Here is a 57,671-nt window from a genome sequence, read left to right as displayed (position 1 = left end):
GCGCGATCGGCTCGACGCACTGATCGCCGCGCACCCGGAGTTGGCCGACGATCCGGACGTCGTCGCCGCGAGGGCGGCCGCGGTGGCCGGAGTCGAGGCGGCGCGGGCGGTGGTCGGTGGTCTCGACCAGGCCGACCTGACCGCGCTGCGCGAGCGGATGAGCGCGGTGGCCGCCACGGCGCGGCAGATCGCCGCCGCGGCGCCGCACCTGGCCGACGACGTGGCCGCCGCGCGGAGCAAGGTCGACGAGCTGGCGGCCGGGCTGGGCACCCTCGCCGACGGCAGCGCCGAGCTGCGCGACGGTCTCGGCGACGCGGCGACCGGGGCCGAGCAGCTGCGCGGCGGGCTGTTCCGCCTGGCCACCGGGGCCCGCGAGCTGGACGGCGGGCTCGGCCGGCTCAGCGCCGGCGGCGACCGGCTCGCCGACGGCCTGATCCGGCTGGAGAGCGGCGCCGGCGAGTTGGCCTCCGGGCTGACCCGGCTGGGCGGCGGGGCCGGCGACCTCGCCGACGGTCTGGCCGACGGCGAGCAGAAGATTCCGGGGTACGACGACGCGGACGCCCGCTCCGGCGTCCTCGGCGATCCGGTGTCACTGGACCGCTCGGCCCGCCACCCGGCCGGCTCGTACGGGGTCGGCTTCGCGCCGTACTTCCTCGGTCTGGCGCTCTGGGTCGGCGCGATGATCACGTACATGCTGCTGCGGCCGGTCAACCGGCGGCACGTCATGTCCGGCGCACCCGCCTGGCGGGTCGCGCTGGCCGGTTTTCTGCCCGCCGCGGCGGTCGGGCTGGCCCAGGCCGGTGTGCTCTTCACCGTGGTGACACTGGTGTTGGGGCTGGACCCGGTGCACCCCGCCGCGACGCTGGGTCTGCTGGCGCTGGTCTCGCTCGCCTTCACCGCGATCATGCAGTGGCTGGGCGCCCAGCTCGGCCCCGCCGGGCGGCTCGCCGCGCTGGCCCTGCTGATGCTCCAGCTCACGTCCTCGGGCGGCACCTACCCGGTCCAGACCTCGCCCGGCTTCTTCCAGGCGATCCACCCCTGGTTGCCGATGAGCTACGTGGTGGCGGGGCTGCGGCACACCATCAACGGCGGCCCGGCCGGCCCGGTGGTGACGGCGGCGCTCGTGCTGCTCGGCTTCGCGGTGGCGGCGCTGGCCCTGACCGCCGGCGCGGCCCGTCGCTCACGCCGGCTCACCCCGGCGAAGCTGCACCCCGAACTGACCATGTGAGGATGGGCCGGTGACGGACGGACGGTCGAGGCGGCGGGAGGACACGCGTCAGCGGCTCTTCGTCGCCGCGGTGGACCTCATCGCCGAGCGCGGTTTCTCCGCGACCACGGTGGACGACATCGCGGCCCGGGCCGGTGTCGCGAAGGGCACGGTCTACTACAACTTCGAGTCCAAGACGGTGCTCTTCGAGGAGTTGTTGCGCCACGGCATCGGCCTGCTCACCGCCGAGTTCCGGGCGGCGGTCGCCGGGCAGCCGCCGCGCGCCGCGCTGGCGGCCCTGGTCCGCGCCGAACTGGAGTACATCCGCCGGTACCGGGCCTTCGCCCAACTGCTGCTGTCGGAGATGTGGCGGACCAACCGGGAGTGGCAGCAGACGTTGCGGCTGCTGCGCGGCGAGGCGATCGCGGTGATCGCCGAGACCGTGCGGGCCGGGGTGGACAGCGGGGACCTGCCGGCCGATCTGGACGTGCCCACCGCCTCCTCGGCGCTGTTCGGGGTGGGCCTGGTGGTGGCCGTGGACTGGCTGGTGTTCCAGCCCGACCGGCCCATCGCCGACGTGCAGGAGGCGCTGCTCGGCATCGTGCGCCGGGTCGCTCAGACCTGACCGCAAGTCCTGCTCAGGGCGGGTAAATCGGTTGAGTCGACGGGGCTGCTGCCGGCACGCTGGGTGTTCCGCCACCCACGTCCGGAGGAACTCCGATGCGCCTGCTCCGTGATCTGTGGGGCACCTCGCCGCGCCGTCTGACGCTCGTGGCCGTCCTTATCGTGCTCGGCGCGGCCGGTCAGGCGGGCGCGTCGGCGCTCGCCGGCGCGGTGCTGGTACACCGGTCGACGAGCTCCTTCGCGGTGCTGGCCGCGGCGCTGGCCGCCGTGGTGCTCAGCGATCTCGTGGTGAGCCTGTTGATGGCCGGGCTGACCGCCGACTGGTCCGCGGACGTCCGTCGGCGGCTCTGCCGGGTCGCGCTGGGGCAGGACCTGCCGAGCCTCGAGACCACGCCGGTGGGCGAGCTGCTGGACCGCATCGACGGGGACGTCTACCAGGTGGCGTCGGCGGTACGTAACCAGGGCTCGCGCCTCGCCCAGGGGCTCTGCGTCGGCCTGCTGTCGATGGTGGTGGCGCTGGCCGTGTGGTGGCCGGCCGGGATAGCGATGCTGCTGCTCACGGTGCTGCTCGGGGTGGGGCTGCGCCGGCCCACGGCGCGGATCGGCCCCGCCCGGATGGTCGAGGAGGAGGCCTGGTCGGACCTGGCCGCCGTGATGGAGGAGGCGGTGCACGGTCAGGACGACGTGCGGACCAGCCTGGCTCAGCCGTACGTGCTGCGGCTGTACGCCCGGCGCGCTGCCGCCGTGCTGTCCCGCGGCCACCGGGTCTGGGTGCTGTCCGCCCGGGTGGCGACGGTCGCCACCGCGACGATCCGGGCCGGCGTCGGCGTGGTGGTGCTCGGCGGCGCCTGGGCCCTGGCCACCGACCGGGTCGACGCCGCCCGGCTCACCGCGATCTGGCTGCTCGCCCTGGCCTTCGGGGCCACCGCCGAACACGTCAGCCGGATGGTGCCCGAGCTACAGGAGGCCCTCGGCGCGTGGGCCCGGGTGCAGTTGCTCCAGAAGGCCCGGCAGGAGCCGGTCGGCGGGGCCAGTCCGGCCGAGGGTGACCTGCGCATCCGGGACCTGACGTTCGGATACGAGGTGAGCGGCCCGGAGAGCGGGCGGGGTCCGGCCCTGCGCGGGCTCAGCCTGACCTTCACGCGCGGCCGGTCGTACGCCCTGATCGGGCGGACCGGGTCGGGTAAGTCGACCCTGGCGAAGGTGCTCACCAGGGCCGTGGACGTGCCGTCGGGCACCGTGTTCCTCGGCGGCACCGACCTGTGTGACATCGACGTCGAAGAGCTGCGCCGCTGGGTGGCGCTGGTGCCGCAGCGCACCGAGATCCTGGCCGGCACGCTCGCCGAGAACGTCGCGCTCTACGACCCGGAGCTGCTCGACGCCGCCGCCCGGGCGTTGGACGAGCTGGGCCTGGCCGGCTGGATCGCCGAGCTGCCCGACGGGCTCGCGACCCGGCTGGGGGAGGGCGGGCACGTGCTCTCCGCCGGCCAGGAGCAGTTGGTGGCGTTCGCCCGGATCCTGGTGCGCGATCCGCACGTGGTGATCCTGGACGAGGCCACCGCCCGGCTGGACCCGGTGACCGAGGCGCGGGTGCAGCGGGCCACCGAACGGCTGCTGCGCGACCGGATCGGCATCGTCATCGCCCACCGGCTCTCCTCGGTGCGTCGCTGCGACGAGGTGGTGGTGCTGGCCGACGGCGCGGTGGTCGAGGCCGGCCCCCTGGAGACGTCGAGGCGCTTCGCCGAGCTGCTGGCGACCAGCCACGCCGCCGTGTACGCCGGCGGGGCGTCGGCGTTCCGGTCCGGCGGCGGCACCGACCTGCTGACCGGCCCGCAGAACGCCGGCACCGACCTGCTGACCGGCCCGCAGAACGCCGGTAGCGACCTGTTGACCGGACCGCAGACCGCCAGCACCGACCTGTTGACCGGCCCGGACGCCGCTGGCGCCGACCTGTTGACCGGCTCCGAGACCGCCGGCACCCGGCCGGGCGCTGGTCCGGTCGGACCGGCCGTGACGGGTGAGCCGGGCCCGGCGGTGCGGGCCGAGCCGCCGCCGTTGCCACCGACCCCGCCGGCCCGCACGTTCCGGGAGATCATCCGGCTCTGCACCAACGATCCCCGGTACGGCGCGGCGGCGATCGCGCTGTTCCTCGGGCTCAGCCTGCTCGGGCTGGACGGCCCGCTGCTGCCGTGGCTCTGGGCCGACCTGGTCGACGGGACCGGCAACCCGTACCTGCCGGCGCTGGGCATCGTGGCCGGGCTGCTGGTCACCCTGCCGCTGCCGTACTACACCCACGTCTGGTTCCCCCACTGGTGGGTGCGGCAGATGCTGCGGATCGGCCTGCGTCTGGTGCACGGCCAGACCGGCCCGCGCCGGGTCAGCTCGCACACCCCGGCCGAGGTCGTGGCGCAGGGCGGTGACACCGAGCGCGTGGTGCAACTCGCCGACAACGTGCTCGACCAGTCCGTCGCGCTGGTCCTGGTGGTCGCCATGACGGCGGTCACCGGCAGCGTCGTACCGGGGCTGTTCTTCCTCGGCACGATGGTCGTCTCCGGACTGGCCGCGACGCTGTTCGGTCCGAAGCTGGAGCGTGCCGCCCGAGCGACCGTGACGGCCCGGGCGGCGTTCGCCACCGCCCTGGTCTCCGCGCTCTCCGCGGCGCGGACGGTGAAGCTCGCCGGCGCCACGGCGGCGGTGCTGCGTCACCTCGCCGTCCTGGACGCGCTGCGCAGTGACCGGCAGCGACGGGAGATCTCCGTGCAGGTGTGGTCGCGGTCGACGCCGTCGGTGGCCAGTGGCCTGCTGCCGATCGGCGCGTGGGCCCTCTACCTGGGCGGCGAGCTGTCGGCCGGCGCGGTGCTGGTGGCCGTCTCCACGCTGGGCGCGGCCCGGTGGTTCGCCTGGACCACCGCGTCGTTGATCTCCCAGCTGCCGTCGGCGCGGGTGTGGACCCGCCGGACGGTGGCGATGACTGGCGTGGGCGCGTACACGGCGGCGGTGCCGGCGGTCGACCTGGCCGCCGGGACCGCGCCCGCGCCGACGTCGCCGCCCCGGCACCCGCTGCGCCGGTTGGAGCTGCGCCGCTTCTCGGTGGTGCACTCCGACGGCACGGTCGCCGTCCGGGACGTGGACCTGACGGTGCAGCGCGGGCAGTTGGTGCTGGTCGTGGGGCCGGTCGGGTCGGGCAAATCCTCGCTGCTGCGGGCGCTGGCCGGCATCGTGCACCACACCGGCGAGCTGTCGTGGAACGGCGACCCGGTCACCGAGCCCGAGCTGTTCCTGCGCCCCAACCAGGTCGGCTACGTCGGCCAGTTGCCCCGGGTGCTCTCCGGCACGGTGGCCGACAACATCGCGCTCGGCCACCAGGTGGACGCCGCCGGCGCGGTCAGCACCGCCCAGCTCGACCACGACCTGGCCGCCGCCGGCGGTGGGCTGGGTCTGCTCATCGGGCACAAGGGCACCCGGCTCTCCGGCGGCCAGCTACAGCGGCTGGCGCTGGCCCGGGCGCTGGCACCGCGTACCGAACTGCTGGTCGCCGACGACGTGTCGTCGGCGCTGGACGTCACCACCGAGCTGGCGCTGTGGCGGGCGCTGCGGGCGCACGGGGTGACCGTGGTCGGATCGACCGCGAAGCGTGCCGCGCTGGTCCGCGCCGACCACGTGGTGGTGTTGCACACCGGGGCGGTGGCGGCGCAGGGCACCTGGCGGGAGCTGGAGGGCGACTGGTCGCACCTGGCCGGCTGACGGTCGGGCGGCTGCCGGCAACGGCAGCCGCCCGACCGGCGGAAATCACCAGGCGCGGGCGTACTGGGCGGGTCCGCTGTACGCGACGCCGAGCTTCGCGGCGGCGCGGCGCGGCCAGTACGGGTCGCGCAGCAGTTCCCGGCCCAGCAGCACCAGGTCGGCCTCGCCGTTGGCGACGATCTGCTCGGCGTGCTCCGGCTCGACGATCAGGCCGACCGCGCCGGTCGGCACGCCCGCCTCGCGGCGAATCTGGGCGGCCAGCGGCACCTGGTAGCCGGGGCCGAGCGGGATGCGCTGGTCCGGGCTGACGCCGCCGGAGGAGGCGTCCACCAGGTCGACGCCGACGCCGGCCAGCTCACCGGCGAGCACCACGCTGTCCTCGACCGTCCAGCCGCCCTCGACCCAGTCGGTGGCGGAGATCCGGGTGAGCACCGGCACGCTCTCGCCGACCGCGGCGCGCACGGCGCGGGCGACCTCCAGGGTGAGCCGCATCCGGGCGGCCCGATCGCCGCCGTACGCGTCGGTGCGGTGGTTGGTCAGCGGCGACAGGAACTCGTTGAGCAGGTAACCGTGCGCGGCGTGGATCTCCACGGCGGCGAAGCCGGCGGCGAGGGCCCGCTCGGCGCCTGCGGCGAACGCCTCGACCACCCTGGCGATACCCGCCGCGTCGAGGGCGGTCGGCGTCCGGTAGCCGGGCGTGAACGGCTCGGACCCGGGGGCGACGGGCGTCCAGCCGCCCTCGGCGTCCGGCACTCCGCCGCGCTCCGGCGCCCACGGCCGGTAGGTGGAGGCCTTGAAACCGGCGTGCGCGAGCTGGACGGCCGGCACCGCACCGTGGGCGGCGACGAACGCGGTGATCGGTCGCCAGGCGTCCACGTGCGCGTCGGACCACAGCCCGGTGTCCTGCGGGGTGATCCGACCTTCGGGGAGTACGGCGGTCGCCTCGGTCAGCACCAGCCCGGCCCCGCCGACCGCGCGGCTGCCAAGGTGGATGCGGTGCCAGTCGGTGGGCAGGCCGTCCGGTCCGGCCGAGTACTGGCACATCGGCGCCATGGCGATCCGGTTGGGCAGGGTGACCCCGCGCAGGGCCAGGGGAGTGAACAGGGAACTCATCAGGTCATCCTCTCCGAAACGGCGACGGGCCCCGGGTAGAGGGGCCCGTCGCCGTGCAGTGACTTGTCAGGCAGGGACGGGGCTGAGCTCGGGCCGGGTGTCGGCGACCGGCTCCGGGTCGACGAGATCCCGGCGGCCCGCGGACTCGTACGCGGCCCGGTCGAGGGTGCCCTCACGGGCAGCGACCACGGTCGGCACGAGCGCCTGCCCGGCCACGTTGGTGGCGGTACGGATCATGTCCAGGATCGGGTCGATGGCCAGCAGCAGGCCGGCGCCGGCCAGCGGCAGACCCAGCGTGCTCAGGGTGAGGGTGAGCATCACGATCGCCCCAGTCAGGCCGGCGGTGGCCGCCGAGCCGACCACCGAGACGAACGCGATGAGCAGGTAGTCGGTGACGCCGAGGTGCACGCCGAACACCTGCGCCACGAAGATCGCGGCGAGGGCCGGGTAGATCGCGGCGCAGCCGTCCATCTTCGTGGTGGCGCCGAACGGCACCGCGAACGAGGCGTACTCGCGCGGGACGCCGAGCCGCTCGACGGAGCGCTGGGTCACCGGCATGGTGCCCACCGACGAGCGGGACACGAAGGCCAGCTCGATCGCGGGCCAGGCGCCGGCGAAGAAGCGCAGCGGGTTGAGCCGGCCGGCGAGGATCAGCACCAGCGGGTAGACCACGAACAGCACGATGGCGCAGCCGACGTAGACGGCGGTGGTGAACTTCGCGAGGGGTGCCAGCAGGTCCCAGCCGTACGAGGCGACGGCGTTGCCGATCAGGCCGAGGGTGCCGATCGGGGCGAGTCGGATGACCCACCACAGGGCCTTCTGCACGATTTCCAGCAGCGAGCGGTTCAGCGCCACGAAGGGCTCGGCGGCGTCGCCGACCAGCAGGGCCGCGGCACCCACCACGAGGGCGAGGAAGACGATCTGGAGGACGTTGCCCTCGACGAACGCGCCGACCGGGTTGGTGGGCACGATGCCGGTGAGGAAGTCCGTCCAGGAGCCGGTGTTCTTGGGCGGGGTCGCGCCACCCAGGTCGAGGCTCACGCCGCGGCCCGGGTTGACGAGCAGGCCGAGGCCGATGCCGATGCTCACTGCGATCAGTGCGGTGATGCCGAACCACATCAGGGTCTTCAGCGCGAGCCGGGCGGCGTTGGCCACGCCGCGCAGGCTGACCACGCTGACCACGATGGCGGTGAAGACCAGCGGCGGCACGGCCAGCTTGAGGAGCTGGATGAAGAGGCTGCCGACGGTGTGCAGGGTGCTGGTCAGCCAGCTCAGGTCGTTGCTGCGGGCCAGGAAGCCGAGCGCGACGCCGAGCACGAGGCCGAGAAGGATCTGCACGGAGAACGGAATTTTGCGCAGGCCGAAGGGCATGAAGTGTCCAATTGTCTGTTCTGGTCGGGGTAGGCGCGAGGAGGGCGGCTACGCCGGACAGATGCCGCTGGCCTGCAGTCGGAGATCGACATACAGGCGAACGGTGAGGCCCCAGACATTGGTCATCGCTCGCCGACAGTACGCCGATCAGCGCGATCTGCAAGGAACGGCGGCCGTGACGCTCCTTACAAGCCCCGCTCGCGGCGGGCCAGGGCCAGGGCCGTGCCGGTGGCCACGCCCCACAGCACCGCGAGCCCGAGAACCAGCCGCTCCACCACGCCGACCAGGGCGCCCCGGCCGACCACGAGCATGGCCAGGCCGACCGTCGCGCACAGCGGCAGGGCGAGCGCGGCCGTGCCGGCCGCCAACCGGCGGACCACCGGCCCGGCCGGCCCGGACACGGCCAGCGCGATCATGGCGAGGACCACCGCCGCCGTCGCCGCGATGCTCGCGCCCCCGTGCACCAGGTCGGCCACCGTGGTGCGCTCGAACGGCGGCAGTGGGCAGCCGGCGGAGCAGGTCACCGCCCCGGACACCGCGGTGAGCACCGCGCCGGTGGCGAGCAGCGCCGGCGCCACCCGCACCCCGGGAGGCAGCGCCGCGGCGATCAGCAGCAACGCGCCGGCCAGGGCGAGAACCCCGATCCGGTACGTCACGGCGTGCGCGCTGCCAGCGATGCCCGCCTCGCTCACGTACCCGGTGAGACCGGGACCGGGACCGGCGACGACCGCGACCGTCACCGCGACCGCGCCGGCCACCGCGCAGCCGGCTGCGGCGGACCCGGCGACCCGGCGGGCGACGTCCCCGCGAGCGACGGGTGCCGTCGCGGTGCCGGCCCGCCCCGGCTCAGCCACGCCCGTGCGGCGTCGTCCAACCGGACTCGTCGGGCCCCAGCGGCACGATGCCGGTCGGGTTGATCTCCCGGTGGGTGCCGTAGTAGTGCCGCTTGATGTGGTCGAAGTCCACCGTCTCGCCGAAGCCCGGGGTCTGGAACAGGTCCCGGGCGTACGCCCAGAGCACCGGCATCTCGGTCAGCTTGCTGCGGTTGCACTTGAAGTGCCCGTGGTACGCGGCGTCGAAGCGCACCAGCGTGGTGAACAGCCGCACGTCGGCCTCGGTGATCGCGTCTCCCATCAGGTAGCGCTGCCCGGCCAGGCGTTCGGACAGCGCGTCCAGTCGGGCGAAGAGCGCCCGGAACGCCTCGTCGTACGCCTCCTGCGAGGTGGCGAACCCGCACCGGTAGACGCCGTTGTTGACGTCGTGGTGGATCTCGGCCATCAGCGCGTCCATCTCCGGGCGCAGCGCGACCGGGTACAGGTCCGGGGCGTCGGGGGCGTGCAGCGACCGCCACTCGGTGGAGAAGTCGAGGGTGAGCTGCGGGTAGTCGTTGGTGACCACCCGGCCGGTCAGCGTGTCGACAAGCGCCGGCACGGTCACCCGGCCGGTGTAGTCCTCGTCGGTGGCCAGGTACGCCTCGGAGAGGAAGCTGACACCGAGGACCGGGTCGAAGCCGTCCGGGTCGAGGGCGAACGCCCAGCCCCGCTCGTCCCGGATCGGGTCGACGGTGCCCAGCGAGATCGCGTCGTCCAGCCCGAGCAGGCCGCGCACGATCCTCGCCCGGTGCGCCCACGGGCACGCGCGGCACCAGATCAGCCGGTACCGGCCGGCCTCCAGAGGCCAGCGGTCCTGCTCGTCCGGGCCGCCACCCGGCGGGGAGGTCGAGTCGGGGGTGACCCGACCGGTGAAGCGGTTGGGCTGGCGGACGAAAGCGCCACCACGGCTGGTCTCTGCGCTGAACTGGGCCCGGGCCATGCCGCCAACCTATCCGCTGGGAGCGTGGATATCCTGGCGGCTGGGGAGTCCCCCGCGACCCGGTGGACGCCCGCACCCCCGCCCTTCCCACCCCCGAAGGACTCGCGATGACCGTGGCATACCTGGTGGCCGGTGTCCGTACCCCCATCGGCCGGTACGCCGGCGCGCTGGCCGGCGTCCGCCCCGACGACCTGGCCGCACACGTGATCCGCGAGCTGGTCGCCCGGCACCCGTCGGTGGACTGGGCCCGCGTCGACGACGTCGTGCTCGGCTGCGCCAACCAGGCCGGCGAGGACAACCGCAACGTGGCCCGCATGGCGGCGCTGCTCGCCGGCCTGCCCGAGGAGGTGCCGGGCAGCACCGTCAACCGGCTCTGCGGCTCCGGTCTGGACGCCCTCGCCATCGCCGCCCGGTCCATCGTGGCCGGCGAGGCGGACCTGGTGGTCGCCGGTGGGGTGGAGAGCATGAGCCGGGCGCCGTTCGTCGTGCCGAAGGCGACCTCGGCGTACTCCCGCTCGGCCGAGATGTATGACACGACCCTGGGCTGGCGGCTGGTCAACCCGCTGATGCGTGACGGCTGGGGCGTCGACTCGATGCCGGAGACGGCGGAGAACGTGGCCGCCGAGTACGGCGTCGACCGGGCCGAGCAGGACGCCTGCGCGTACCGCTCGCAGCAGCGCGCCGCCAAGGCGCAGGCCGACGGCCGGTTCGCCGAGGAGATCGTGCCGGTGTCCGTGCCGGCCGGTCGCCGGGAGACCCGACTGGTCGAGGTCGACGAGCACCCCCGGGAGACGTCGCTGGAGAAGCTGGCCGCGCTGCCCACCCCGTTCCGCGACGGCGGCACGGTGACCGCCGGCAACTCCTCGGGCGTCAACGACGGCGCGGTCGCGCTGCTGGTGGCCAGTGAAGCGGCGGTGCAGCGGTACGGCCTCACCCCGCTGGCCCGCATCGGCGGCGCGGCGACGGCCGGCGTACCGCCGCGGATCATGGGAATCGGCCCGGTGCCGGCCACCCGCAAGCTGCTCGACCGGGTCGGCGTGGAGCTGGGCGCGGTGGACGTCATCGAGTTGAACGAGGCGTTCGCCGCGCAGTCCGTGGCGGTGCTGCGCGAGTTGGGGTTGCCGGTCGACGCCGAGCACGTCAACCCGAACGGTGGCGCGATCGCGCTCGGGCATCCGCTGGGCGCCAGCGGCGCGCGGCTGGCGCTGACCGCCGCCCTGGAGCTGCGCCGTCGCGGCGGCCGCCGGGCCCTCGCCACCATGTGCATCGGCGTCGGGCAGGGCATCTCGCTGCTGCTGGAGTCGGCCGCCTGAGCGCGGAAAGTTACGTGAAGGGATCTGCCGTACGTGGGAGTTGTCGGCCTAGAGTGGTCCACACCACACGACCCGCGGGGTCGGCCGGCGGTCGCGCGCGCTCGTCGACGCCGGTGCCGCCTCGCGCCGCGGCGACGAACTGGGGAGCACACCGATGCCGGACGCACTGCCGACCGAGATTGACCTGACCAGGCCGAGCGCGGCCCGGGTGTACGACTATTTCCTGGGCGGGGCGCACAACTTCGAGGTCGACCGGCAGTTGGCCGAGCAGATCGCCAGCATGACCCCGAATCTCGCCGCCACCATGCGCTCCGGTCGGGAGTTCCTGCGCCGAGCCGTCCGGGTGCTGCTCGACGCCGGCATCGACCAGTTCCTCGACATCGGCTCCGGCATTCCGACAGTGGGCAACGTGCACGAGGTGGCCCAGGCGGCCAACCCGAAGGCCCGGGTGGTCTACGTCGACATCGACCCGGTCGCCGTCGCGCACAGCCGTGAGCTGCTCGCCGGCAATGACCTGACCGGGGTGATCCACGCCGACCTGCGCGAGCCGGAGCGCATCCTTGCCGAGACCCGGCGGCTCGGGCTGATCGACTTCAGTCGACCGATGGGCATCCTGCTGGCCGGGGTGGTGCACTTCATCCCGGACGCCGACGGTCCCGAGGAGATCCTGTCCACCCTGCGGGCCGCCGCCGCGCCCGGCAGCTTCCTGGTCATCTCGCACTCGACCTTCGAGGACCAGCCGCAGGAGATGCTGGACGCCCAGCGCCTCTCCGCCCGGACGGCCACCGAGATCACCCTGCGCTCCCGGGCGCAGGTCACCGGCTTCTTCGGCGACTGGACGGTGCTCGAACCGGGCGTGGTGCACATGCCACTGTGGCGTCCCGACTCGCCGGCCGACGTGGATGAGCACCCGGAGCGGTTCGGCGCCTTCGGGGGCGTGGCCCGGTACGACCAGCCCGCCGGCTGATTCCAGTGGCCGCCGTCCCGGACCCCACCGGGGTCGACGTCGGCCGGGGCGGCGCCCAGGGCTACGCCGCCGACTGGGCCCGCGCCGTACGCCGCATCGGTTTCGTGCCGCTCAGCGCGGCCGAGACCGAGCGGCTGCTGCTGCTGCACACCGTCCGGCTGGCCCAGGTGGTGCGGGCCGAGCCGTTCAGCACCCGTCCCGCCGAGGAGGTCGGGCGGGCGCTGGTGGAGGCGCACCTGACCGAGCCGCGGGCGTTGGAGTGGTCGCTGCGCGCGCTCGGCGACGACTTCCCCGATCGGGTCCTGGCGTCCGGCGACCGGCCGGCCGACCTGGGCGAGCGGATCGCGGCGGTGCAGGGCGGGTTGGCCGCCGGGTTCGCCCGCGCGCTGCGCGACCGCACCTTCACCCAGCAGGAGCGCATCGCCCGCTCGGCCTGGCAGGCCCGCGACGAGGTCGAGCAGGCGCTGCGCGACAGTGAGGCGCGGTTCCGGGCGGTCTTCACCGGCGCGGCGATCGGGATCGGCATCGCCGGGGTGGATGGCCAGATCATCGACGTCAACACGGCGTTCGCCGACATGCTCGGCTACTCGATCGAAGAGCTGTGCGAGATGAACGTGGCGCAGCTGTTCCACGCCGACGACGCCGCCGGCATGTGGGAGCTGTACCAGGAGCTGATCGAGGGCAAGCAGGACTCGGTCCGGGTGGAGAAGCGCTACCACCGCAAGGACGGCAGCGTCGTCTGGACGGACCTGGCCGTCTCGTTGATCCGGTACGACGACGGGCGACCCCGGTTCACCGTCGCCATGATCGAGGACATCACCGAGCGGTACGAACTCCAGCAGCGGCTGCGTTTCCAGGCGCTGCACGACCCGCTGACCGGGCTGCCCAACCGGACCCTGTTCTTCGAGACGCTGGGCCGGGTCTTCGACACCGCCGGGCCCGGTCAACGGGTCGGGGTGTGCTTCCTCGACCTGGACGGCTTCAAGGCGATCAACGACAGCCTCGGCCACGACCTCGGCGACCGGCTGTTGGTGGCGATCGGCCGGCGGCTCGCCGAGTGCGTGGCCGACCACGGCCACCTGGTCGCCCGGATGGGCGGCGACGAGTTCGTCATCCTGGTCGACGGCGGCGACGACGTCGATGACGCGGTGGCCGTGGCGGAGTCCGCGCTTGCCGCCGTCGCCGCCCCGGTGCATCTCGGCGACCAGCAGTTGGCGGTCTCCGCCAGCGTGGGCATCGTGGACTGCCCGGCCGCGGAGACCACCGCCTCGGAGCTGATGAAGGCCGCCGACACGACGCTCTACTGGGCCAAGGCGGCCGGCCGCGGCCGGTGGGCGGTGTACGACCCGGAGCGCAGCGCCCGCGACCTCGCCCGGTCGGCGCTGGTCGCCGGGCTGCCGGCCGCGCTGGACCGGGGCGAGTTCGTGCTGCACTACCAGCCGATCGTGTCGCTGCTGGAGGGCACGATGCTCGCAGTGGAGGCGCTGGTCCGCTGGGAGCACCCGGAGCTGGGCCTGATCGGCCCGGACCGGTTCATCGGCCTCGCCGAGGAGACCGGCCTGATCGTCCGGCTCGGCGAGTGGGTGCTGCGGCGGGCCTGCCACGACGCCGAACGCTGGCGGCGGGAGTTCCCCGAGGCCCGGCTGGTGGTCAGCGTCAACCTGGCCGCCCGGCAGGCCGACGACCCGGCGATCGTCGCCACGGTGGCGGACGCGTTGGCCACCAGCGGCCTGCCGGCGGAGCTGTTGCAACTGGAGTTGACCGAGAGCGCCGTGATGGGCAGCGCCGGCGAGCCGCTGCGCAGCCTGCACCGACTCGCGGCGCTGGGCGTCCGGCTGGCGGTCGACGACTTCGGCACCGGGTACTCCAACCTCGCGTACCTGCGGCGGCTGCCGATCCACTGCCTGAAGCTGGCCGGCCCGTTCGTCGAGGGCATCCGCGCCGACGGGACGGACGCGGTGGCGGACCACCGCGACGAGCGGATCGTCGACGCGTTGGTCCGGTTGGCGCACGCGCTGGAGCTGTGGGTCACCGCCGAGGCGGTGGAGACCCCGGTGCAGGCCGAGCGGCTGCGAGCGCTGCGCTGCGACACCGGGCAGGGGCGGTACTTCGGCGCACCCTCGCCGGCCGAGGAGATCACCGCCCGGCTGCGGCGGGCGACGGTGTGAGCCTGAACGACTCGCAGACGGTGGTGACAGTGGTGGCCGCGCTGGCCATCCTGGCCGGGCTGGCTGGCGTGGTGGTGCCCGGCCTGCCGGCGCTGCCGCTGTGCTGGGGTGGGGTACTGGTCTGGGCGATCTTCGGTGGTGCCGGCCCGGGTGGCTGGGCTGTGTTCGCCGCCGCGACACTGGTCGCTGTCGGAGGCATCGTCGTGAAGTACCTGTGGCCGGGGAGGAACCTCAAACGCACAGGCGTGCCGACGTGGTCCCTGCTGGCCGGGGGCGCGCTCGGCCTGGTGGGGTTCTTCGTGATCCCCGTGGTCGGTCTGCTGCTGGGCTTCGTCGCGGGAGTGTGGGCCGCGGAGCGGCTGCGGCTGGGCAGCAACCGGCTCGCCTGGCCGTCCACCGTACAGGCGCTCAAGGCGGCTGGCCTGTCCATGCTGGTGGAATTCCTGGCCGGCCTGACCATCGGCGCCCTCTGGGTAACCGGCCTCCTACTAACCTGACCCACCCCCCGCACCCGGGAGCGGAGGGGGCGGCGCGGGGCATTTGTGGGTACGGCGGTTGCCGTACGGAGAGAGAGGCGTGCCCCGCGCCGCCGCGGTGCCGGGCGGTCCGAGCGCCCGGTGGTGGCCCGTCGCGATCGGGCCTGGTCACGGGGTCAAGCATGCGGGCGGGCTGGACGGGCGGCAACGCAATTAGCCGGGACGGCGGTGAGATTCCCACCGGCGCTGTATTGACCTGTCTTGATCGGCGGGACGACACTTTGCGCACTCGTTCGCGGAACCACCTCAGGGAGGTGTGCAGTGGCCACGACGCCCGTGCCGACCGCAGAGCAACCGATCGACGACGACGCCCGACGACTCGCCGAACTCGGCTACAAGCAGGAGCTACGCCGCAAGTGGAGTGGCTTCTCCAACTTCGCCATCTCGTTCTCCATCATCTCGATCCTGGCCGGCTGCTTCACCACCTTCGGCCAGGCGTGGAACAACGGCGGGCCGGTCGCCATCTCCTGGGGCTGGCCGCTGATCTCACTGTTCATCCTGATCATCGGGTTCTGCATGGCCGAACTGGTGTCGGCCTACCCGACGGCGGGCGGGATCTACTGGTGGGCGGCGACCATGGGCCGCCCGGTGCACGGCTGGTTCACCGGCTGGCTGAACCTCATCGGCCTGGTCGCGGTCACCGCCTCGGTCGACTACGGCTGCGCGACCTTCCTCAACCTCACCCTGTCGGCGCTCTTCGACGGCTGGGCCGGGACGTTGCGGCAGGCGTTCGTCCTCTTCGTGATCATTTTGGCGCTGCACGGCCTCATCAACATCTTCGGGCACCGGATCATCGACGTACTCCAGAACGTCTCGGTCTGGTGGCACGTGGCCGGCGCGGCCGTCGTGGTGGCCATCCTGGTGTTCGTTCCGGACGATCACCAGAGCTTCCAGTTCGTGTTCACCGAGCGGTTCAACAACTCGGGCTTCGGTGACGGGGACACCGGCGGGCTGACGTTCTGGTTCTACGTGCTGCCGCTGGGCTTCCTGCTCACCCAGTACACGATCACCGGCTTCGACGCCTGCGCGCACGTCTCCGAGGAGACCCGGGGCGCCTCGCAGGCCGCCGCGCGCGGGCTCTGGCAGTCGATCTTCTATTCGGCGGTCGGCGGTTGGATCCTGCTGCTGGCGTTCCTGTTCGCGGCCACCGACGTCGAGGCGGTCAACGCCGCCGGCGGCTTCTCCGGCGCCATCTTCGAGTCCGCCCTGACCCCGGTCTTCTTCAAGATCGTCATCATCATCTCCACGATCGGGCAGTTCTTCTGCGGGATGAGCTGCATCACCTCGATGAGCCGGATGGCGTACGCCTTCAGTCGGGACCGTGCGGTGCCGGGTTGGCGGCTCTGGTCGAGAGTGAACCGCAACGGCACCCCGGTCAACGCGATCATCGGCACCACGATCGCCGGCCTGGTGCTGACCCTGCCGGCGCTCTACGAGAGCTCGGCCGGCATCCCGATCGCCTTCTACGCGGTGGTCTCCGTCGCGGTGATCGGCCTCTACCTGTCCTTCCTCATCCCGATCGCGCTGCGGCTGCGCCTCGGCGACCGGTTCGTACCCGGCCCGTGGACGCTGGGGCGCAAGTACAAGCTGCTCGGCTGGATCGCGGTCATCGAGATCGCGGTCATCGCCGTGTACTTCGTGCTGCCGATCGTGCCGGCCGGCGTGCCCGGCAACGACGACTTCACCTGGTCGGCGGTGAACTACGCGCCGCTCGCCGTGGGCGGGGTGCTGCTGGTGGTCGCGGTCTGGTGGTACGCCTCGGCCCGGAAGTGGTTCGCCGGCCCGGTGCGTACCGTCGAGGAACCCGCGCCGGCGGCCGACCCGGCGCCGGTCGACGGCCCGGCCTGACACCCGCCCGGCGGGACGGTCATCGCGGCCGTCCCGCCGGTGCGGTCACCGGGTTTGCCGCCCTCGGCGCCGGGGGCATTGACGGTGATCCGGTTTGCCAGTAGACCTTGGTGATGGAGGCCCGCGAATGACGAAAGCTCCGCTCACGCTGGAACAACTGCGGGTCGCCGTCGCCGAGGGCGAGATCGACACCGTCGTGCTGGCCCTCGTCGACATGCAGGGCCGCCTGCAGGGCAAACGGTTCCACGCGCCGTTCTTCCTGGACCAGGTGGTGGCCAACGGCAGCGAGGGCTGCAACTACCTGCTCGCCGTGGACGTCGACATGAACACCGTCGGCGGGTACGCGATGTCGAGCTGGGAGCGCGGCTACGGCGACTTCGCGATGGTGCCGGATTTCGCCACCCTGCGTCGGGTGCCCTGGCAGCCCGGCTCCGCCCTGCTGCTGGCCGACCTGACCTGGCTGGACGGCTCCGGTGACGTGGTCGCCTCGCCCCGGCAGATCCTGCGCCGGCAACTGGACCGGCTGGCCGAGCACGGGCTGACCGCGTACGCCGGCACCGAGCTGGAGTTCGTGCTGTTCCGCGACTCGTACGAGGATGCCTGGCGGCGCGGCTACCGCGACCTCACCCCGGCCAACCAGTACAACGTGGACTACTCGCTGCTCGGCACCGCCCGGGTGGAGCCGCTGCTGCGCCGGATCCGCACCGAGATGGCTGGCGCCGGGCTGACCCCGGAGAGCGCCAAGGGCGAGTGCAACCTCGGCCAGCACGAGATCGCCTTCCGCTACGACGAGGCCGTGGCCTGCGCCGACCACCACGTGATCTACAAGAACGGGGCCAAGGAGATCGCCGCCCAGGAGGGCATGGCGATCACCTTCATGGCCAAGCCGAACGAGCGGGAGGGCAACTCCTGCCACATCCACTTCTCGCTGCGCGACCGGACGGGCGCCTCGGCGATGCTCGGCGACGGGCCGGCGCACCTGTCGGAGACCGGGCAGCGGGTGCTCGCCGGGCTGCTCGCCACCATGCGGGAGTTCAGCCTGCTCTTCGCCCCGAACATCAACTCCTACAAGCGTTATCAGCCGGGCTCGTTCGCCCCGACGGCACTGCGCTGGGGGGTGGACAACCGCACCTGCGCCCTGCGGGTGGTGGGGCACGGGCAGGGCATGCGGGTGGAGAACCGGGTGCCGGGGGCCGACGTCAACCCGTACCTGGCGATCGCCGGGTTGGTCGCGGGCGCGCTGCACGGCATCGAGCGGGAGCTGGAGCTGGGCGAGGAGTGCACCGGCAACGCGTACGACGATCCGCAGGCCGAACGGGTCCCCGGCACATTGCGCGACGCACTGGCGCTCTGGGAGGCGTCGACGGTGGCCCGGGAGGCGTTCGGCGACGAGGTGGTCGCCCACTACGCCAACCAGGCAAGAGTGGAACTCGCGGCGTACGACGCGGCGGTGACGGATTGGGAGCTGACCCGTGGCTTCGAGCGCCTCTAACCCCTGGTCCGTCCTCCGTGATCTCGCACGTTGTGTCGGTGGTTCGTGCAGCACCTGCGAGATTGCGCAGGGGTAGGGGGTAGCGGCGTGACCGTGGTGGTGGATCCGGCCAGCGGGGAGGGGTTTCGGGAGGTTTCCGGGGCCTCGGTGGCGGAGGTGGACGCGGCGATCGCGCGTGCCGCGAAGGCGTTCGAGGCGTGGCGGGTCGTCGCGCCGGGGGACCGGGCCCGGCTGCTGCGGCGGTTCGCCGCCGCCGTCGACGCGCACCTGAACGAGCTGGCCGCGTTGGAGGTCCGCAACTCCGGGCACACCGTCGGCAACGCCCGCTGGGAGGCCGGCAACGTTCGCGACGTGCTGGACTACTACGCCGGAGCGCCGGAGCGGTTGACCGGACGGCAGATCCCGGTGCCCGGCGGCCTGGACGTCACCTTCCACGAGCCGCTCGGCGTGGTCGGCGTGATCGTGCCGTGGAACTTCCCGATGCCCATCGCCGCCTGGGGGTTCGCCCCGGCCCTCGCCGCCGGCAACACAGTGGTGCTCAAACCCGCCGAGCTGACCCCGCTCACCGCGCTGCGCCTGGCCGAGCTGGCGCGCGAGGCCGGCCTGCCCGACGACGTGTTCACCGTCATTCCGGGCGAGGGCGCGGTGGTGGGGGAGCGGTTCGTCAGCCATCCGGCGGTCCGCAAGATCTGCTTCACCGGCTCCACCGAGGTCGGCACCCGGATCATGGCCGGCTGCGCCGCCCAGGTGAAGCGACTCACCCTGGAGTTGGGCGGCAAGAGCGCGAACATCGTGTTCGCCGACGCCGACCTGGAGCGCGCCGCCGCGACCGCGCCGGGCGCGGTCTTCGACAACGCCGGCCAGGACTGCTGCGCACGGTCGCGGATCCTGGTCCAACGCCCGGTGTACGACAGGTTCCTGGAACTGCTCGAACCGGCGGTACGCGCGGTGCGGGTGGAGGACCCGTCCCGGGACACCGCCGAGATGGGTCCACTGATCTCGGCGGCCCAGCGGGACCGGGTCGCCGGCTACGTGACCGGGGCGACTGTCGCCTTCACCGGCTCCCGCCCGGACGGCCCCGGTTTCTGGCACGCGCCGACGGTGCTGCTGGCCGACTCGCCGGCCGACCGGCACTGGCGGGAGGAGATCTTCGGACCGGTGGTGTCGGTGCTCCCGTTCGACGACGAGGCGGACGCGGTCCGGCTCGCCAACGACACCGAGTACGGCCTCTCCGGCTCGATCTGGACCAGGGACGTGGGCCGCGCGCTGCGGATGGCCCGCGCCGTCGAGTCGGGCAACCTCAGCGTCAACTCGCACTCCTCGGTGCGCTACTGGACCCCGTTCGGTGGGATGAAGCGTTCCGGGCTCGGCCGTGAGCTGGGCCCGGACGCGCTGCACTCCTTCACCGACGTCAAGAACGTGTTCATCGCGACAGAGGAGTGACGCCAGTGCAGGGTCGATTGCAGGACCGGGTGGCCGTGGTCACCGGAGCGGGCAGCGGCATCGGGTTGGCCACCGTGCGGCGGTTCGCCGCCGAGGGGGCCCGGGTGGTCTGCGTGGACATCGACGAGGCGGCTGGCGAGAAGGCCGCCGAGGAGTGCGGCGGCGAGTTCGTCCGCACCGACGTGGCCGACGAGTCGGCGGTCCGCGACCTGTTCGACGGGGTGGCCGACCGGCACGGCCGGGTGGACGTCGCGTTCAACAACGCCGGCATCTCCCCGCCGGACGACGACTCCATCCTGGACACCGGCCTGGACGCGTGGGAACGGGTCCTCCGGGTCAACACCACGAGCGTCTACCTGTGCTGCAAGTACGCGATCCCGCACATGCGCCGCCAGGGCAAGGGCTCGATCATCAACACCGCCTCGTTCGTGGCGCTGATGGGCGCGGCGACGTCGCAGATCGCGTACACCGCCAGCAAGGGTGGGGTGCTGGCGATGACCCGGGAGCTGGGTGTGCAGTTCGCCCGCGAGGGCATCCGGGTCAACGCGCTCTGTCCCGGCCCGGTGGCCACCCCGTTGCTGCTGGAGCTGTTCGCCGCCGACCCGGAGCGGGCTGCCCGCCGACTGGTGCACGTGCCGATGGGCCGCTTCGGGCAGCCGGAGGAGATCGCCGCCGCGGTGGCGTTCCTGGCCAGCGACGACGCCTCGTTCATGACCGCCGCGCAGTTCGTGGTCGACGGCGGGATCACCGGCGCATACGTGACTCCCCTGTGAGCGCGAGGAGTGAGCCGGTGTTGCGAGCCCCGCAGTCGCGAACGCTGGCCGTCCGGTGAGGCGGCCGCTGATCGGGATCAGCGCGTACGTCGAGCCCGCCGACTGGGCCGTGTGGCGCGGTGTGCGGGCGGTGCTGGTGCCGGAGGCGTACGTGCGGGCGGTGACCGCTGCCGGTGGTCGTGCGGTGGTGCTGCCCCCGGACGACTCCGACGGTGACGTGCTGGCGGTCCTCGACGGGCTCCTGCTGGCCGGGGGCGCCGACGTCGGTCCCGGGCGGTACGGCCAGCAGCCGCACCCGCGGACCGAGGACCGGCCGGACCGGGACGCCGGTGAGCTGACCCTGCTGACGGCCGCCCTCGCCGCCGACCTGCCGGTGCTGGGTGTCTGTCGGGGAATGCAGCTGCTCGCCGTGGCGTACGGGGGCACCCTGCACCAGCACCTACCCGACGTCGTCGGTTCGGAGGCGCACCGTCCGGCCCCGGGGGTCTACGGCACCCATCCGGTGCGGTTCGCGCCGGGGAGTCTGGCGGCGAGGACGCTGGCCGGGGTGGACCGGGTCAACTCGTACCACCATCAGGCGGTCGCCACGCCGGGGCGGCTCGCGGTCAGCGGCTGGGCGGCGGACGGCGTGATCGAGGCGGTTGAGGACCCGGACCGTCCGTTCGTGCTCGGGGTGCAGTGGCATCCGGAGAACGAGCCGGACCCGCGTCCGATCACGGCGTTGGTCCGGGCCGCCCGCCGGCGAGCGTCCGGCCCGCCGGTGCGGGTCCGCCACGAGGGCGTGGACGCGGCGGGGTCGCCGACGGTGTGACGCAGGTCGCCCCGGCGCGGGACGGGCGCGATGGGAGGATCACCGCATGGGCAAGGTCTATCCAGAGATCGACGGTCGTCTGCGGGAGTTCATCGCGGGCCAGCCGGTCTTCTTCGTGGCCACCGCGCCGTCCGGGCCCGAGGGGCACGTCAACGTCTCGCCGAAGGGCATGACGGGCACCTTCGTGATCCTCGGCCCGCACCGGGTGGCCTACCTGGACTACCACGGCAGCGGCGCGGAGACCATCGCCCACCTGCGCGACAACGGCCGCATCACGCTGATGTTCTGCGCGTTCGACGGGCCCCCGAAGATCGTGCGCCTGCACGGCAGGGGCAGCAGCGTCGCGGTGACCGAGGCGGGCTACGCGGATCGGCTCGCCGAGTTTCCCGCGCCGCCGGACGTGCACGCCGTGCGGGCCGTGATCACGGTGGAGGTCGAGCGGGTCAGCGACTCCTGCGGTTATGCGGTGCCGCTGATGGACTACCGCGCGGAGCGTGACCTGTTGCTTACCTCACACTCCCGCCGTACGGCCGATGATCTGGTGACCTACCGCGCCACCAAGAACGCCGCGAGCATCGACGGACTCCCGGTCTTCTGACAGGTCAGGGCGCTCCCGGCGGCCTCCCTGGGCCCGCGTACGCCCCCGCGCTGCCGGGTCGGCGACGGGTGCGGCACGGGTAACCAGCGTCCAAGGGGCGTCATGCGTTACGTTGCTGGTCCGCCGGGGTACAAGTCGGAGCACGGCGCGTGAAGATCAACGGCTGCGGGGTACGGCCGAAGCGGGGGAGGCTGCATGAGCTCGGCCCAGGGGGGCGCGGATGCGGGGCATTCCTTCGCGGACGTCCACGAGACCTCCCCGCTGCTCGCCGCCGCGTACGCGGGCGGCGGTGAGCTGGGTGAGCGAATCCGCGCCTTCGACTGGTCCACCCACCCCCTGGGCGGGCCGTCCGGCTGGCCGGCGGCGCTCTCCAACGCGATCGGCATGATGCTCTCCTCCAGCGCGCAGATCGTCATGTTCTGGGGCGACGACCAGCTCGCCTTCTACAACGACGCCTACCGGCCGACCATCGGCAGCAAGCACCCGCACGTGCTCGGCCAGCCGGCCCGACACCACTGGGCCGAGACGTGGGACGTCCTCGGTCCGCTGCTCGACGGGGTCCGGCGCACCGGGCTCTCCTACCGCGGCGAGGACCACCCCTTCCTGCTGGACCGCTCCGGTTTCGTCGAGCAGACCTACTTCGACGTCTCGTACGACCCGATCCGGGGTGCCGACGGCGCGGTCAGCGGCGTCTACTGCATCGTCAACGAGACCACCGGGCGGGTGGTGGGCGAACGCCGGCTGCGGGCGTTGTCGGAGCTGGGCACCGAGCTGGCCGACGTGATCAGCGCGGGCGAGCTGGGCCGGACCGCCGCCGACGTGCTCGCCCGGCACTCCGCCGACGTGCCGTTCGCGCTGATCTACCTGGCCGACTCCACCGGCCGGTTCACCCTGACCGCCGCCAGCCGCGTCGACCCGGCCGCGGTCAATGTCCCGCCCGACACGTTCGGCGAGCTGGTCGCCGAGGGCTCGCCGGCCACCATCGAGGTGAGCGGTCTGCTCGCCCAGCCACCGGCCGACGCCGCCGACGTGGCGCTCGTGCTGCCCGTCAAGGCGGCCAACGAGACGGTCGGCGCGCTGGTCGCCGGCGTCGCCCGCCAGCTGCCGCTGGGCGACGAGTACCGCGACTTCCTCGACCTGGTGGCCGCGCAGATCTCCCGCGCGGTGGGCACCCAGCGGGCGTACGAGCAGGAGCGCGCCCGCGCCGCCGAGCTGGCCGCGCTGGACCGGGCGAAGACCAACTTCTTCGCCAACGTCAGCCACGAGTTCCGTACGCCGTTGACCCTGGTGCTCGGCCCGCTGGAGGACATGCTGGCCGACCCGGAGCTGCCCGCCGCCTACACCGACCGGCTCGTCGTGATGCACCGCAACGCGTTGCGACTGCTCAAGCTGGTCAACACCGTGCTCGACTTCTCCCGACTGGAATCCGGTCGGCTGGCCGCCCGCTACCAGCCCACCGACCTGGCCGGCTACACCGCCCGGCTGGCCAGCACCTTCCGCTCGGCCACCGAGCGCGCCGGGCTGCGCCTGGTGGTGGACTGCCCGCCGCTGCCGGCGCCGGTCTTCATCGACCGGGACATGTGGGAGAAGATCGTCCTCAACCTGGTGTCGAACGCGGTGAAGTTCACCTTCGACGGCGAGATCCGGGTGCGGATCCGGGCCGACGACGCCGTCGCCCGGCTGGAGGTCACCGACACCGGCGTGGGCATCGTGCCGGCCGAGTTGCCGCACGTCTTCGAGCGGTTCCACCGGGTGCCCGGGGTGCGCGCCCGCACCCACGAGGGCACCGGGATCGGGCTCGCGCTGGTCCGGGAACTGGTCGAGATGCACGGCGGCGACGTCGGTGTGACCAGCCAGATCGACGAGGGCAGCACCTTCACGGTGACCGTCCCGTTCGGATCGGCGCACCTGCCCGCCGACCGGGTCGCCGCGTTCGCCCCCCTGCCCACGGGCGAGCCCGAGCAGGCCCGGCTGTACGTGGCGGAGACGGCCCTGTGGGCCGACGAGGACATGCCCGGGCCGACCGACCGTCAGCCGACCGACGCGGCCCCGGCCGGCCGGATCCTGGTCGTCGACGACAACGTCGACCTGCGCGAGCACGTGACCCGGTTGCTCTCCCCGACCTGGGAGGTGGTCACCGCGAGCGACGGTCTGGCGGCCCTGACGCTGGCCCGTGCGGGCGGGTTCGACCTCGTGCTCACCGACGTGATGATGCCCCGGCTGGACGGGTTCGGCCTGGTCGGCGCGCTGCGCACGGACCCCCGCACCCGCGACGTGCCGATCGTGTTGCTCTCCGCCCGCGCCGGTTCCGCCGAGGCGGTCGCCGGCCTCTCCGTGGGCGCCGACGACTACCTGACCAAGCCGTTCTCCGGGCAGGAGCTGATCGCCCGGGTCCGGGCCAACGTCGAGCTGGGCCAGCTGCGCGGGCAGATCATCCGTCGGCTTCGGGCGCTGGCCGACGCGGCGGTGGCGGTCAACACCGCCCGTTCCACCACCGATGTGCTGCACGTCGCCGCCCGGCACGCGCTCAGCCTCGCCGAGGCCGCCCGGGTCGTGGTCACCGCGGCCGGCGCCCGCGCCGAAGCCGACGGCGGTGGCGTCACCGCCACCGACCCGTCCTTCGTGGCCGCGCTGACCGGCACCACCCGCGAGCAGCTCGGCGAGTTGCGGGTCTGGCAGGCTGCCGGCGACGACGCGCAGGCCGACGAGGCCGCGCTCACCCAGCTGGCCCGGCTGGTCGGGGTGCGGCTGGAGAACGCCCAGCTCTACGAGGCCGAACACCGCATCGCCGCCACGTTGCAGCACAGCCTGCTGCCGAGGTCGCTGCCCCAGATGCCGGGCGCGGTCGTCGCGAGCCGGTACCTGCCGGGCAGCGCCGACGTCGAGGTCGGTGGGGACTGGTACGACGCGATGAGGCTCGACGGCGACGACCTGGTGCTGGTCATCGGCGACGTGGTCGGCAAGGGCGTCCAGGCCGCCGCGGCGATGGGGCAGCTGCGCAACGCGCTGCGGGCGTACCTGCTGGAGGGCTTCGACCCGGGTGAGTCACTGACCCGGCTCAACCGGTTGGTCGGGTCCACCGAGGGGCGCTCGTTCGCGACAGTGGTCTGCCTGCTGTTCAGCCCTCGTACCGCCCGGCTGCGCTACGCCAGCGCCGGTCATCCGTCCCCCCTGCTGATCCGAGGAGACGACGTGGCGTTCCTGCACGACCGCGCGCTCGGCCCGCCGGTCGGCGTCATCCCCGACACGACGTACCGGACGGTCGAGGGGGAGCTGCCCGCTGGCAGCCGGCTGCTGCTCTACACCGACGGGCTGATCGAGGACCGTCAGCTCGGTATCGACGCCGCGCTCGCGCAGCTGCGCGCCGACGCCGCCACCCCCGGCGAACACGTGACGGACCTGATCGACACGGTGGTCGAGCGGGTCACCGGACGGCCGCGCCGCGACGACGTGGCGGTGCTCGCCCTGGAGGCGGCCGAGCTGAACCGGTTCGCGTTGCGGCTGCCGGCGGACCCGACCCGACTGAGCGTGCTGCGCAAGCGCCTGGAGGACTTCCTCGTGGCGCACAACGTCGGCGAGACGGACCTGTTCGACCTGACCGTGGCGGTGTCGGAAGCCGCCGCGAACGCCATCGAGCACCCCGTCCAACCCGCCGAGGCGGTGATCAGCGTCGAGGTGGCCATCGAGGACCGGACGGTGATCGCCACCGTGCGCGACACCGGGCAGTGGCGGGAGTCGACCGACTCCGGGTTCCGGGGGCGCGGCCTGTCACTGATCAAGGCGCTGGGTGACCTGATGGTGCGGCGTACCGACGAGGGCACCGAGGTGACGCTGCGCCGGCAGTTGCAGGGCTGACCCCGGACCCGGTGGCCGGGGTGCCGGCGGCCGGGTGCGTCGGCGATCTCAGACCGGGTCGAGCCAGCCCTGGTCGCCCAGGCCGGAGATCTCCAGCACCCGGCGGACCTGCCGGGACGGCAGCACGGTGAGCGTGCCGGAGAACTGCTGGGCGAGCCGGACCAGGGCGTGGATGGCCGCCGAGTCGAAGAAGGTCACGGCGCGCAGGTCGAGGGTGATCCGACGGGCGGGCTCGCGCAGGGCGGTCTGGAGCATCGTGTCGGCGGTCGCCATGTCGACCTCGCCGGTCACCACCACGCGGAGGTGCTCTCCGTCGATCTCCGCGCTGGCGGAGAAGACGGGTGGTGCTCCCCCTTGATCCACGCAGACACCATGGCACAGCCGACCTGGCAGGGCAACAACCGGGACTGCCGGGCCGTGGCACGGGTCACCAGCTCCTCCGGCGATAGGCTTGGGGCATGACCGTCCGTCCGCCGCTGACCCCAGGCACGCTCTCCCCGATGCGACCGGTGCCCGCCCACATTCCCCGCCCGGAGTACGTGGGTAAGAAGAGCCCGCAGCAGTGGCGCGGCTCGCACGTGCAGACGCCGGAGACCATCGAGAAGATGCGGATCGCCAGCCGGCTCGCCGCCCAGGCGACCCAGCTCGCCGGTGAGCACTGCAAGCCCGGCGTGACCACCGACGAGATCGACCGTCTGGTGCACGAGTTCCTCTGCGACCACGACGCGTACCCGTCGACGCTCGGCTACCGGGGCTACCCCAAGTCCTGCTGCACCAGCGTCAACGAGGTCATCTGCCACGGCATCCCGGACTCCACCGTCCTGACCGACGGCGACATCATCAACGTCGACGTGACCGCGTACATCGGTGGGGTGCACGGTGACACCGACGCCACCTTCTGCGTCGGCGAGGTCAGCGAGGAGGCCCGGCTGCTCGTCGAACGCACCCACGAGGCGATGATGCGCGGCATCCGCGCGGTCGCCCCGGGCCGCCAGATCAACGTGGTGGGCCGGGTCATCGAGTCGTACGCCAAGCGGTTCGGCTACGGCGTGGTCCGCGACTTCACCGGCCACGGGATCGGCGAGACCTTCCACAGCGGGCTCTACGTGCCGCACTACGACAGCCCTCGCCCCACCGACATCATGGAGCCGGGGATGACCTTCACCATCGAGCCGATGATCACCCTCGGCACCTACCAGTACGACATGTGGGACGACGGGTGGACGGTGGTCACCAAGGACCGTAGGTGGACCGCCCAGTTCGAGCACACCATCGTCGTCACCGACGACGGCCACGAGATCCTGACCCTGCCGTGACCGACACTCCCGCGGCCCTGCGCGAGGCACACCACGCGGACGTCTCCGGCGGCTGGCTGCGCCCGGCCGTCTTCGGCGCGATGGACGGCCTGGTCACCAACATCGCCCTCATCGCCGGCGTCGGCGGCGGTGGCGTGTCGCCGCGCAGCATCGTGCTGACCGGGTCCGCCGGCCTGGTGGCCGGTGCGATCTCGATGGGGCTCGGCGAGTACACGAGCGTGCGCTCGGCCAACGAACAGGTCGCCGCCGAGGTGGCCAAGGAGCGGCGCGAGCTGGAGCGGCACCCCGAGGCGGAGGCCCGCGAGCTGGCCGACGCGTGGGTGGCCCGGGGCCTGCCCCGCGACCTCGCCACCCAGGTCGCCGAGGCGGTACGGCGGGACCCGGAGGAGGCGCTGCGGGTGCACGTCCGCGAGGAGTTGGGCGTCGACCCCGACGACCAGCCGAGCCCCTGGGCGGCGGCGATCTCCTCGTTCCTGTTCTTCTCGGTGGGGGCGCTGATCCCGCTGCTGCCGTACCTGCTGGGCGCCACCGAACTCTGGCTGGCGCTCGCCGTGGGTGGGCTCGGCCTGTTCGCCGCCGGTGCCGTGGTGGCCCGGTTCACCAACCGACCCTGGTGGACCAGCGGCCTGCGTCAACTCGTGCTGGGCGCCGCCGCGGCCGGCGCCACCTACCTGGTCGGCTCACTGATCGGAGTGCAGGGCGGGCTGTGACGCCGGTCAACCGGTGAGCAGCTCGTCGATCGTGCCGTCGACCGGGCGGCCACGCGCCGCCAACTCCTCGGCCTGCCGCGCCAGCACCGCGCCGACCTCCGTCATGTCCGCGCCGGCCAACCCCGTGCGCCGCACCGCGTCACCCGGATCACGGAAGTAGGTGCGGCCCAGCAGGCCGGTCACGGTCGCCGCGGCCAACCGCGCCTCACCGAGCATCAGCAACGCCTGGTCCGTCTCGTACCACTCGGCCAACCGGGCGGCCCGGGAGTGCGCCGCGCTACCCCGGTACCAGGCCTGCCGCGCCGCGGTGCTGAACTCCGTCGGCCGGGCCCGGGCGAGCCGGCCGAGATGCTCGTCCCGCAACGTCCGCAGCCAGCTCGTCGGGTCGTAGAGGGACCGGGTGGTGACGTACCGGTCGGCCGTCAGCGGCCACAACGGGGAGAGCACCCGGGCCTGCCCGAGGTAGTCGTCGGCGGCGGCCACGGTCAGATCGACAAGCACCCCGTCCACCCGCCGGGTCGCCGGCGGCGGCCCGGCGCCCGGCCGGTAGGTGACCACCAGCATCCCCACCTCACCGTCCCCGCCACCGTCGTCGTCGCCGTGCGCCAGGGGACCGTGGACCGCGATCGCGAGCACCTCGGCCGGAAACCGCCGCCGGACCACCTCGGCGACCCGCTCCGCCACCGTCCACCGTCGATCGTCGAGGCTCCGGTCGACACCCGACCGCTCACTGCTCGCGCTCACTGGTCAGCCTTTGTTCGCGGCTGCGGGGCTCGCAGGACCGGCTCACTCCTCGCGCTCACGGGTCAACCTCCGCCTGAAGCGACTGGCGTCAGCCTAGCCAGCCGACGGGGGGTCGGCCGGCACGCCGCGCCCGGTCGGCACCAGCCGGAAGATGCGGATCTCCCGGCCGCCGGCCCGCTCGACGTACGTGCGGTACGCCGGCCACTCGGTGACCAGCAGGTGCCACAGGCGGTCCCGTTCGGCCCCGGTGGCCGGGTCGGCCCGCACCGGGAACCGGCGACCCTTCACGTCCACCTCGGCGGCCGGGTCGGCGAGCAGGTTCATCGCCCAACCGGGCTGGTGGGTCTGCCCCCAGTTGGAGCCGATCACCGCGTACGCGTCGCCGTCGGCCACGTAGAGCAGCGGATTGCTGCGCGGCTTGCCCGAGCGGCGACCGGTCGTGGTGATCACGAGGGACGGGAGCACACCGAGCGCGACCACCCGGCCCCGGGTGAGCCGGCCGACGATCCGGTCGGCGGGGACCAGCAGGCGGGCGGCGGACCCGAACCAGCGGTGGTGGCCGAGTCGACGGGTGAGGGTTGCGAGCGCTGACACGCGGCTCAGTCTGCCGGCTGCCCCGCCCCGACGGCACCCCCGGACGGTCCGGTTCCGGCCCCCCGGCCCCCGGCCCCCGGGTGGCCCGGGTTCAGTCCAGGCGCCGTTCGATCGGCAACCCCGACCGGGTGAACAGGCCCGCGCCGAGCATCGCCACCACCGGCACCAGCACCAGCACGCCCAGCGCCGGCCACGGCACCAGGTACGGGTACGGCTCCCGTGCCGGCCAGGCCGTGGCGTACTCCCGGTTGGCCGAGAACAGCACGATCGCCGCGGTGCCGAGCCCGGCCACGATGCCGAGCACCGAACCGAGACCGGCGATCACCCCGGCCTGACAGATCGCCAGCAGTCGGCGTACCGCAGGGGCCGCGCCGACCGCGGCGAGGGTGGACAGTTCGGCGCGGCCCTCCGCGGCGGCGAGCGCCGTGGCGATCCCGGCCGCGCCCACCGTGATCATTCCGGCCGCCGCGGCGAGCAGCAGCAGCAGCGGTGAGTCGTCGCGCGGGGCGGCGCCCTGCTCCACCTGGAGGGAGAACGTCCCGAAGGCCCGCAGGTCCTTGGCGAATCGATCCTGCCGGCGCTGGCTGGGCGGCGCCGGAGTGTCGACCACCCAGCCCGCCTGGACAGGGCTCAGACCGAGTTGTCGGGCGGCGGACGCGGAGAGCAGGAGGCGTGGCTGGCCGACCGTGGGCGGCAACGCGTACCCGGGCAGGTCGTGCCGGGTGGTGGTCGCCTCGTCCCGCCCGGCCCGCACCTCGTTGACCTGCACCGTCACCCGGCCGTCGTGCAGGTAGCGCGGGTCGGTCACCACCACGCCCCCGGCGCGCAGCACGGCGGTGGCGGCGGCGGTCGCCGCCGCGTCGGCGCCGGTGAGCAGCGGCAGCGCGCTGCCGTCGTCCACCACTGTCTCGACGCCGTTGCCGAAGTAGTCCGCGGCACGGTTCCGGCAACGCGGGTCGGCCCGCGCCTGGCGACGCTGCGTCGCCGACAGCCTGTCCCCGGGCACAAAGGGGCAGACGCGCTCGGGCGGGATCTCCGGCCCGACGGAGCAGTAGTCCGCCGCGCCGTCGGTCGAGGAGCAGAGCGGCGTGCGTACGGGTGCGACGGCGGTGGCGCCCAGCTGCGCCCGCGCGACGGCGTCGATCTGGGCCAACGTCGGCTCCGGCTGCCGGCCCGGCTCCTGGGGGTTGATGAGGACGTGACCGGTGGGCAGCATCGGCTGGTAGGTGCGCGCGTCGCGGACCCCGTCGCTGGTCAGATATCCGCCGAGCGCGACGCTGCTGGCCACCGCCGCCATCACGGCGCAGATGGCCGGCGCCGCGGCGGCCCGGTTGCGGCTGGCGTCGCGCAGCGCGATGCGGGGCGCCAGCGGCAGCACCCGGCCGAGCCGGGCGAGCGCGCCGATCAACGTCGGCGTGCAACAGACCAGGCCCAGCTCACCGAGGATCAGGCCGGTCAGGATCACCGCCGGTGATGTCCGGCTGGCCCCGAACGCCGCGAGCGCCGCCCCACCGACCACCAGCGTCAACCCGAGGGTCAGGGCGCGGGCCCGGGGCGGCGGCGGGGTACGTCGCCCGGCGAGCCCGGCGACGACGTCCTGCCGGGCCGCCGTCCAGGCCGGCGCGAGCGCGGCCAGCACCCCGGCCAGCACCGCGACCCCGCCGAGCACGACCAGGGCCGAGGGCCAGCAGCGGTACCCGCCGAAGCGGGCGCCGAAGACGTACTGCTCCATGAGTGGACGACCGGCGAACGCCGCGCCGACACCGAGCAGCAACCCCGCCGCGGCGCCCAGCACGCCCAGCACCACCCCGTCGGCGAGCACGACCCGGCGCAGTTGGGCCGCGTCCCCGCCGGCCACGGCGACCAGCGCCAGGTCCCGGCGCCGACGGCGGACCCCCACGGCGAACGCCGGTCCGACCAGCAGCACGACCTCCAGCAACCCGAGACCGGCGATCAGCACGCCGGTGCTCAGGTCGGTGGTGTCCGCGTAGCCGATCCAGCTGCGGGACGACGTCGCCGAGGCGGGCAGGTGGCGCGGCGCGACCACCACCCCGTGGTCGTTGAGCCGCGACACCATCGCCGCGTCGACGACGCCGGGAACGTCGACCAGCCAGCGGCTCTCCGTCTGCGGATCGGCCCGCCCGACGGCCGCCGGGTGCAGCGCCACCACCGGGCCGAGGTCGTCGGGAAACTCGACCACCCCGACCACCGTGTACGTCCTCGCCCGGTCGGCGGTGGCCACGGCGTCGCCCAGGCGTACGTCCAGGCGGCGCAGCGCGGCCGGGCTCACCGCGACCTCGCCGGGCTGCTGCGGCGCCCGCCCCGACCGGAACCGCACCAGACTCCGGGCCAGCGGGTCGGCGAGGTCGAGAACCCGCCCCTGCAGGGTCTCGTCGCCTCTCGGGCCCCGCACCGTCACCGGGCCTCCGGCGCGGACCTCGGTGACCCGGCTGCCGGGGCCGAGCAACGCGGTCACCTCGGCGGCGGTGGCCGGGCGGCCGATCGCTGACTGGCTGTCGTCACGGGGATACCAGCTGTCGCCCCACTCGTCCTGGATGACCGGGGTCTCGGCGAACCACCGCAGCTCCGCGTCGGCGACGCCGAGGCGGCGGTCGACACGCTCCTGCGGGGTCAGTTCGGACATGTCGTAGCTCGTGGCGAGGAAGGCCAGCACCAGCACCGGCAGGGCGATCATCGCGAGCACCAGGGCGGTACGCCGACGTGCCCGGCGCGACTCGCGTCGGGCGATCCGCAGCGCCGCCCGCCACGAGCCGGTCAGTTCGGCGAACCTCCGCCGCCCGACGGGCGTGGGCGGTGTCACCGGTCCGACCGCCGGGGGATCGACGCGGCGGCGTGCCAGCGGCGTCCGGCGCAGGGTCAACGGTCGCTGCCGGACAGCAGTTGCTCGACGCTGCCCAGCGGGGCCGTCGTGTCGACCAGCACGCCGTCGCGCAGGAACACCACCCGGTCGGCCCAGCCGGCGTGGCGCGCTTCGTGGGTGACGAGGATGCCGGCGGCGCCCGCGTCGACCCGGCGGCGCAGCAGGTGCAGCACCGCCTCGCCGGTCTGCGAGTCGAGCGCCCCGGTGGGTTCGTCGGCGAGCACCAGGCGCCGCTCGCCGACCAGCGCGCGGGCGATCGCCACCCGCTGCTGCTGACCACCGGAGAGCTGGTCCGGGAAGCGGTCACCCAGCGCCGGCAGGCCCACCTCGGTCAACGCGGCCAGAGCCGCCGCACGGGCCCGCCGGCCGCCGACGCCGTCGAGCTCCAGCGGGAGCGCGACGTTCTCCAACGCGCTCAGGCTGGCCAGCAGGTTGAGCTGCTGGAAGATGTAACCGATGCGGCGGCGGCGCAGCTGGGCCAGCCCGCGGCGATCCAACGCCCCGAGCGGCTGGCCCTCGACCCGGACGTCGCCGCGGGTCGGGCGGTCCAGCCCACCGGCGAGGGCCAGCAGCGTCGACTTGCCCGAACCGGACGGGCCCATCACGGCGACCAGCTCGCCCGGCCGGACGACCAGGCTGACACCGCGCAGCGCGTGGACCGCCGCCGGGCCGGACCCGTGGGTGCGGTGGACGGCGCGCAGCTCCAGCACCGCGTCGTCCGTTCCGCTCACCGTCGCGCCTCCTCGTCGGCCCACCGCGCGCCGTCGGACGCCCCGGGGTCGGGCGGCCGGGTCGGGGGCGGCGTCGGCCCGTTGGGCTGGAGCCGGACCAGACTGGTCTCGCAGTGGTCCAGCCACCGCACCTCAGCCTCGGCCTGGAACACCATCGAGTCCAGCACCAGTCGCCACGGCAGGTCCTCCGGGCGGTCGCTGCCGTACTTCAACCGGGTCAACTCCTGCAACGTGCGCATGGTCGCGCTGCGCTGGGCCTGCACCACCGAGCGGACGTCCACTCCGGGGGTGGTGAGCGCCAGGGCCAGTTTGATCGCCAGCTCGTCGCGGGGGCGGTCGGTGCGGCTGATCGGGGTGGCGAACCACAGCGCGAGGTCCGCCCGACCGGCGTCGGTGATCTCGTACGGGCGCTGCCCGGCCTCGCTCTCCGGCAGCGGGCGCACCAGACCGTCCCGTTCCAGCCGGGACAGCGTGGTGTAGACCTGCCCGATGTTCAGCGGCCAGGTCGAGCCGGTCGACTCCTCGAACGCGGCGCGCAGCTGGTAGCCGTACATCTGGCCGCGTTCGAGAAGGGCGAGCAGCCCGTGACGGATGGACATGGCAACGGAGTATGCATACCTGGTATGCGCTCCGCAACCGGAGTGGACCAGGTTCAGGTCGGGCGGCCGGGAAATGCGACAGTCGCCGGGGTCACCCCTGCGGTCTTGCGCCACCGCGTGGCCCGTACGGCGTACTCGACCAGGGCGGCCAGCGCCTGGTCGCGGTCCGGGCCGGTGGTGGACGCCAACGCGGCCCGCCAGTGCGCCGCGGTGCGCTCCTCCACCTCGACGGCCAGCCGCAACGCGCTCGCCCGGTCGATGACGGGAAACGGCAGCGCGTACCCGGCCCGGCCCGGTGGAACGGTGCCGCCGGTGGTGCTGAGCTGCACGACCAGCCCGTCGCGCCGTCGTCGGTGTGCGGCCTCCGCCTGGTGTGCGGCCTCGCGTGCCGCCCCGGTGAGCCGGACGCCGATCCGCCCGTAGGCGTAGATGGCCGCGTACTCGGCGGAGAGGGCGGCGGCGAGCGCCTCCCCGGAGGTGGGCTGCCTCACTTCAGTGCCTCCTGGTGGGTGGCCCGCGCGGCGGCGATCGACCCGAGCAGCGCCGCCCGCTCGGCGGGCGCCGCCGCGCAGGCCGCGGTGGCGGACTGCTGTGCGGTCTTCTCCCGCGCGCGCAGGGCGGCCAGCGCGCCGGCCGGCTCGGTCGCCGCGGTGGCGCTCGGGTCGGCGGCGGGTGTGGACGGGAGAGCGAGGCCGATCACCCGGGCCAGCTCGGTGGCGTGCGCGGTGTGTGTCTCGGCGATGGGGCCGAGGCGGTCGGCCAGCTCCGGGTGGGCGGCGGCGCTCGCCCGGTACGCGGCGGCCAGGCCCAGCGACTCGTCGACCATCGGGCGCAGCGGGTCCGGCGGTGGCGCCGGCTCGTCGTCGCGGTCGAAAAGATCACAGCCGGTCAGCGGCGCCGCTGCGCAGCCGAGCGCCAGCAGCGCCCCGACGCGCAGGAGGTTTCGCCGGTTATGTCCGGATACTTGGTCGCGCGGTGTCGTTCTGCCGATCCCCACCGGGCCAGTGAACACCATCCGGGCCGGTCCGGGGGCCATCGCCGTCGGTGCGCCGCCCGGTCCGCCGCCGGGCAGGCGCGTTACGCTCTGCGCAGCCACCGGCGCGTCCGCTCCGGTGGCGTGCCGGCATGGCGGGACGAGGGTCCCGGTCGACCAGGGAGAGGGTGCGCAGATGACGCAGCGTGGCCGTGCCACCAGGTCGACGGGTCGACCCCGCGACGGCGCGGGCTCCCGCGGTCCGCGCGACGGCGCCGCCCCGCGCGGCGGCGGTGATCTCGCGGCACGGCGTACCCGGCTGCGGACCGTGATCGAGCCGGTGGTCAACGGCGTGGGCTACGACCTGGAGGACCTGTCGGTCTCCCGGGCCGGCCGCCGGCACGTGGTGCGGGTGATCGTGGACGCCGACGGCGGCATCGACCTGGACGCCGTCGCGGACGTCTCCCGCGCGGTCTCGGCCGCCCTGGACGCCGCCGAGGAGACCGGCGGCGACATTCTCGCCGGGGAATACCAGCTCGAGGTCAGCTCGCCGGGTGTGGACCGGCCGCTCATCCTGCCCCGGCACTGGCGGCGCAACGTGGGCCGGCTGGTCAAGGTCACCGTCCGGGGCGCGGTCGCGCTGCCCGGCCAGCGCGGCGAGCAGCCCTCCGGGGACCGCCAGCTGACCGGCCGGGTGGTCGGGGCCGACGACGAGGGCGTGCGGCTGGAGACCGACGACGGCCAGACCATGTGGGCGTACGCCCAGCTGGGCCCGGGCCGCGTGCAGGTCGAGTTCACCCGTCTCGCCGAGCTGGGTGAGCCGGACGAGTTCGACGACGCGGACGAGACCGACGAGAACGACGATTCAGACGACATCGACGACGAAGATGATGTGGAGGACGAGGAGAGGTGAACATCGACCTCGCGGCGCTGCGCGCACTCGAGCGCGAGCGGGAGATCCCGTTCGACACGATTCTCGCGGCGATCGAGACCGCGTTGCTGACCGCCTACCGGCACACCGACGGCGCCGAGCCGCACGCCCGGGTGGAGATCGACCGCAAGTCCGGCGCGGCCCTGGTGTACGCGCAGGAGATGGACGACGACGGTTCCCTCGTGCGTGAGTGGGACGACACGCCGCACGACTTCGGGCGGATCGCCGCGATGACCGCCAAACAGGTGATCCTCCAGCGTCTGCGGGAGGCCACCGACGAGGTGCACTTCGGCGAGTACGTGGGCCGCGAGGGTGACCTGGTCACCGGCGTGGTGCAGGCGCACGAGACCCGTACCGAGAAGGGCATCGTCAGCGTCGACCTGGGCAAGCTGGAGGGCGTGCTGCCGCAGTCCGAGCAGGTGCCCGGCGAGCGGTACGCGCACGGCGAGCGGATCCGGTGCGTGGTGGTGCACGTGGCCAAGGGCATGCGCGGGCCGCAGATCACCCTGTCCCGGTCGCACCCGGCCCTGGTCAAGAAGCTGTTCGCGCTGGAGGTCCCGGAGATCGCCGACGGCACGGTCGAGATCGGCGCGATCGCCCGTGAGGCAGGTCACCGTACGAAGATCGCCGTCCGTTCCACCACCCCCGGGGTGAACGCCAAGGGCGCCTGCATCGGCCCGATGGGCCAGCGGGTGCGCGCGGTGATGAGCGAGCTGCACGGTGAGAAGATCGACATCATCGACTGGTCGGACGACCCGGCCACCTTCGTCGGTAACGCGTTGTCGCCGGCCAAGGCGCTGCGCGTCGAGGTGGTGGACCTGGCCGGTCGGGCCGCCCGGGTGACCGTCCCGGATTTCCAGCTCTCGCTCGCCATCGGCCGCGAGGGGCAGAATGCCCGGCTCGCTGCCCGGTTGACCGGTTGGCGGATCGACATTCGGTCCGACGCGGAGCAGACCGCCCCGGCCGCGCGCGGCGCGGCCGAGCATGTGCCGGAGCCGGGCGGCGCGATCTCGGGCAGCTAGGGGTAGACTTCCTCCAGTGGTACGACGCGCGCAGCCGGAGCGCACCTGTGTGGGTTGCCGGCAACGTGCGCCGGCCAGCGAATTGCTGCGGGTCGTCGCGATCGGGGACGAGGCTGGTCACAGCCTCCGGCCTGATCCGCGCCGCAGGCTGCCGGGTCGGGGAGCGAACATGCACCCGGATCCGGCCTGCTTCGCGCTGGCGGTGCGGCGCCGAGCCTTCGGGCGAGCGCTGCGCATCACCGAGGTCCTCGACCACGGTGTGCTGGCAGAGCACGTCGATGCGCCAACCACTACGTCCGGTCAGCCCGACCGGGCGAGGGTCGCTAGCAGGGTAGGACGACCGACATGAGCACACGATGAAGTCCCTGAAATGACCAGGCTTCAAGTGCACGAGTGAGGTCGCTGCGGGTGCTGCCCGCACGACCTCGGAGTGAGGAGTGCAGTGGCAGGCAAGGCCCGCGTACACGAGCTTGCAAAAGAGCTCGGGGTCGAGAGTAAGACCGTTCTCGCCAAGCTGAAGGAAATGGGCGAGTTCGTCAAGTCCGCGTCCAGCACGGTCGAGGCGCCCGTCGCCCGACGGCTGCGTAACGCATTCGTCGCGTCCTCCGGTGCTCCGGCGCCGGCCGCCCCGTCGGCGCCCGCGCCGACGCCGGCTTCGACGCCGACCCCGACGCCGTCTCCGACCCCGGGCGCCCCCCGGGTCTCGGCGAAGCCGATGCCGCCTCGGCGGCCGGCCGCGCCGGCACCCGGTCCGAAGCCCAAGGGTCCGGTGCCCGGTGCGCCGCAGTCTGCGGCCCCGGTCGCCAAGCCGGCGAGTGCCCACGACATCGAGGTGGCGGCCGCGGAGGCGCGTGCCGCCGCGCTGAAGGCTGAGCAGGAGGCCGCGGTCAAGGCCGCGCAGGCCGCCCGCCAGCAGCAGCGGGAAAACCCCGTTCGCCGGGAGCCTCCGGCAGACGGCAACCGCCCCGGTCCGCGGCCGGGTCCGGCCGCGATGCCGCCCCGTCCCGGTTCGCCGGCCGCTCGGCCGAGCACGCCGGCGCCGGGTCCCGGTGCCCGACCGGGCGGTCGTCCGCCGGCGCGCGGCGCCGGTAACAACCCGTTCGGCATCCAGGGTGGCCAGCAGCAGCGGCCGCCGGCCGCGGGTGCGGGTGGCCCCCGGCCCAACAGCCCGGCGGGTATGCCGCCGCGGCCGAGCCCGAACTCCATGCCGCCGCGGCCCAGCCCGGCGTCCATGCCGAGTCAGCGTCCGGCTGCCGGTCGTCCCGGCCCGGGTGGCGCCGGTCGTCCCGGTGGCGGCGCGGGTCGTCCCGGTGGCGGTGGCGGCGGTTTCCGTGGTGGTCCCGGCGGCGGCGCCGGTGGTGGCGGCGGTTACCGCGGCGGCCCCGGTGGTGGCGCGGGTGCCGGCGGTGGCGGTGGCTACCGTGGCGGTCCCGGCGGCGGCGGCGGTGCTCCCGGCGGCGGTTTCCGTCCGGGCGCTCCCTCGGGCGGCGGCGGTCGCCCGGGTGCCGGCGGTCGTGGCCGTGGCGGCGGCGCCGCGGGTGCCTTCGGGCGTCCGGGTGGCCGGCCGACGCGTGGCCGCAAGTCCAAGAAGCAGCGCAGACAGGAGTTCGACAACCTGTCGGCTCCGACCATGAGCTCGGGTGCTCCCCGGGGTCAGGGTCAGGTCGTCCGGCTCTCCCGTGGCGCCTCGCTGTCGGACTTCGCCGACAGGATCAACGCCAACCCGGGTTCGCTGGTCCAGGAGATGTTCAACCTGGGCGAGATGGTCACCGCGACCCAGTCCTGCTCTGACGACACCCTGCAGCTGCTGGGTGAACACCTCGGCTTCGAGGTGCAGATCGTCAGCCCGGAGGACGAGGACCGCGAGCTGCTCGCGCAGTTCAACATCGACCTCGACGCGGAGGTGGCCGAGGAGCGTCTGGTCAGTCGTGCGCCGGTCGTGACCGTCATGGGTCACGTCGACCACGGTAAGACCAAGCTGCTCGACGCGATCCGTAAGGCGAATGTCGTGGCCGGCGAGGCCGGTGGCATCACCCAGCACATCGGTGCCTACCAGGTCCACGTCCCGCACGAGGGCGAGGACCGCGCGGTGACCTTCATCGACACCCCGGGTCACGAGGCGTTCACCGCCATGCGTGCCCGTGGTGCCCAGGTGACGGACGTCGTGATCCTGGTGGTCGCGGCCGACGACGGCGTGATGCCGCAGACCATCGAGGCGTTGAACCACGCCAAGGCGGCCGACGTGCCGATCGTGGTCGCGGTCAACAAGGTCGACAAGCCGGAGGCCAACCCGGACAAGGTCCGCCAGCAGCTGACCGAGTACGGCCTGGTCGCCGAGGAGTACGGCGGCGACACCATGTTCGTCAACGTGGCCGCGAAGCCGGGCATCGGCATCGAGGAACTGCTCGAGGCTGTCCTGCTGACCGCCGACGCGTCGCTGGAGCTGACCGCTCCGATCGACGGGCCGGCGCAGGGTGTGGCCATCGAGGCGCACCTGGACAAGGGTCGCGGTGCGGTGGCGACGGTGCTCGTGCAGAAGGGCACCCTGCGGGCGGGCGACTCGATCGTCGCCGGTGGGGCGCACGGCCGGGTCCGGGCCATGCTCGACGAGAACGGCAACCAGCTCACCGAGGCCGGTCCGGCGCGTCCGGTCATGGTGCTGGGTCTGACCGCGCCTCCCGGCGCGGGCGACACGTTCCTCGCCGCGGCGGACGACCGTACGGTGCGGCAGATCGCCGAGCAGCGGCAGGCACGGCGGCGGGCGGCGTCCTTCGCCAACTCCCGTGGTCGGGCCACTCTTGAGACGCTCATGGAGCAGCTCAAGGAGGGCGAGAAGACGTCGCTCAACCTCATCCTCAAGGGTGATGTCTCCGGTTCGGTGGAGGCCCTGGAGGACGCGCTGTTCAACCTCGACATCCCCGAGGAGGTCCAGCTCAAGGTCCTCGACCGGGGCGTCGGCGCGATCACCGAGAGCAACGTCATGCTCGCGAGTGCCTCGTCGGAGCCGGTCACGATCATCGGCTTCAACGTGCGGGCCTCGAACAAGGTCCGCGAGATGGCCGACCGCGAGGGCGTGGAGATCCGGTACTACACGATCATCTACCAGGCCATCGAGGAGATCGAGGCAGCGCTCAAGGGCCTGCTCAAGCCGGAGTACGAGGAGGTCGAGCTGGGCAGCGCGGAGATCCGCGACGTCTTCCGCTCGTCCAAGATCGGCAACATCTCCGGTTGTATCGTCCGGTCGGGCATCATCCGGCGCAACGCGAAGGCGCGCCTGCTGCGGGACGGGGCGGTCGTGGCGGACAACCTCACGATCACCTCGCTCAAGCGGTTCAAGGATGACGCCACGGAGGTCCGCGAGGGCTTCGAGTGTGGTCTGACCCTGGGTGGTTACAACAACGTCCAGGTCGGCGACGTCATCGAGACCTTCGAGATGCGGGAGAAGGCTCGCGCCTGATCCGGCAGTGACACGCTGATCAAGGGGTTTACGCCAACCGGCGTAAACCCCTTGATCATGCGGGGCGGGTTGCCGGTATCGTCCGGGGCGATGTTCACCGGAAACGCGGTCTTCGACCTGCTGCTGCCGGGCGACTCCCGGTCGCTCAAAGCCAAGAGATCATATGTACGGCCGATCGTGGCGGCGCTGCGCCGCTTCGAGGTCTCGGCCGCCGAGGTGGGTGCGCTCGACCTGCACGGTCGAGCGGAGATAGCGGTGGCCGTGGTCGCCGCCGAAGCGGCGCACGTCCGCGAGGTGCTCGACTCCTGCGAGCGCCTGGTGGCCGCGCGTCCCGAGGTCGAGTTGTTGTCGGTCCGACGCCGGCTGTACGGCGTGGACGACGACTGAAACGGGGTGCCGGCGGTGCCGGGCGACCGGTGCCGCCGCGAAGGTAGTGTTCGAGATGTTGGCCGGTCGGGCCGGCGGCCCCCGGGTCGCCGGGTCGGCCGGGAGCAGGACGCCGTGGAGGTGGCGAGATGTCTGATCCGGCCAAGGTACGCCGGCACGCGGAACGGGTGCGTGAGCTGGTCGCGTCGGTGGTGCGGAGCCAGATCAAGGACCCGCGGCTCGGCATGATCACCATCACCGATGCCCGGATCACCGCTGACCTGCGCGACGCGACGGTCTTCTACACGGTCCTTGGCGACGCGGTGGCCCAGGCGGACACCGCGGCGGCTCTGGAGAGCGCCAAGGGCCTGCTGCGCAGCACGGTCGGCAAGGCGCTCGGGCTGCGGCACTCGCCGACGCTCACCTTCGTCCTGGACGACGTGCAGGACCAGGTCAAGCACATCGACGATCTGCTCGCCGCCGCCCGCAACGCCGACGCGGAGGTGCAGCGGCTGGCCGCCCGGGCGGAGTACGCGGGCGAGGCGCAGCCGTACCGGGTCGACGACGACGAGACCGAGGACGAGACCGACGACGACGAGGCCGACGTGGCCGCCGACGTCACGGAGATCCCCCGGGGTGGGGCAGCGCGGTGACGGGCGCCGCCGGTGCCCAACTCGTCGCGCCGGTCGACGCCGGCCCGGCCGAGGCGGACTGGGCCGCGGCCCAGGCGCTGATCCGCGCCGTCGGGCCGACCAGCCGGGTGCTGTTGATCTGCCATGTCAACCCGGACGGCGACGCGCTGGGCAGCATGCTCGGCTTCGGTCTGGGCCTGCGCCAGCTCGGCGTACACCGGTTGCAGGCGACCTTTCCCGGGCCGCCGGAGGTGCCCGAGCCGTTCCGGGGGCTGCCCGGCTTGGAGCTGCTGGTCCCGGCGAGCGCCGCGGACCCGGCTCCGGATCTGGTGATCTGTTTCGACGCGGCCAGCGAGTCGCGCCTCGGTGAGCTGGCCGGTCGGTTGTCGACGGCTCCTGCCGTCCTGGTGCTCGACCACCACGCCTCGAACCCGGGCTTCGGCACCGTCAACCTGGTCGACCCGAGGGCCGCCGCCACGTCGGTGGTGGCCGAGCAGCTGTTGGCGCGACTGGGCGTACCGCTGGATCGGGCCATCGCCGAGTGCCTGTACGTGGCGCTGACCACGGACACCGGCTCGTTCCGGTTCGAGGCGACCACTCCGGCGGTGCACCAGCTTGCCGCCCGGCTGCTGTCCACCGGCATCTCGCCCGGGGACATCTCCCGGCGGGTGTTCGACACCCGACCCTTCGGCGCGGTCCGCCTCTTCGGGGAGGTGCTCGGCCGTGCTCGGCTGGAGCCGGCCGCCGCCGACGGCCGAGGGCTGGTGTGGACCTTCGCCACGCTCGACGACCTGGCCAGCCACGACCAGCGGCCGTACGTCCTGGAAGCGCTGATCGACTCGGTGCGCTGCACCGCCGAGGCGGACGTGAGCTGCGTGCTGAAGCAGACCGCCCCCGACGAGTGGGCCGTGTCGATGCGGAGCAAGGGCGCGGTGAACGTCAGTCGCGTGGCGGTGGCGCTGGGCGGGGGTGGCCACACGTTCGCGGCCGGGTTCACCGGCCGGGGGACCGCCGAGCATGTCGTCGAGGCGATCCGCGGCGAGCTGGCCGGGGCACTGATCACCGGCGACGCCTGACCGCTCCCGGGCCGTCCGGCGCAGCTGACCAGGCCCGTTCGTTTCCGTCCGGGGCGGGAAGTTCAGGGTCAGCTCCGGGGGGTGTCGGTCTAGCCGCGCTCCGTGAGAACGGGAAGAATTGCGGGATGGAGCAGCCGCACGACCTCACCGTGGAGGCCCCCCGAGCCTGGGACCGGCCCGCCGTCTCCGTCCCGGTTCTCCTCTGCCTGTCCCTCGTTGGCGGCCGGTTCGCGTCGTTCTCCACCGAGGCCAATCTCTACACGCTCGGCACCGGCGGCGTGTTGATCTGGCTCGGTCTGAGCAACCGGGTGCCCCGGCGGCCGGCGCCGCGTCGGCTGGGCCCGGGAGCGGCCTGGTGGGCACTGCCGGTGGTGGTTTTCGGGGTCTTCGAGGGCGCGACCTTCGTGTTGGCCGTGGGCGACGACTTCCCCACCTTCTCCCGGTTGGCCGACCCCTTGCTGGAGGATCATCTGACCCGGTCGGCGGCCTGGTTCGCCTGGCTGGCCGCGTTCTGGGGGCTGGTGCGGCGATGATGCGGGCACTCGCGATCGGCGGTTTCCTCACCGCCCTGGCCCTGTTCGTCGGGGTCGAGTGGCTGGCCCGGCGGGAGGGATCCCGCATACCGACCCTGGGCGAGGTCTGCGCGTACGTGATGCGCTACGAGGTCGGTTCGGTGCCGGTGGGCAGGATCGGTCTGTTCGGGTTCTGGTGGTGGCTGGGCTGGCACTTCCTGGCCCGCTGAGCCGGGCTGCCACCGTCCAAATGGCGGGAACCGGGAGCAGCATGTGGACCTGAACGATAACTTGGGAGGCGGCCGGCATCACGTGGTGATGCAGGTCGTGGGCGGTGGTGCCACACCTCGCGCTGCCTCCCTCCAGGGTCGGACCGACCCGGGCTCACGCTGCCCAGTCGGCTGCTCCGGTAACCCCGGACCGCCGTGGGGCGCTCAGCACGACCGCCCGTGAGGGCTGCCGCGTGCCGGTGGCTCGCACCCTGGAAGGAGCGCCACCATGCCGAACAAGCCCAAGCCCGAGACCACCACCGACGACGCCCGGGAGCAGGCCCGCCGCGCGCTGCAGACGTCGATGGACACCCGCCAGTGAGCCAGTCCTCCGGGCGGTGACGCCGCCGATCGAGTAAGTCCTCGGCGGGATTGCGGCCCTTACCGTCGTCGTGTCAGGATCGGCGGCGATGAGCCACCCTGCCACCACCGACCGATCCGCCTCGCCACGCCGCATCGCCGGCCTCGCGTTGCCGGCCCTCGTCGTCCTCGCCGCCGAGCCGCTCTACGTGCTCGTCGACACGGCCGTCGTCGGTCACCTCGGTCGGGTGCCCCTCGCGGCGCTCGCCATCGGCGGCACGGTGATGACGCTCACCGCCTGGCTCGGCACCGTCGTCGCGTACGGCACCACCGGGCGGTCGGCCCGCCGCTTCGGCGCCGGCGACCGGGCGGCGGCAGTGGCCGAGGGAGTCCAGTCGTCGTGGCTCGCGTTCGGCGTCGGGCTGCTGGTCGCGATCGGCATGCAGATCGGCGGGGGCGCGCTGGCGCGTACCCTCGCCGGAGGTGCCGGCGACGTGGCCGACGCCGCCGCCGGGTGGCTGCGGATCGCGGCGCTCGGCGCCCCCGGCCTGCTGCTCGCCGCCGCCGGCAACGGCTGGCTGCGCGGCGTGCAGGACACCCGGCGGCCGCTGTTCTTCGTGCTCGGCCCCAACCTGCTCTCCGCGCTGCTCTGCCCGCTGCTGGTCTATCCCGGTGGGCTCGGCCTGACCGGTTCGGCGGTCGCCAACGTGGTCGCCCAGACCATCGCCGGCGGGCTCTTCGCCGCGGCGCTGGTCGCCGAACGGGTCTCGCTGCGGCCCCGACCGCGGGTGATCCGCCAGCAACTCGTGCTCAGTCGGGACCTGCTGATCCGGGGCGTGGCGTTCCAGGCCAGCTTCCTCTCCGCGACGGCCGTCGCCGCCCGCTTCGGCGCCGCCGCCGTCGGCGCACACCAGATCGCCCTGCAGCTCTGGTTCTTCACGGCGCTGGTGCTCGACGCCCTCGCCATCGCCGCGCAGTCCCTGGTCGGTGCCGCGCTCGGCGCCGGCGACGCGGCGGACGCCCGCGCGCTGGCCCGCCGGATCGGCCTGCTCGGCGGCGTCTGCGGCGTCGCCTTCGCGCTGCTCATCGCCGCCGGCGCCGGCGTCGTGCCGTCCTGGTTCAGCTCCGACGAGCAGGTACGCGAGCAGGCCATGGTGGCCTGGCCGTGGTTCGTCGCCATGCAGCCCCTGGCCGGGGTGGTGTTCGCGCTCGACGGTGTGCTGATCGGCGCGGGCGACGTGCGCTACCTGCGCAACCTCACCATCGTGGCGGCGCTTGGCGGTTTCCTGCCGGTCATCTGGCTGGCGTACGGGCTCGACCTGGGGCTGGGCGGCATCTGGGCGGGGCTCACCCTCTTCGTGGCGATCCGGCTGGTCGCCCTGCTGCTGCGCCTGCGCAGCGGCGCCTGGGCCGTGGTGGGCGCGATCCGCTGACGGCCTGCCCCCGGCTCAGCAGTCCTCGCCGTCGCCGGGACGCCAACCCGGGTCGTAGATGTCCCCGGTCGGCGCGGTGTTCGGCAGGCCCACCTCGGGCGCGATCTCCAGGTCGATCCGGCCCTTGCGGATCGCCGCGCAGGTCGCGTTGAGCACCGTCACGTCGGCGCTGTCCACCCACAGCCCGGCCGAGCCCGCCCGCACGTCGTCGGGGTGCGGCACGTGCCAGACGACCTGGTCCCGGAGGGTGACGAGTTCGGCGCCCGGGGCGTACGCCTGCGGGCGGGGCAGGTCGAAGGAGTAGACCCAGATGAACCGGGTGGTGATCGCCAGCACCCGGATCCCGTCGCTGTCGGTCGTCGACCGGTACTCCACGGTGCCGCTGGCCCGGATGCCGTCGGCGAGGTCGAGGTTCGGGTCGGCGGCGCGGTCGACCAGGGTGGCGTAGTTCAGGTTCGTCCCCTGCGCGAAGTCCTTGCGCAGGTCGGCGCGGGCGTCCGGGGCCAGCAGGGCGAGGAACTGGTCCGGATCGCCGAAGAGCATGGACGGGTCGAGTCGGCTCTGGATCAACGCCCCCTTGACCTTCGCCAACGCGTCACCGACCTGCTTGGCGGTGAACGGCGCGGCAGCCTTGGCCGCCGGGAGCGTGATGGCCGCCGCGCCCACGGCGAACGTCTCTGCCGGCGTGCCGACGAACGGTCCGAGGCTGTTGCCGCTCTCGTCGACCGGCCGGGGCGGCGCCGTGGAGGAGCCCTGACCCAGCAGCGGCTCCCCGTCGTGGATCCGCTGCACGGCGCTGTACCCGCTCCAGGCCAGCACGGCCAGCAGCACCAGGGCGACCAGCCCGCCGACGCCGCCGAGCAGCTTGCCCGCGTGCTGCTCCCAGCCCAGCCGCAGCCGATCAGCGCCGGTCACGGGGGTTTCGGTCGCCGGCCCCCGCATCCAGTCCGGCACCCGGATGTCGTCGGTCTCGCTGGCGACCGCGTACGGGTCGGTGGTGTTCGGCGGGCTGGCGGGGTCTTCGCTGGTCATCGTGTAGTCCTGGTTCGGCGGGAACGGGCGTGTGATCTTCGCATTCGGCCGACGACGGCGCTGTCCCGTTCGGCGCGCCCAGCAGCAGCCGGCACCCGGGCGCCGCCGTGGCGACAGCGGGCCGGGGTCGGCCGGAGGGCGCCGGGCGACTCCGGTCGCCGAGAGGCTGTCTGGCAGGCTTGGGCGACGTGAGCACCGATGGTCTGATCGTGGTCGACAAGCCCGGCGGCATGACGTCGCACGACGTGGTGGCGCGGATCCGCCGGCTGGCGAAGACCCGCCGCGTCGGGCACGGCGGCACCCTCGACCCGATGGCCACCGGTGTCCTGGTGATCGGTGTGGGGCGGGCCACCCGACTGCTGACCTACGTGATCGGCGCGGGCAAGAGCTACACCGGCACGATCCGGCTCGGCCAGGCCACCGTCACCGACGACGCCGAGGGCGACGTGATCGCCAGCACCCCGGCCGGTCACGTCACCGACGAGGCCATCCGCGCCGCGCTGACGGCCCTGACCGGGGAGGTCGACCAGGTGCCGAGCGCGGTCAGCGCCATCAAGATCGACGGGCAGCGGGCGTACAAGCGGGTGCGCGACGGCGAGAGCGTCGAACTGCCGGCGCGGCGGGTCACCATCTCCCGGCTGGAGGTGCTGGCGATCCGCCGCACCGAGCCGGACGTGGTGGACGTGGACGTGGACGTCACCTGCTCCTCCGGCACGTACATCCGGGCCATCGCCCGGGACGCGGGCCTGGCGTTCGGCGTCGGTGGGCACCTCACCGCGCTGCGCCGGACCGCGGTGGGTGGCTTCACCCTCGCCGAGGCGGCCACGCTCGACGAGCTGGAGCAGCGCGCCCCGGCCGTGGTGAACCTGCCGCTGGACGCGGCGGCCGACCGGTTCTTCCCGCGCCGGGAGGCGACACCCGACGAGGCGAAGGTGCTCGGCCACGGCGGTCCGCTGGACCCCGCCGGCATCGCCGGGCCGTACGCCGTCTTCGGACCGACCGGCGGGCTGATCGCTATCGTCAGCGAGCGGGACGGGCGGGCCCGCGCGGAGATCGTGCTCGCCCCGGCCTGACGGCGGGACGAGGTCCGCCGGCTTCCGGCCGGCGGTGTCGACCCGCCGAACAGCGGGACAGCAGGAAAGGAACGGCATGCAGCGGTGGCGGGGGTACGACGCGGCGCCCGGCGGCTGGGGACGCTCGGTCGTCACCATCGGCGTCTTCGACGGCGTGCACAAGGGGCACCAGGCGACCATCGGGCACGCCGTGGCCCGGGCCCGGGAGTTGGGCGTGCAGTCGGTGGTGGTCACGTTCGACCCGCACCCGGCCGAGGTGGTCCGCCCGGGCTCGCACCCGGCCGTGCTCACCGAGCCGGCCCGCAAGGCGGAACTGATCGAGGCGCTCGGCGTGGACGTGCTCTGCGTGGTGCCGTTCACCCCGGAGTTCTCCCGGCTGCCGCCCGAGCAGTTCGTGCACGACATCCTGGTCGAGCACCTGCACGCGGCGCTGGTGGTGGTCGGCGGCAACTTCCGCTTCGGGCACCGCGCGGCCGGCGACGTGGCGCTGCTGGAGCGGCTGGGGAAGACCTTCGGCTTCGGGGTGGAGGGCGGCCCGCTGGTCGCCGCGGACGGCACGGTCTTCTCCTCCACGTACATCCGCTCCTGCGTCGACGCCGGTGACGTGGGCGCCGCGGCGGCCGCGCTGGGCCGCCCGCACCGGGTGGAGGGCGTGGTGGTCCGCGGTGACCAGCGCGGCCGGGTGCTGGGGTTCCCCACCGCGAACCTGCTCTGCCACCGGTACGCGGCGGTGCCCGCCGACGGGGTGTACGCCGCCCGCCTGATCCGTCGCGGTCAGTCCGAGCCGCTGATGTCCGCGGTGTCGGTCGGCACCAACCCGACCTTCTCCGGTCGGGAGCGGCGGGTGGAGGCGTACGCGCTGGATTTCGACGGCGACCTGTACGGCGAGCGGCTGGCCCTGGACTTCGTGGCGCACCTGCGCGGTCAGGTCCGCTACGACTCGATCGAGCCGTTGATCGCCCAGATCGAACAGGACGTCGCACGCACCCGGCGCGCTCTGAGCTGATCATCCACCGGGCCGCGCAGGCCCTTGGCCCGCTGTTACCCGTGGGTGCTGGTAGTCTTGCGGGGACGTCGGGTGACCGGCGTGGGGCCTCGCGTGCCTGCTCGACGCCGCGGGTGCGAGGTACCGGTCCGTTCCCGGTCCATCGGGACGACGGACACCTACTTGATCAACCCATCGAAACAGGGAGAACATGGCGCTCGACCAGGAAGCCAAGGCCAGCATCCGCGCGGAGTACGCGACCGCCGAGGGCGACACCGGTTCGCCGGAGGTCCAGGTCGCGGTCCTCACCAAGCGGATCGCCGAGCTGACCGAGCACCTGAAGGTGCACAAGCACGACCACCACAGCCGCCGTGGGCTGCTGCTGCTGGTCGGCCGTCGCCGTCGGCTGCTCAACTACGTCCAGAAGAAGGACATTGCCCGCTACCGGACGCTCATCGAGCGGCTCGGTCTGCGCCGGTGACGTGACGGGGGAGTGGCCCACCGGCCGCTCCCCCGATCGGCGTCCCACCTGAAGAACACGGGCCGCGCGACCAACCCGAGAGGGAGCCGGTCAGCGTACCGGTCTCCGGTAGTGGCCCCCGGGAACCCGGCAGTACGCCGGCCACCCGGGCGCTTCGATCGAAGACCGGCCGGCTGAGCAGCTCCCCGACGTCGCGGGCCCACGACGCGAAGGAGCACGACAGCACATGACCGAGACCAAACTCGGCACCGAATCCCGCACCGCCGTGATCGACAACGGGTCCTTCGGCACCCGCGAGATCACCTTCTCCACCGGTCGACTGGCTCGCCAGGCCGCCGGTTCCGTCATCGCCCAGCTGGGCGAGACGGTGGTCCTCTCCGCCACCACCGCCGGTAAGCACCCGAAGGAGCAGTTCGACTTCTTCCCGCTGACCGTCGACGTCGAGGAGCGGATGTACGCCGCGGGCCGCATCCCCGGCTCGTTCTTCCGCCGTGAGGGTCGGCCCAGCGAGGACGCGATCCTCACCTGCCGCCTGATCGACCGGCCGCTGCGCCCGTCCTTCGTGAAGGGCCTGCGCAACGAGGTCCAGGTCGTCGAGACCATCCTCGCGCTCGACCCGCAGCACCCGTACGACGTGGTGGCCATCAACGCGGCCTCGATGTCGACCAAGCTCTCCGGCCTGCCGTTCTCCGGCCCGATCGGCGCGACCCGGGTCGCCCACATCGACGGCCAGTGGGTCGCCTTCCCGACCCTGGAGGAGCTGGCCCGCGCCACCTTCGACATGGTCGTGGCCGGCCGCACCCTCGACGACGGCGACGTCGCGATCATGATGGTCGAGGCCGAGGCCACCCCGAACGCCGTCGCCCTCATCTCGGCCGGTGCCACCGCCCCGACCGAGGAGATCGTCGCCAGCGGCCTGGAGGCCGCCAAGCCGGCGATCCGTGAGCTGTGCCGCGCGCAGAGCGAGCTGGCCGAGGTCGCCGCCAAGCCGGTCACCGAGTTCCCGGTCTTCCTGGACTACCAGGACGACGTGTACGACGCGGTCGCCGACCTGGCCCGCGGCGAGGTGGCCGAGGCGGTCACCATCGCCGGCAAGGCGGACCGCGAGGAAGCCCTGGACCGGGTCAAGGCCCGGGTCGCCGAGGAGTTGGGCGCTCGGTTCGAGGGTCGGGAGAAGGAGCTCAGCGCCGCCTTCCGCTCGCTGACCAAGTCCGAGGTGCGCAACCGCGTGCTGCGCGAGCAGGTCCGCATGGACGGCCGCGGCCCGCGCGACATCCGGCCGCTGACCGCCGAGGTCGGCGTGCTGCCCCGGGTGCACGGTTCGGCGCTGTTCGAGCGCGGCGAGACCCAGATCCTGGGTGTCACCACGCTGAACATGCTCCGCATGGAGCAGATGGTGGACACGCTGTCCCCGGAGAACCGCAAGCGCTACATGCACAACTACAACTTCCCGCCGTACTCGACCGGTGAGACCGGCCGGGTCGGCTCGCCGAAGCGGCGCGAGATCGGCCACGGTGCGCTCGCCGAGCGTGCGCTGATCCCGGTGCTGCCGTCGCGCGAGGAGTTCCCGTACGCCATCCGGCAGGTCTCCGAGGCGCTCGGCTCCAACGGCTCCACCTCGATGGGCTCGGTCTGCGCGTCGACGCTCGGCCTGCTCTCCGCGGGTGTGCCGCTGAAGGCGCCGGTCGCCGGCATCGCCATGGGGCTCATCTCGGACGAGGTGGACGGCAAGACGCAGTACGTGACGCTTACCGACATCCTCGGCGCCGAGGACGCGTTCGGTGACATGGACTTCAAGGTCGCCGGCACGCCGGAGTTCGTTACCGCGCTGCAGCTCGACACCAAGCTCAACGGCATCCCGTCGGACGTGCTGGCCGCCGCGCTGCAGCAGGCGAACGAGGCCCGGCAGATCATCCTCGGTGTCATGCGGGCCGCGATCGAGGCTCCGGCCGAGATGTCGGACTACGCGCCGCGGGTCACCACCGTCAAGATCCCGGTGGACAAGATCGGCATGGTGATCGGCCCGAAGGGTCAGACCATCAACGCGATCCAGGACGAGACCGGCGCCGAGATCTCCATCGAGGACGACGGCACGATCTACGTTGGCGCCACCAACGGCCCGTCGGCCCAGGCGGCCGTCGACCGGATCAACGGGATCGCCAACCCGACGCTGCCCAAGCAGGGCGAGCGGTTCCTCGGCACGGTGGTCAAGACCGCCGCGTTCGGCGCGTTCATCTCGCTGCTGCCGGGCCGCGACGGCCTGCTGCACATCTCCAAGGTGGGCGACGGCAAGCGGGTCGAGCGCGTTGAGGACTTCCTCAACGTCGGTGACCGGGTCGAGGTCGAGATCGCGGACATCGACGCCCGCGGCAAGATCTACCTGGACAAGGTTCGCCCGGAGGGCGCCGAGGCTCCGGCCGCCGGTGAGGCCGCTGGCGGCGACCGACCGGCTGGTCGGGACCGGGGTGACCGGGGCCCGCGTGACCGCGGTGACCGTGAGCGTGGCGGCGACCGTGGCGGTCGTGGCCCGGAGCGCGGCGGCGAGGGCGGCAACGGCGGCAACGGCGGCGGCGAGGGTGGTGGCGAGGGCGGCGAGCGTCCGCGCCGCCGGACCCGGCACAGCTGACCACCAGCACCTGCAACACCCACCCCTCGTCGAACCGGGAGCAACACGTGAGTCGGGCCTTCAGTGCGCCGTTTCCACCGGATCGACGGGGGGTGGCTGCGTCCCGGGACAATGGGGCGGGCCGCTCCGGCGGCGCCGCCCGCGCGGTGACCCGGACGCTCAGCGACGACCCGCTGGGCGGCACGGTACGTCGTACCGTGCTGCCCAGCGGCCTGCGCGTGCTCACCGAGGCGATCCCGGCGATGCGCAGCGTGTCCTTCGGCATCTGGGTGGCGGTGGGTTCGCGGGACGAGACCCGTCCGCAGGCCGGTGCCGCGCACTTCCTGGAGCACCTGCTCTTCAAGGGCACCCACAAGCGCACCGCCTTGGAGATCTCCTCGCAGATCGAGGCGGTGGGTGGCGAGACGAACGCCTTCACGACGAAGGAATACACCTGCTACTACGCCCGCGTGCTGGACGAGGACCTGCCGCTGGCGATCGACGTGATGTGCGACCTGGTCGCCGACTCGCTGCTGGAGCCGGCCGACGTGGAGACCGAGCGTGGCGTGATCCTGGAGGAGATCGCCATGCACGACGACGAACCCGGTGACGAGGTGCACGACCTCTTCGCCCGGGCCGTCTACGGCGACCACCCGCTGGGCCGACTGATCTCCGGCACCGAGGAGACCGTCACGCCGATGACCCGCAAGCAGATCCAGTCCTTCTACCGGGGTCGCTACACCGCACCGCAGATCGTCATCGCCGCGGCCGGCAACCTCGACCACGCCGCGGTGGTCAAGCTGGTCCGGCAGGCCGTGCGCGGCACGCCACTGGACAGCGACCCGGCCGCACCGGCCGCACACCGCGCGGCCACTCCGGCGGTACGCACCAAGCCGGCCACCACACTGGTCGAGCCGAAGGAGACCGAGCAGGCGCACGTCCTGCTGGGCTGCCCCGGCATCGACCGCACCGACGACCGGCGCTTCGCCCTCGGGGTGCTCAACAACGTCCTCGGCGGGGGCATGTCCAGCCGCCTCTTCCAGGAGATCCGTGAGCAGCGCGGCCTGGCGTACTCGGTCTACTCCTACGCCAGCCAGTACGCCGACAGCGGCCTGTTCGCCGTCTACGCCGGCTGCGCGCCGGGCAAGGTGGACGAGGTGCTGGCCCTGACCCGCGCCGAGCTGGCCCGGGTGGCCGCCGACGGGTTGACCGAGGCCGAGGTGGCCCGGGGCAAGGGGATGAGCAAGGGCTCGTTCGTGCTCGGCCTGGAGGACACCGGCTCCCGGATGAGCAGGCTGGCCAAGGGTGAGCTGCTCTACGGCGACCTGATGCCGGTGGACGAGCTGCTCCGGCGGGTCGACGAGGTCAGCGTCGCGGACGTGAACACCCTCGCCGCCGAGCTGCTCAGCCGGCCGATGTCGCTGGCCGTGGTCGGCCCGTTCGGCGAGGGCGACTTCTCCGCCTGAGGCCCGTCGCCCGCAGGGCCGGGGGCACATCCCGGTCGGTGGAGCGGACCGGATCCGGCGGCGGTGGCACGTCCCGATTGGGATAGGTTGTGCCGCGTGACTGACGAGCAGGAGAAGACCCGCGTCGGCGTGTTCGGTGCCCGCGGCCGGATGGGCATCGAGGTCTGCAGGGCGGTCGACGCCGCCGACGACCTCGAACTGGTGGCGTCGATCGACCAGGGCGACAGCCGTTCCGCCGTCTCCGGTGCCGACGTGGTCGTCGACTTCACCACGCCGGACGTCGTCATGGACAATCTCAAGTGGTCCATCGAGCAGGGCATCAGCGCGGTGGTCGGCACGACCGGCTTCACCGAGCAGCGGCTGGAGCAGGTGCGCGGCTGGCTGGCCGAGAAGCCGGAGGTCGGCGTGGTCATCGCCCCGAACTTCGGCATCGGCGCGGTGCTGATGATGCAGTTCGCCGCGCGGGCCGCCCGGCACTTCGAGTCCGTCGAGATCATCGAGCAGCACCACCCGCGCAAGCTGGACGCCCCGAGCGGCACCGCCACGCACACCGCCCGGCAGATCGCCCAGGCTCGCGCCGAAGCCGGTCTCGGCCCGGTGCCGGACGCCACCAAGGACGAGGTGCCGGGTGCGCGCGGCGCCGACATCGACGGGGTACGCGTCCACGCGGTGCGCGCCACCGGCCTGGTCGCCCACCAGGAGGTGCTCTTCGGGGGCACCGGCGAGACGCTGACCATCCGCCACGACTCGTACGACCGGGTGTCCTTCATGCCCGGCGTGCTGCTGGCCGTCCGCGCGGTGCGCAACCGTCCCGGCCTCACGGTGAGCCTGGACCCCCTCCTCGGCTGACCCCGCCCCTCCTCGCAGATCTTGGACAGTTTCCGTCAGCTTCTGACGGAAACTGTCCAAGATCTCCCGCCGCAGCGCCCGCTATGCCGGGTGTTCCGCTGCGCGGCGTTGGGTGGGGAGGGTCGGGGTGAGCGGGGTGGGGAGGTTGGTGACCCTGGCCTCGCCAGAGCGGTCGACCTCGACCGTCACCGGGGTGTCGGCCACGCGGAGGCCCTTGACCGTGACGGCGCCCAGCTCCGCGCCGGCCAGCGGGGTCAGCCGGACCGTGCCGCCCGGCACGTCGGGGTAGAGGCCCGTCGCGGCCTGGAGCAGCAGCACCGCGCCCGCCGCGGCCCACGCCTGGGGCCGGCACGCCGCCGGGTACGGCACCGGGCGATCGAGCAGCGTCCGGTCGTCGCCGCCGTACAGCTCCGGCATCCGGTAGTCGAACGCCTCGGCCGCCGTGAGCAGCCCCTCGGCCAGGCCGAGCGCGGCGTCGCGGTGCCCCGCGCGGGCCAGCCCGGCGAGCACGATCGCGGTGTCGTGGGTCCAGATCGAACCGCAGTGGTACGACAGCGGGCTGAAGCCGGCGTCGTCGGTGGACATCGTCCGTAGTCCGAAGCCGCCGGCCAGCGTGTCAGTGGTGAGCAAGCGGGCGACCTGGGCCTCCTCGTCGACGGTGAGCAGGCCGGTGCCGAGCAGGTGACCGATGTTGCTGGTCAGCGAGTCGACGGGGCGCTTGTCCCGGTCGAGGGCCAGGGCGGGCTGCGGGCCGTACCGGCCGTCGACCCAGAAGGTGTCCCGGAACCGGCGGGCCAGCGTGGCGGCGCGCTCGCGCCAGTGGTCCCCACCGGGGCGGCCGAAGGCGTCCAGCAGGGCGGCGCCGTTCACCGCCGCCTCGTGCGCGTACCCCTGCACCTCGGCCAGCACGATGGGCGCGGTGGCCAGGGAGCCGTCGTGGAACCGTACGGCGTCGCCGGAGTCCTTCCAGCCCTGATTGGACAGCCCGTGGCCGGTGGTGTCGATGTACTCGACGAGGCCGTCGCCGTCGGGGTCGGCGTGCTCGCCGAGCCAGCGCAGGGCGGCCTCCAGGTGCGGCAGCAGTGGCTCGACCTGCTCGGCCGGCAGGCCCCAGCGCCACGCGTCGTGCAGCAGGTTGACCCAGAGCATGGTGGCGTCGACGGTGCCGTAGTAGGCCGGCGGGAGGCGCAGCCCGTTCCCGGGCAGCGCGAACTCCTGCCCGCGCAGCTCGTGCAGGATCTTGCCGGGGGCCTCCCCGGTGGCCGGGTCGACGCGGGTGCCCTGGCGGCGGGCGAGCACGCGCAGGGTGCCGGCGGCCAGGTCGGTGCCGAGCGGCAGCATCATCCGGGCGGCCCAGAGGCTGTCCCGGCCGAACAGGGTGAGGAACCAGGGGACGCCGGCGCCGAGGAAGACGTCCCCGGGCGCGCCGGTCTCGGCCAGGCGTAGCCCGCGCAGGTCGTCCAGGCTGCGGTCGAGGAAGCGGACCAGCCGTCGATCGTCGGCGGTCACCTCGGGTCGGGCCCACTCCGGTTCGCCGACCGGGCCGATCACCACGGCGCGCGGGTCCTCGACGGTCAGCTGCCAGCGCAGCACCGACTCGCCTCCGGGGGGCAGGTCGATCGGCCAGGCCAGCCGCGGCGCGGTGGCCCGTTCGTCGGCGGCGAGCACGTCGGCGTCGGGCGCGGTGACGGTGACGGTGATGCCGTCGGCCGACCAGGTGAGCAGGCCCGGCTGGCCGGTCTTGGCCTCCAGCGGCGCGGCGGCGCCACCGGACTTGACCACCTCGATGGGCGCCAGGTCGCAGCCGAGGTCGACGCTCACGGTGGCCCGTACGCCGACCGTGGCGGTGGAGACGATCCGCAGCTCCTCGGTGAGGCCGTTGCGAGTGGCCCGACGGAGCCGGTCGACGCGGACTGTGGGGTCGGGCGTGGGATCGCCGAGCCAGCGGGCCAGGCCCACGAAGCGGGCGCCGTGCGGGCCGTCCGCGCCGCGGGTCAGCCCCTCCAGCTCCTGGTCGTCGACCCGCAGTTCGGCCCGGGAGAGCACGCGGGCGTCGGCGTGGAAGACGCCCTGGACGCCGGTCGGGCGGATCTGCCCGGTCGCGTCCCCCAGCGCACTGGTCGGGGCGAGCACCACCGGAACCAACTCGTGCAGGAGGGGTTGCAGCTGGCGTTCGATCACGGCGCGGCTCCAGATCTCGGGGGGCGGGGCGGACATCTTGACAACGCGCCCCTGGCGGTGCAAAGTGCGAAACATTCCAGAAACTTGAACGATCTAATCCTGCACTATCCGAATTGGATCGTTCAAGACGGCGAGAGGGATTAAGTGCCCGAGAAGGTAACCATTGCGACGGTGGCCCGGCACGCCCGAGTAAGCCGGCAGACGGTCTCCAACGTGCTCAACGCGCCGCACATCGTGCGGCAGGAGACCCGCCAGCGGGTCGAGGACGCGATCAGCGCGCTCGGCTACCGGGCCAACCAGGCGGCCAGACAGATGCGCACCGGCCGGTCCCGCCTCATCGCCGCCCGGATCGAACCGACCCGCGACGGCATCAACGGCTCCGTTCTCGACCGCTTCCTGCACGGCCTCACCGAGACCGCCGACGCCGCCGGCTACCGGGTGCTGCTCTACACCGCCACCGACGACGAGCGGGAGATCGCCACCTACGACGACCTGCTCGGCACGTACGAGCTGGACGCGTTCGTGCTCGTCGGCACCAAGTACGGCGACCCGCGTACCGCCTGGCTCGCCGACCGGGACGTGCCGTTCGTGACCTTCGGCCGCCCGTGGGACGCGCTCGACGCGCACCCCTGGGTCGACGTGGACGGCGCCGCCGGCACCGCCGCCGCCACCCGGCATCTGCTCGACGCCGGGCACCGGCGGATCGCGTTCATCGGCTGGCCCCTCGGGTCCGGTGTCGGCGACGACCGGCGGGCCGGCTGGCACGACGCGCTGCGCGCCGCCGGTGTCGACCCGACCGGGCTGCACCGCGAGACCGAGGACGGCATCGCCGAGGGCGAACGGCTCACTCGGGACCTGCTCGCCGCCGAGGCGCCGACCGCCGTGCTCTGCGCCAGCGACTCGCTCGCCCTCGGCGCGCTGCAGGCGATCCGGGGCACCGACCCGCCGGTGTCGGTGATCGGCTTCGACGACACGCCGGTCGCAGCCGCGGTGGGGCTGACCAGCGTCAGCCAACCGCTCGGCGAGGCCGCCGCCCGCTGCGTGGACCTGCTCACCGGGGTCCTCGACGGCAACCACGAGACCCCCACCCACGTGCTGCTCCAGCCCTCGCTGGCGCTTCGGCACACCGCGTAGTCCCATCCCCCACCAGGAGAGAACCCCATGGCACCTCGAAACCTCACCCGGGCGGCGGTGGCCGGCCTCGCCGCCGTCGCCCTTCTCGGTTCCGCGGCCTGCGGCAGCGGCTTCGACGACTCGTCCGGCGACGCCGCCCAGTCCAGCGGACCGGCCAGCCTGCAGATCCTGATCGGATCCTCCGGCGAAGCCGAGACCAAGGCCGTGCAGGACGCCGCGGCGAAGTGGGCCAGCGGCTCCGGCAACACCGCCACGGTCACCCCGGCGCAGGACCTCACCCAGCAGCTCGGCCAGGGCCTCGCCGGCGGCACCCCGCCGGACGTCTTCTACGTCGACGCGGCCCGCTTCGCCGACTACGCGAGCGTCGGCGCGCTGGAGCCGTACGGCGACAAGATCTCCAACCCGGACGACTTCTACGAGAGCCTGCGCACCACGTTCTCGTACGACGGCAAGCTCTACTGCGCGCCCAAGGACTTCTCCACCCTGGCCCTGCAGATCAACACGGACCTGTGGGCGAAGGCCGGACTGACCGACGCCGACGTGCCGACCACCTGGGACCAGCTCACCGCGACCGCCCAGAAGATCAAGGCGAAGGGGCAGGTCGCCCTGGCGCTCGGCGACACCCGGGACCGGATTGGCGCCTTCCTGGTGCAGAACGGCGGCTGGCTGCTGAGCAAGGACGGCAAGCAGCCGACCGCCGACACCCCGGAGAACCTGGCCGCCCTCCAGTACGTCAAGTCCCTGCTCACCTCGGGCCTGGCCAAGTACCCGAAGCAGCTCGACTCGGGCTGGTCCGGTGAGGCGTTCGGCAAGGGCAAGGCCGTGATGACCATCGAGGGCAACTGGATCAAGGGCGCGCTGCAGAACGACTTCCCGAACGTGAAGTACAAGGTGGTGGCGCTGCCGGCCGGCCCGAAGGGGCAGGGCACGCTCTCCTTCACCCAGTGCTGGGGCATCGCGGCGAAGAGCAAGTACAAGGACCAGGCCATCAAGTTCGTCGAGGCGATGACCAGCGGTGAGCAGCAGCTGACGTTCGCGAAGGCGGTCGGTGTCATGCCGTCGCGGCAGTCGGTGCGCGACCAGTACACGGCCGCCAATCCTGAGGACAAGCCGTTCATCGACGGCGTCGCGTACGCCCAGGGCCCGGTGAACGCGCCGAAGATGGACAGCGTCCTCAAGGACCTGGACACCGGTCTGCAGAGCCTGGCCAACGGCGACCCGAAGACCGTGCTGCAGAACTTCGACAAGAACGCCAAGGCGGCGCTCGGCGGCAGCTGAGGTGACGGCGGGGGTCCCGACAGCGAGCGGGGCCCCCGTCCGCACCTCCGGCCCGGAAGGGCCCGAGAGAGGGAGGGAGGGGAGATGGCAACCGAGACACTGACCGCCGTGGCCACCGCGCCCGGGACGAGCCCCCGGCGACGGCGGGGTGGCGTCCGCGGCAACGAGAACCTCGCCGGCTGGCTCTTCGTCGCACCGGTGATCGTCATCCTGGGGCTGTTCCTGCTGCTGCCGATCCTGATGGCGCTCTGGGTCAGCCTGACCGACTGGAACGGGCAGGGCAGCCCGTTCACCGGCGACGTCCCGTTCGTCGGCGCGCACAACTACACCCAGTTGTTCACCGAGGACGGGCTGCCCCGCCGCGAC

Annotated in this window: 49 protein-coding genes (2 of these 49 running past the window's edge); 35 read left to right on the top strand and 14 right to left on the bottom strand. The window is 73.1% G+C overall.

All coding sequences use genetic code 11. From position 1 onward, the window contains the following. The 3 genes from ABZU53_RS18795 to ABZU53_RS18785 all read left to right on the top strand — a co-directional run. Nucleotides 1-1,228, top strand: partial view of a YhgE/Pip domain-containing protein gene (locus ABZU53_RS18795; protein WP_355066871.1) — the 3' portion only. The gene continues 1,007 nt to the left of window position 1, outside the view; only the last 1,228 of its 2,235 coding nucleotides appear in the window; the start codon falls outside the window, past its left edge; its stop codon occupies nucleotides 1,226-1,228. A gap of 10 nt (nucleotides 1,229-1,238) precedes the next feature. Continuing rightward, nucleotides 1,239-1,832, top strand: coding sequence for a TetR/AcrR family transcriptional regulator (locus tag ABZU53_RS18790; RefSeq protein ID WP_354857591.1), 594 nt, complete (start codon nucleotides 1,239-1,241; stop codon nucleotides 1,830-1,832). Between the two features lie 95 nt (nucleotides 1,833-1,927). Further along, a complete protein-coding gene (locus ABZU53_RS18785) occupies nucleotides 1,928-5,575 on the top strand; it encodes an ABC transporter ATP-binding protein (protein ID WP_355066870.1) in 3,648 nt (1,215 codons plus the stop codon). Nucleotides 5,576-5,620: 45 nt separating this feature from the next. Here ABZU53_RS18785 and ABZU53_RS18780 read toward each other — a convergent pair whose 3' ends face one another. The 4 genes from ABZU53_RS18780 to ABZU53_RS18765 form a co-directional block, all read right to left on the bottom strand. After that, entirely contained in the window at nucleotides 5,621-6,688 is a 1,068-nt protein-coding gene (locus ABZU53_RS18780; protein WP_355066869.1) for an NADH:flavin oxidoreductase/NADH oxidase, read from the bottom strand. Between the two features lie 66 nt (nucleotides 6,689-6,754). Next, nucleotides 6,755-8,047, bottom strand: a complete 1,293-nt coding sequence (locus ABZU53_RS18775; protein WP_354857680.1) for a dicarboxylate/amino acid:cation symporter — start codon at nucleotides 8,045-8,047, stop codon at nucleotides 6,755-6,757. A gap of 197 nt (nucleotides 8,048-8,244) precedes the next feature. Then, the gene (locus ABZU53_RS18770; RefSeq protein ID WP_354857598.1) at nucleotides 8,245-8,913 is read right to left on the bottom strand and encodes a DUF998 domain-containing protein; all 669 of its coding nucleotides are present in this window, start codon (nucleotides 8,911-8,913) and stop codon (nucleotides 8,245-8,247) included. After that, nucleotides 8,906-9,871, bottom strand: a complete 966-nt coding sequence (locus ABZU53_RS18765) for a glutathione S-transferase C-terminal domain-containing protein (protein ID WP_355066868.1) — start codon at nucleotides 9,869-9,871, stop codon at nucleotides 8,906-8,908. Before ABZU53_RS18765 ends, ABZU53_RS18770 begins: the two co-directional genes overlap by 8 nt. 107 nt (nucleotides 9,872-9,978) lie before the next feature. On the opposite strand from ABZU53_RS18765, the gene pcaF reads away from it, so the two are divergent. The 11 genes from pcaF (at nucleotide 9,979) to ABZU53_RS18710 (ending at nucleotide 25,675) form a co-directional block, all read left to right on the top strand. Continuing rightward, complete coding sequence (gene pcaF / locus ABZU53_RS18760; RefSeq protein ID WP_355066867.1) at nucleotides 9,979-11,184, top strand: 3-oxoadipyl-CoA thiolase; 1,206 nt, start codon at nucleotides 9,979-9,981, stop codon at nucleotides 11,182-11,184. Between the two features lie 154 nt (nucleotides 11,185-11,338). Further along, a complete protein-coding gene (locus ABZU53_RS18755) occupies nucleotides 11,339-12,151 on the top strand; it encodes an SAM-dependent methyltransferase (RefSeq protein ID WP_234584262.1) in 813 nt (270 codons plus the stop codon). A 5-nt stretch (nucleotides 12,152-12,156) separates the two neighbouring features. Further along, on the top strand, nucleotides 12,157-14,319 hold the full coding sequence (locus tag ABZU53_RS18750; RefSeq protein ID WP_355066866.1) for an EAL domain-containing protein: 2,163 nt from the start codon (nucleotides 12,157-12,159) through the stop codon (nucleotides 14,317-14,319). Further along, on the top strand, nucleotides 14,316-14,816 hold the full coding sequence (locus tag ABZU53_RS18745) for a DUF456 domain-containing protein (RefSeq protein ID WP_354857609.1): 501 nt from the start codon (nucleotides 14,316-14,318) through the stop codon (nucleotides 14,814-14,816). Before ABZU53_RS18750 ends, ABZU53_RS18745 begins: the two co-directional genes overlap by 4 nt. 300 nt (nucleotides 14,817-15,116) lie before the next feature. After that, nucleotides 15,117-16,703, top strand: coding sequence for an amino acid permease (locus ABZU53_RS18740; RefSeq protein WP_354857612.1), 1,587 nt, complete (start codon nucleotides 15,117-15,119; stop codon nucleotides 16,701-16,703). A 127-nt stretch (nucleotides 16,704-16,830) separates the two neighbouring features. Beyond that, nucleotides 16,831-18,195 (top strand): glutamine synthetase family protein, encoded by a 1,365-nt coding sequence (locus ABZU53_RS18735; protein WP_355066865.1) that lies wholly within the window; start codon nucleotides 16,831-16,833, stop codon nucleotides 18,193-18,195. 87 nt (nucleotides 18,196-18,282) lie between these two features. Continuing rightward, nucleotides 18,283-19,638, top strand: coding sequence for an aldehyde dehydrogenase family protein (locus ABZU53_RS18730; RefSeq protein ID WP_355066864.1), 1,356 nt, complete (start codon nucleotides 18,283-18,285; stop codon nucleotides 19,636-19,638). Nucleotides 19,639-19,643: 5 nt separating this feature from the next. Further along, nucleotides 19,644-20,411, top strand: a complete 768-nt coding sequence (locus ABZU53_RS18725; RefSeq protein ID WP_354857619.1) for a 3-oxoacyl-ACP reductase — start codon at nucleotides 19,644-19,646, stop codon at nucleotides 20,409-20,411. Nucleotides 20,412-20,466: 55 nt separating this feature from the next. After that, nucleotides 20,467-21,222 (top strand): gamma-glutamyl-gamma-aminobutyrate hydrolase family protein, encoded by a 756-nt coding sequence (locus tag ABZU53_RS18720; RefSeq protein ID WP_355066863.1) that lies wholly within the window; start codon nucleotides 20,467-20,469, stop codon nucleotides 21,220-21,222. A 46-nt stretch (nucleotides 21,223-21,268) separates the two neighbouring features. Then, nucleotides 21,269-21,820, top strand: coding sequence for a pyridoxamine 5'-phosphate oxidase family protein (locus tag ABZU53_RS18715; protein WP_354857623.1), 552 nt, complete (start codon nucleotides 21,269-21,271; stop codon nucleotides 21,818-21,820). Between the two features lie 195 nt (nucleotides 21,821-22,015). Next, a complete protein-coding gene (locus ABZU53_RS18710; RefSeq protein ID WP_355066862.1) occupies nucleotides 22,016-25,675 on the top strand; it encodes a SpoIIE family protein phosphatase in 3,660 nt (1,219 codons plus the stop codon). A 48-nt stretch (nucleotides 25,676-25,723) separates the two neighbouring features. On the opposite strand, the gene ABZU53_RS18705 is transcribed toward ABZU53_RS18710, so the two are convergent. Continuing rightward, on the bottom strand, nucleotides 25,724-26,038 hold the full coding sequence (locus ABZU53_RS18705) for an STAS domain-containing protein (RefSeq protein ID WP_354857627.1): 315 nt from the start codon (nucleotides 26,036-26,038) through the stop codon (nucleotides 25,724-25,726). A 95-nt stretch (nucleotides 26,039-26,133) separates the two neighbouring features. On the opposite strand from ABZU53_RS18705, the gene map reads away from it, so the two are divergent. Together map and ABZU53_RS18695 are read left to right on the top strand one after the other, a co-directional pair. Continuing rightward, nucleotides 26,134-26,991 carry a type I methionyl aminopeptidase gene (gene map / locus ABZU53_RS18700; RefSeq protein WP_355066861.1) on the top strand — a complete coding sequence of 286 codons (858 nt, stop codon included), beginning with the start codon at nucleotides 26,134-26,136 and terminating at the stop codon, nucleotides 26,989-26,991. Next, on the top strand, nucleotides 26,988-27,701 hold the full coding sequence (locus tag ABZU53_RS18695) for a VIT1/CCC1 transporter family protein (protein ID WP_354857632.1): 714 nt from the start codon (nucleotides 26,988-26,990) through the stop codon (nucleotides 27,699-27,701). The genes map and ABZU53_RS18695 overlap by 4 nt, the downstream gene beginning before the upstream one ends. Nucleotides 27,702-27,707: 6 nt before the next feature. On the opposite strand, the gene ABZU53_RS18690 is transcribed toward ABZU53_RS18695, so the two are convergent. The 7 genes from ABZU53_RS18690 to ABZU53_RS18660 all read right to left on the bottom strand — a co-directional run bounded on the left by ABZU53_RS18690 (nucleotide 27,708) and on the right by ABZU53_RS18660 (nucleotide 34,265). Further along, nucleotides 27,708-28,445, bottom strand: a complete 738-nt coding sequence (locus ABZU53_RS18690; RefSeq protein ID WP_354857635.1) for a nucleotidyltransferase domain-containing protein — start codon at nucleotides 28,443-28,445, stop codon at nucleotides 27,708-27,710. Nucleotides 28,446-28,538: 93 nt separating this feature from the next. Next, a complete protein-coding gene (locus ABZU53_RS18685; RefSeq protein WP_354857637.1) occupies nucleotides 28,539-29,039 on the bottom strand; it encodes a nitroreductase/quinone reductase family protein in 501 nt (166 codons plus the stop codon). Nucleotides 29,040-29,130: 91 nt separating this feature from the next. After that, a complete protein-coding gene (locus tag ABZU53_RS18680) occupies nucleotides 29,131-31,860 on the bottom strand; it encodes an FtsX-like permease family protein (RefSeq protein ID WP_355066860.1) in 2,730 nt (909 codons plus the stop codon). A 56-nt stretch (nucleotides 31,861-31,916) separates the two neighbouring features. Continuing rightward, nucleotides 31,917-32,651 (bottom strand): ABC transporter ATP-binding protein, encoded by a 735-nt coding sequence (locus ABZU53_RS18675; protein WP_355066859.1) that lies wholly within the window; start codon nucleotides 32,649-32,651, stop codon nucleotides 31,917-31,919. Continuing rightward, a complete protein-coding gene (locus ABZU53_RS18670; protein ID WP_355066858.1) occupies nucleotides 32,648-33,250 on the bottom strand; it encodes a PadR family transcriptional regulator in 603 nt (200 codons plus the stop codon). The genes ABZU53_RS18675 and ABZU53_RS18670 overlap by 4 nt, the downstream gene beginning before the upstream one ends. A 53-nt stretch (nucleotides 33,251-33,303) precedes the next feature. Beyond that, nucleotides 33,304-33,741: a ferritin-like domain-containing protein gene (locus tag ABZU53_RS18665; protein WP_354857645.1), complete on the bottom strand. Its 438-nt coding sequence runs from the start codon at nucleotides 33,739-33,741 to the stop codon at nucleotides 33,304-33,306. Then, complete coding sequence (locus ABZU53_RS18660; protein WP_354857647.1) at nucleotides 33,738-34,265, bottom strand: hypothetical protein; 528 nt, start codon at nucleotides 34,263-34,265, stop codon at nucleotides 33,738-33,740. Before ABZU53_RS18660 ends, ABZU53_RS18665 begins: the two co-directional genes overlap by 4 nt. Nucleotides 34,266-34,419: 154 nt before the next feature. Between ABZU53_RS18660 and rimP the strand changes: the two genes are divergently transcribed. The 10 genes from rimP (at nucleotide 34,420) to ABZU53_RS18610 (ending at nucleotide 44,221) form a co-directional block, all read left to right on the top strand. After that, on the top strand, nucleotides 34,420-35,136 hold the full coding sequence (gene rimP / locus ABZU53_RS18655; protein ID WP_355066857.1) for a ribosome maturation factor RimP: 717 nt from the start codon (nucleotides 34,420-34,422) through the stop codon (nucleotides 35,134-35,136). Further along, on the top strand, nucleotides 35,133-36,176 hold the full coding sequence (gene nusA / locus ABZU53_RS18650) for a transcription termination factor NusA (protein ID WP_354857652.1): 1,044 nt from the start codon (nucleotides 35,133-35,135) through the stop codon (nucleotides 36,174-36,176). The genes rimP and nusA overlap by 4 nt, the downstream gene beginning before the upstream one ends. 16 nt (nucleotides 36,177-36,192) lie before the next feature. Further along, nucleotides 36,193-36,525 carry a YlxR family protein gene (locus ABZU53_RS18645; RefSeq protein WP_266251254.1) on the top strand — a complete coding sequence of 111 codons (333 nt, stop codon included), beginning with the start codon at nucleotides 36,193-36,195 and terminating at the stop codon, nucleotides 36,523-36,525. 93 nt (nucleotides 36,526-36,618) lie between these two features. Beyond that, the gene (infB, locus tag ABZU53_RS18640) at nucleotides 36,619-39,633 is read left to right on the top strand and encodes a translation initiation factor IF-2 (RefSeq protein ID WP_354857655.1); all 3,015 of its coding nucleotides are present in this window, start codon (nucleotides 36,619-36,621) and stop codon (nucleotides 39,631-39,633) included. Between the two features lie 90 nt (nucleotides 39,634-39,723). After that, the gene (locus ABZU53_RS18635; RefSeq protein WP_234588255.1) at nucleotides 39,724-40,020 is read left to right on the top strand and encodes a DUF503 domain-containing protein; all 297 of its coding nucleotides are present in this window, start codon (nucleotides 39,724-39,726) and stop codon (nucleotides 40,018-40,020) included. 128 nt (nucleotides 40,021-40,148) lie between these two features. Beyond that, nucleotides 40,149-40,652 carry a 30S ribosome-binding factor RbfA gene (rbfA, locus tag ABZU53_RS18630; protein WP_354857657.1) on the top strand — a complete coding sequence of 168 codons (504 nt, stop codon included), beginning with the start codon at nucleotides 40,149-40,151 and terminating at the stop codon, nucleotides 40,650-40,652. After that, complete coding sequence (locus tag ABZU53_RS18625; RefSeq protein ID WP_355066856.1) at nucleotides 40,649-41,707, top strand: bifunctional oligoribonuclease/PAP phosphatase NrnA; 1,059 nt, start codon at nucleotides 40,649-40,651, stop codon at nucleotides 41,705-41,707. The genes rbfA and ABZU53_RS18625 overlap by 4 nt, the downstream gene beginning before the upstream one ends. Nucleotides 41,708-41,832: 125 nt before the next feature. Then, complete coding sequence (locus ABZU53_RS18620; RefSeq protein WP_354857662.1) at nucleotides 41,833-42,240, top strand: hypothetical protein; 408 nt, start codon at nucleotides 41,833-41,835, stop codon at nucleotides 42,238-42,240. Continuing rightward, on the top strand, nucleotides 42,240-42,449 hold the full coding sequence (locus tag ABZU53_RS18615) for a DUF6186 family protein (RefSeq protein WP_234588302.1): 210 nt from the start codon (nucleotides 42,240-42,242) through the stop codon (nucleotides 42,447-42,449). The genes ABZU53_RS18620 and ABZU53_RS18615 overlap by 1 nt, the downstream gene beginning before the upstream one ends. Nucleotides 42,450-42,898: 449 nt before the next feature. Next, a complete protein-coding gene (locus tag ABZU53_RS18610) occupies nucleotides 42,899-44,221 on the top strand; it encodes an MATE family efflux transporter (protein WP_355066855.1) in 1,323 nt (440 codons plus the stop codon). 15 nt (nucleotides 44,222-44,236) lie between these two features. Here ABZU53_RS18610 and ABZU53_RS18605 read toward each other — a convergent pair whose 3' ends face one another. Next, nucleotides 44,237-45,253 carry a hypothetical protein gene (locus ABZU53_RS18605; RefSeq protein WP_354857666.1) on the bottom strand — a complete coding sequence of 339 codons (1,017 nt, stop codon included), beginning with the start codon at nucleotides 45,251-45,253 and terminating at the stop codon, nucleotides 44,237-44,239. A 188-nt stretch (nucleotides 45,254-45,441) separates the two neighbouring features. On the opposite strand from ABZU53_RS18605, the gene truB reads away from it, so the two are divergent. From truB to dapB, 6 genes are all read left to right on the top strand, one after another. Continuing rightward, nucleotides 45,442-46,326, top strand: coding sequence for a tRNA pseudouridine(55) synthase TruB (truB, locus tag ABZU53_RS18600; protein ID WP_355066854.1), 885 nt, complete (start codon nucleotides 45,442-45,444; stop codon nucleotides 46,324-46,326). Nucleotides 46,327-46,402: 76 nt separating this feature from the next. Next, nucleotides 46,403-47,332, top strand: a complete 930-nt coding sequence (locus tag ABZU53_RS18595) for a bifunctional riboflavin kinase/FAD synthetase (RefSeq protein ID WP_355066853.1) — start codon at nucleotides 46,403-46,405, stop codon at nucleotides 47,330-47,332. 190 nt (nucleotides 47,333-47,522) lie between these two features. Then, on the top strand, nucleotides 47,523-47,792 hold the full coding sequence (rpsO, locus tag ABZU53_RS18590) for a 30S ribosomal protein S15 (RefSeq protein WP_007456699.1): 270 nt from the start codon (nucleotides 47,523-47,525) through the stop codon (nucleotides 47,790-47,792). A 226-nt stretch (nucleotides 47,793-48,018) separates the two neighbouring features. Then, on the top strand, nucleotides 48,019-50,418 hold the full coding sequence (locus ABZU53_RS18585; protein WP_354857674.1) for a polyribonucleotide nucleotidyltransferase: 2,400 nt from the start codon (nucleotides 48,019-48,021) through the stop codon (nucleotides 50,416-50,418). A 47-nt stretch (nucleotides 50,419-50,465) separates the two neighbouring features. Continuing rightward, a complete protein-coding gene (locus ABZU53_RS18580; RefSeq protein ID WP_354857676.1) occupies nucleotides 50,466-51,863 on the top strand; it encodes a pitrilysin family protein in 1,398 nt (465 codons plus the stop codon). 96 nt (nucleotides 51,864-51,959) lie between these two features. Then, nucleotides 51,960-52,712 (top strand): 4-hydroxy-tetrahydrodipicolinate reductase, encoded by a 753-nt coding sequence (gene dapB / locus ABZU53_RS18575; RefSeq protein ID WP_355066852.1) that lies wholly within the window; start codon nucleotides 51,960-51,962, stop codon nucleotides 52,710-52,712. Nucleotides 52,713-52,793: 81 nt separating this feature from the next. On the opposite strand, the gene ABZU53_RS18570 is transcribed toward dapB, so the two are convergent. Beyond that, nucleotides 52,794-54,893 (bottom strand): glycogen debranching N-terminal domain-containing protein, encoded by a 2,100-nt coding sequence (locus tag ABZU53_RS18570; RefSeq protein ID WP_355066851.1) that lies wholly within the window; start codon nucleotides 54,891-54,893, stop codon nucleotides 52,794-52,796. Nucleotides 54,894-55,037: 144 nt separating this feature from the next. On the opposite strand from ABZU53_RS18570, the gene ABZU53_RS18565 reads away from it, so the two are divergent. From ABZU53_RS18565 to ABZU53_RS18555, 3 genes are all read left to right on the top strand, one after another. Next, entirely contained in the window at nucleotides 55,038-56,027 is a 990-nt protein-coding gene (locus tag ABZU53_RS18565; protein WP_355066850.1) for a LacI family DNA-binding transcriptional regulator, read from the top strand. Nucleotides 56,028-56,054: 27 nt separating this feature from the next. Beyond that, on the top strand, nucleotides 56,055-57,305 hold the full coding sequence (locus ABZU53_RS18560) for an extracellular solute-binding protein (protein ID WP_355066849.1): 1,251 nt from the start codon (nucleotides 56,055-56,057) through the stop codon (nucleotides 57,303-57,305). A gap of 84 nt (nucleotides 57,306-57,389) precedes the next feature. After that, nucleotides 57,390-57,671, top strand: partial view of a sugar ABC transporter permease gene (locus ABZU53_RS18555; RefSeq protein ID WP_355066848.1) — the beginning only. 840 nt of this gene lie beyond the right edge of the window; 282 of the gene's 1,122 nt are visible here — the first part of the coding sequence; the start codon lies at nucleotides 57,390-57,392; its stop codon lies off the right edge, out of view.

This window comes from Micromonospora sp. NPDC005194 (genome assembly GCF_040608335.1).
Taxonomy (GTDB): domain Bacteria; phylum Actinomycetota; class Actinomycetes; order Mycobacteriales; family Micromonosporaceae; genus Micromonospora.
The sequence above is the reverse complement of the archived record's forward strand: the minus strand, read 5'-3'. Positions and strand labels throughout refer to the sequence as shown.

Coding starts and splice junctions, on each gene's coding strand:
- ABZU53_RS18785 (WP_355066870.1), top strand. CDS start 1,928: ATGCGCCTGCTCCGTGATCTGTGGGGCACCTCGCCGCGCCGTCTGACG.
- ABZU53_RS18780 (WP_355066869.1), bottom strand. CDS start 6,688: ATGAGTTCCCTGTTCACTCCCCTGGCCCTGCGCGGGGTCACCCTGCCC.
- ABZU53_RS18765 (WP_355066868.1), bottom strand. CDS start 9,871: ATGGCCCGGGCCCAGTTCAGCGCAGAGACCAGCCGTGGTGGCGCTTTC.
- pcaF (WP_355066867.1), top strand. CDS start 9,979: ATGACCGTGGCATACCTGGTGGCCGGTGTCCGTACCCCCATCGGCCGG.
- ABZU53_RS18755 (WP_234584262.1), top strand. CDS start 11,339: ATGCCGGACGCACTGCCGACCGAGATTGACCTGACCAGGCCGAGCGCG.
- ABZU53_RS18735 (WP_355066865.1), top strand. CDS start 16,831: ATGACGAAAGCTCCGCTCACGCTGGAACAACTGCGGGTCGCCGTCGCC.
- ABZU53_RS18715 (WP_354857623.1), top strand. CDS start 21,269: ATGGGCAAGGTCTATCCAGAGATCGACGGTCGTCTGCGGGAGTTCATC.
- ABZU53_RS18710 (WP_355066862.1), top strand. CDS start 22,016: ATGAGCTCGGCCCAGGGGGGCGCGGATGCGGGGCATTCCTTCGCGGAC.
- map (WP_355066861.1), top strand. CDS start 26,134: ATGACCGTCCGTCCGCCGCTGACCCCAGGCACGCTCTCCCCGATGCGA.
- ABZU53_RS18670 (WP_355066858.1), bottom strand. CDS start 33,250: ATGTCCATCCGTCACGGGCTGCTCGCCCTTCTCGAACGCGGCCAGATG.
- ABZU53_RS18660 (WP_354857647.1), bottom strand. CDS start 34,265: ATGGTGTTCACTGGCCCGGTGGGGATCGGCAGAACGACACCGCGCGAC.
- rimP (WP_355066857.1), top strand. CDS start 34,420: ATGACGCAGCGTGGCCGTGCCACCAGGTCGACGGGTCGACCCCGCGAC.
- ABZU53_RS18635 (WP_234588255.1), top strand. CDS start 39,724: ATGTTCACCGGAAACGCGGTCTTCGACCTGCTGCTGCCGGGCGACTCC.
- rbfA (WP_354857657.1), top strand. CDS start 40,149: ATGTCTGATCCGGCCAAGGTACGCCGGCACGCGGAACGGGTGCGTGAG.
- ABZU53_RS18620 (WP_354857662.1), top strand. CDS start 41,833: ATGGAGCAGCCGCACGACCTCACCGTGGAGGCCCCCCGAGCCTGGGAC.
- ABZU53_RS18615 (WP_234588302.1), top strand. CDS start 42,240: ATGCGGGCACTCGCGATCGGCGGTTTCCTCACCGCCCTGGCCCTGTTC.
- ABZU53_RS18610 (WP_355066855.1), top strand. CDS start 42,899: ATGAGCCACCCTGCCACCACCGACCGATCCGCCTCGCCACGCCGCATC.
- ABZU53_RS18605 (WP_354857666.1), bottom strand. CDS start 45,253: ATGACCAGCGAAGACCCCGCCAGCCCGCCGAACACCACCGACCCGTAC.
- ABZU53_RS18595 (WP_355066853.1), top strand. CDS start 46,403: ATGCAGCGGTGGCGGGGGTACGACGCGGCGCCCGGCGGCTGGGGACGC.
- rpsO (WP_007456699.1), top strand. CDS start 47,523: ATGGCGCTCGACCAGGAAGCCAAGGCCAGCATCCGCGCGGAGTACGCG.
- ABZU53_RS18585 (WP_354857674.1), top strand. CDS start 48,019: ATGACCGAGACCAAACTCGGCACCGAATCCCGCACCGCCGTGATCGAC.
- ABZU53_RS18560 (WP_355066849.1), top strand. CDS start 56,055: ATGGCACCTCGAAACCTCACCCGGGCGGCGGTGGCCGGCCTCGCCGCC.